The following is a 57,337-nucleotide window of genomic DNA, read 5'->3' as shown; positions in this document are numbered from 1 at the left end:
CCCAATATTGCTGGAGGAATCGCATTAGGAACCGCTGTTGATTATATGAACGAAGTAGGTTTTGACAACATTCAGCAGCAAGAAAAAGAATTGCTGGAGTATGGAACCCAACAATTATTAACCATTGAAGGATTAAAAATTTACGGTACAGCCAAAGAAAAAACATCTGTAATTTCATTTAATATTGATGGAATTCACCCGTACGATATTGGCACCATAATTGACAAATTAGGAATAGCGGTGCGCACAGGACACCATTGTGCACAACCGATAATGAATTTCTTTGAGATTCCGGGAACCATTAGAGCTTCCTTTGCGTTTTATAATACCAAAGAAGAAATCGACAGTTTAGTTGCCGCCGTAAAAAGAGCTCAAAATATGCTTGCTTAACGTTAAACAATAACTATATGAAAACAGTACTTGCTTTAGTCGCTACCGTGATTCTTGGATCTACTTGCAGTGATAAGAACCAATCCGATTTAGAAAATACAGTGATTGAATACTCAGCCAATACGAGAGGCTTTTATCAAAAAATTACCGTAGCCAACCATAAGGTAAGCATAAGCAAGGACCGTAATGGAACCGATAAACCAACTGCAACTGCTATTTCTGATGCTGACTGGGAGAAACTTGTAACAGATTTTCAAACTATTCAGCTTGATGATTTAGCAACGTTAAAAGCGCCTTCTGAAAAACGATTTCATGACGGAGCTGCCATTGCGAATCTAAAAATAGTTCATAAGGAAAAAACATATCAAAGCACATCATTTGATCATGGTACTCCACCAAAAGAAATTGAAAAATTAGTTAACAAAATCAATGCTTTGGTTGAAACCAACTAAAACACATTAAAATAAAACCAATGACGATAAAAGAAATACAAGACGAAATTGTGGACGAATTCTCCCTATTTGATGATTGGATGGAGCGTTACGAATACATTATTGAATTGGGTAAAAAACTACCTTTGATAAAGGAAGAATACAAAACAGAAAACAATATCATCAAAGGATGCCAGTCAAAAGTATGGCTGCAAGGAGAACAACAAGAAGACACTATTGTTTTTACGGCTGATAGTGATGCCATTTTAACCAAAGGAATTATCGCCATCTTGATTCGAGCATTTAGCAATCAAAAAGCAGCCGATATACTTTCTGCAGATATGGATTTTATTGATGAAATTGGCCTAAAAGAACATTTATCGCCAACTCGCGCTAACGGATTAGTTTCGATGATAAAAAATATCAAAATGTATGCTTTAGCTTTTGAGGCTAAAAACTAATTTTATACGATCAAATGAAAAAATTGCTTTTAATAGTACTGATAACAGTCTCAAATATTATTAACTCACAAACAGTTGGTCCGAAAGAATACTCAAAAATTAAATTTGTCTATGAACAAAAATCAAATTTTCTCCTTGAAAATGACAAAGTTTATGCAGACACTTTACTTTTCAAATATGAATATCCACAATTAAAATTTTCAAAAACAGTAAGTCCTCTTGACTCGACTAAAATTATTGGATTTATTGAATTCAAAAATTTTAGTAAAGAAGATAAAAAAAAGCTGCAAAGTAACATATATCACACTACGCATACCATAGAGGGCACTTATAATGTGAAAAAGAATCGAACGAACTTACATTTTAAACGAGGAAGTAAAAAAATGAGAGAAATTTTTACGAGATATTTTGGAGGAGGCTTTAGTGATTTTCAGTTTGACGTAGTTATTGATTACAACTCACGACAAATCAAAACTAACTATCCGAGTCAAAATTATACTGAATCCTTAGATTCAAAGTTGAGAAAAATTAACTTTATAAATAATGATAACTCTATCGGAACATATACATTTCAAACTAAAAATAGTAACTATACCAATGTGGTGACTCTAAATAAAGAGTACAATAATTTAATTACACCTAAAGAAGTATTTTCAAATAATGAGTTTGGAATTAGTGAAATCGTTTCACTACACGATACAACCAAATTACGATCAGTTATCTACGAAAAATAAAAAAACAAAAAACATGACACAAGAAATAGACACTAACGAATTAGGAGAAGCAATCGTAAAAAAATTAAAAACTATTTACGATCCAGAGATTCCTGTAGATATTTACGAACTAGGATTGATTTATGACGTAATGGTAAATACAGATTACGAAGTAAAAGTTCTTATGACACTTACCTCACCAAATTGTCCGGTTGCAGAAAGTTTACCAAAAGAGGTAGAGGACAAAATTAAATCTATCGAGCATGTAAAAGATGCCGAGGTTGAAATTACTTTTGACCCGCCTTGGAGCAAAGACTTAATGAGTGAAGAAGCTAAATTAGAATTAGGGATGCTATAATAAGTCGTAAAGTTGAAAGTCATAAAGTCTCAAAGTAAAAGGCCTTATGACTTTCGATATTCGATTGCAAGACTTCAAAAATGGAAGAAATAATCAATAAAGTTGCCAATAGTGTGCTCGAAGTTTTCGATCTCGAGGATTATTATCCAAAGGGAATACGCACTCAAATTGACATCTCACAATGGCTTGTTGAAGGATTTTTGTTAAGAGAAAAAGACTTTAGAGAAAGTCTTAAAAATCACAATTGGTCACAATACCAAGATCATTACGTAGTCATTAATTGCAGTACTGACGCAATTGTTCCAGCTTGGGCATCAATTTTAGTAGCAACGCATGTAGCGCCTTTTGCAAAAAAAACAATCAATGGAACTTTAGAAGATCTTGATGCTTCACTTTACGAAGAATTGCTGCCAAATATCGACTACTCTGTTTATCAAGACAAACCCGTTATCTTGAAAGGATGTTCAAAAAAACCAGTTCCAACTCGTGCTTATGTAATTGCAGTACAACATTTACAACAAGTAGCCCGAAGTATTATGTATGGTGAAGCTTGTTCAGCTGTGCCATTGTTTAAGACTGGTAAAAAAGAGTAACTCTTGTGTTTAACGTGAACAACCGCAAGACTTTTTTTTGATTTTTTGTCAAAAAAGGATTTGATTTTAATGCATCAAAAGCACTTGTTTTTAAATGCTTAATTTTGATTTACAATTTATCTTGTAGGCACATTTATCAGGTTTCAATTTTAAGAAAAAAACATCATCTGGCTATAAAACGAACATTTTTGTGTTGCTGGACTTGGGTGTATCCTACAATAGAATTGATTACTTAGAAATCTAAAAGTGCCATAAAGAAATCACCTTCTGAATTTAAAATATTCGGTTAAAGGATGTTTCTTGTTTTTCAACATTTCAGAAACGAGTTCCATTCCAATAACTGAGAAGGTGATGCCGTTTCCGCCAAATCCCAAAACAAAATACGCGCTAGGAAAATTGGGATGTTTGCCAATGTAGGGTAATCCGTCCTTGGTTTCGCCAAAAGTACCTGCCCAAACAAAATCCATTCTGAAATCATAATCAGGTAAAATTTTCTTCAGATATTTAGTCAGTTTAGCAGACTTTTCGTTGAGTAAGGAATCTCTTTTTGCAGCGTCTACAAAATCTTCATCTTCGCCGCCAATAAGTAATCGATTATCATCTGTGGTTCGCATATACATGTAAGGTTCTGCTGTGTTCCAAAACAGCGTGTCGTTAAGATGTGATTGATCGTCTTCAAAACGTTCGCCCACAATGGCATAAGTAGATAGTAATTTTACAAACTTGTCTTTAATAATTTCGGTACTTTCAAAACCGTTGCAGTAGAGTATCTTTTTAGCAGTAATAGTAGTGCCATGTTCTGTTAAAACGGTTACGCCATTTTGTGTGTAGGTAACTTTTTTAATGGCGGTTTTATCAAAAATCTGCAATCCTTTTTTATGATTGTACGCTAGAATATCATGCGCTAATTGGAAAGCATCTATACTCCCGCCTTGCTCAGACAAGATGCCGCCATGCGAATGTTTGATTTTAAATTTTTTTTCAATTTCTTCGGCTTCCAGCCATTTTACCGGCATTCCAATTTTTTTTCGTGCTTCGAATTCTTTTTTTAACCAGACAACATCTTTCTTTAAAGCGGCAAAATAAAGGGATTCTTTTTTCTTGAAACCACAATCTGATTTTACTTGTTGTACGATTTTCTTCAAATCATCAATTGATTTGTAACACGCCCAATAACTTTCAACGGCCGCTTTTTCGCCAATCAAATCAATAAGTTGGTATAACGGCACGTCAATCTCATATTGCAACATAGATGTCGTAGCCGATGTGCTTCCGTGACCAATTTCTCTGCGATCAATAAGCACGGTTTTGTAACCATCCGCTATACATTGATGCGCTATAAGACTGCCGGTTATTCCGCCTCCTACAACAAGAACTTCTGTGTCCAAATTTTCTCTTACTGAGGGATAGGAATTGATGATTCCATTTTTTACCAACCAAAAAGGTTCACTTGATTTTAGTTTCATGGCGTTTTAGCTTTTATCAAATGTAATGATATTGAGGATGCTACATTTATTTTTTAAAGTTATAATGTTACATAATTATAAGATGATTTCTGTTGTATTTTTTATGAAACGATTGTTTTTTGAATGCAAGTATGGGTTTCTGTACATGAAAAAGTAGAAAACAAAAAAACGCCGCAAAAAAACAATTTTGCGGCGTTCTATTTATGTTCAAAAAGTTTACTTTAAATGCTCTAGCATATCCACTGTCATGGTTGCTAAATCAAACTCATGATTCCAGTTCCAGTCTTCGCGAGCGCTGCTGTCATCAATACTAGCGGGCCAGCTGTCAGCAATTTTCTGACGGAAATCTGGTTCATAGGTAATTGTAAATTCAGGAATATGTTTCTGGATTTCGGCAGCAATTTCTGTTGGCGTAAAGCTCATTGCAGCCAAATTGTATGAGGAACGAATCTTAATTTCTTCTACAGGCGCTTGCATGATTTTAATGGTAGCCGCAATAGCATCATCCATATACATCATAGGCATTTTAGTTTCTGAAGATAAAAAACACTCGTATTTTTGATCGGCGAGTGCTTTGTGATAAATATCTACAGCATAATCTGTAGTTCCGCCACCAGGAGGCGATGACCAGCTGATTAAACCAGGATAACGAATGCTGCGTACATCTACACCAAAGATATTGTGGTAATACTCACACCATCTTTCGCCTGCTTGTTTACTGATACCATAAACCGTTGATGGCTCCATGATGGTGTATTGTGGTGTGTTTTCTTTCGGGGTTGTTGGTCCAAAAACTGCAATACTCGATGGCCAAAATATCTTTTTTATTTTTCCGGCTTTCGCCAAATTCAAAACATGAAATAGAGAGTTCATATTCAAGTCCCATGCAAATGCTGGATTTTTCTCGGCTGTTGCCGATAAAAGTGCTGCCATTAAATATACATCGGTAATTTGATGTACTTCAACTAAATGCTCAATCTGATTAAAATCTAACGCATTTACCACTTCAAAGGGCCCTGAATTTACGACATCAATATTTAATTTACGGATATCAGAGGCTATAACATTTTCTGTTCCGTAAATTGCGCGTAACTTTTGCGTAAGCTCAGTACCTATTTGGCCACAAGCGCCTATAATTAATATTTTTGTACTCATTTTTTTTAAGTTTTGTTAAGCAAAGATAACGTTTTCGAAAATATCAAAAAATTATTAGAATCTTTATAAAAACATATAAAAATTAGTAATGTGCTATTTCTTACTGCTAATTGTTTGTTTTTTTATTGCTAAAATACAATATATAGGTACTAGATTGTTATTCGATTTCTATAATTCATAATTGTAAATTTACTTTGTAACTTTGTACTTTAACTTATGTAAAAATGAAATACTCTTCCTTTGTGTTCCTCATGCTGGTTTTACTTGTAAGCTCTTGTAAAGATGAGGTTGATAACCGCGTTTTGGAAAACAAAAAAGAAGTTCAAAAACAAGAAGTGATCTTAAAAAACATTCAAAAAAATTGGAATTTTTATGACACACCTCTTACTGATGCTTCCGAGAAAAGTTTGTCTTCCTGGAATGAATTCCGACTTTTTCTTGATGAATTATCTCAAAAACCAAAAAATACAGCAAACGCCTATCAGCGGAAAGCCAAAGCGCTTTCTAAAAAAGCAATTGCGCTACAGGATAGAATTCCTTTTGAATTTGATAAACCTCAAATAAAAAGTAGAATTGCAACCCTAGTTACTAAGGTAAGAATGCTTGACTTATTTATACACCTGGATCAAATTCCAGATAAAAAAGTGGTTCTTTTGATAGCAGAAATAAATCTAGAATTAGTTTCGTTACAAAGACAAATGGATAAAATTGTAGAAAAAAGTAAGATCCCGCTAGAAGAAGGGGAATCTGAGCTTAGACGAATGCTAGATTCTACACGAGCAATTCCAAATACACCAATAATAGACCCAAATATACCCCGAGTTGAGTAAAACTGCCCTATACACGATCTATGATAATACGCCTCAAAACCTGCAAATTGTTGCGTGTTTACAGGATAACAACGCCGTAAAAATGCATTTGTCGGGACTCTTGGGTTCGGCAGTGTCATTTGTAATTCGCTCTATTTTCAAAAAAGCAGAGTTGCCTTTTTTAATTGTTTTAAACAATAAAGAAGAAGCGGCCTACTACTTGAATGATTTGGAACAGATTATTGGAGAGCAAGACGTACTTTTTTATCCTGGTTCCTTTCGTCGCCCGTATCAAATTGAGGAAACAGATAACGCTAATGTACTGCTTCGTGCTGAAGTATTGAATCGTATTAATTCTAGAAAAAAACCCGCCGTTATTGTCACGTATCCCGAGGCTTTATTTGAAAAAGTGGTTACCAGAAAAGAGCTGGATAAAAACACCTTAAAAGTGGCAATCAATGATAAAATTTCGATAGATTTCATTAACGAAGTTTTATTTGAATACGAGTTTAAAAGAGTAGATTTTATTACAGAGCCTGGAGAATTTTCGGTTCGTGGAGGAATCGTGGATGTATTTTCATTTTCAAATGACGATCCGTACCGAATTGAGTTTTTTGGGGACGAAGTAGAGAGTATTAGAACCTTCGATGTAGCAACACAATTGTCTATTGCAACTCAGAAAAAGATCACTATAATTCCAAATGTTGAAAACAAAGTTTTTCAGGAAAATAGAGAAAGTTTTTTAGATTATGTTTCAGAGAAAACGGTCATTTTTATTCAAAATACCGAAGATTTTTTAGCACAACTTGACAAGCAATTTGGGAAAGCTGAGGAAGCTTTTGCAAAATTATCACAGGAAATAAAACGCGCTTCACCAGAACAATTGTTTCTGAATCAAGCCGAATTTATAAAAAGAGCTTTGGATTTCTCGATCGTCGAATGGAGTTCGAAGGCCATCTTTAGAACCACCAAAAAATTTGAATATCACATAAAACCACAGCCGTCATTCAACAAACAATTTGATTTGTTGTTGAATAATTTAAATGAAAATCATTTCAATGGCTACAAAAATTATTTGTTTTGTTCGAATGATGCGCAAGCCAAGCGTTTTCATGATATTTTTGAAAGTTTAGACGAAGCCAATTCCGAAAACATTCGCAAGCAATACAATACTGTTGTGTTGCCGTTGTATCAAGGTTTTGTGGACGAAGAAAACCAAATCACGTGTTACACCGACCACCAAATTTTTGAACGCTATCATAAATTCAGCATCAAAAATGGCTATTCGAAAAAACAAAATATCACTTTAAAAGAACTCACGACACTTTCGGTTGGGGATTATGTTACGCACATTGACCACGGAATTGGACGCTTTGGAGGGTTGCAAAAAATACAAGTCGAAGGCAAAACACAAGAAGCGATCAAGCTCGTTTATGCCGATAATGATATTGTGTATGTGAGTATTCACTCGCTGCACAAAATTTCAAAATACAACGGAAAAGACGGTACGCCACCCAAAATATACAAATTGGGTTCGAATGCGTGGAAAATTTTAAAACAAAAAACTAAAGCACGTGTCAAGCATATTGCCTTCAATTTGATTCAGCTGTACGCCAAAAGAAGACTCGAAAAAGGATTTCAGTTTGCGCCCGACAGTTACTTGCAAAATGAATTAGAAAGTTCGTTCATTTACGAGGATACGCCAGACCAAACTAAATCAACGGCTGAGGTAAAAGCAGATATGGAGAGCGACCGTCCGATGGATCGCTTGGTTTGTGGAGACGTAGGTTTTGGTAAAACCGAAGTGGCTATTCGTGCGGCTTTCAAAGCAGTGGATAACAGCAAACAAGTTGCCATTTTGGTTCCCACAACCATTTTGGCTTACCAACATTACCGCACTTTTACCGAGCGATTGAAAGATATGCCCGTTTCAATAGGGTATTTAAACCGTTTTAGAACTGCCAAACAAAAGGCCGAAACACTAAAATTATTAGCCGAAGGTAAACTCGATATTGTGATAGGAACGCATCAATTAGTCAATAAAAATGTAGTTTTTAAAGACCTTGGTTTGTTGATTGTAGATGAGGAACAAAAATTTGGTGTAAACGTTAAAGACAAACTCAAAACCATTGCTGCTAATGTGGATACCTTAACACTAACAGCAACGCCTATTCCTAGAACCTTGCAGTTTTCATTGATGGCAGCCCGAGATTTATCGGTTATTACTACGCCTCCGCCCAATAGATATCCTATTGAAACTAATGTGGTTGGTTTTAGCGAAGAGACTATTCGGGATGCTATTTCGTATGAAATTCAGCGAAACGGACAGGTTTTCTTTATCAATAATCGAATAGAAAATATTAAGGAAGTAGCTGGAATGATTCAGCGTTTGGTTCCCAATGCTAGAGTAGGTATTGGTCACGGCCAAATGGATGGCAAAAAACTCGAAGAATTGATGTTGGCTTTCATGAACGGAGAATTTGATGTTTTAGTCGCAACAACCATTATCGAAAGCGGATTGGATGTTCCAAATGCAAACACGATTTTTATCAATAATGCCAATAATTTCGGACTGTCTGATTTGCATCAAATGCGTGGACGTGTAGGACGTAGCAACAAGAAAGCGTTCTGCTATTTTATCTGTCCGCCATATTCAAGTATGACCGAAGATGCTCGTAAACGTATTCAAGCCTTGGAACAATTTAGTGAATTAGGCAGTGGTTTCAATATCGCGATGAAAGATTTAGAGATTCGTGGAGCAGGAGATTTATTAGGCGGCGAGCAAAGCGGTTTCATCAACGAAATTGGTTTTGATACCTATCAAAAAATCATGAACGAGGCTATTGATGAGTTGAAGGAAAATGAATTCAAGGATTTGTATCCCGAGGAAAACAATTTAGAAACCAAAGAATACGTCAAAGAATTACAAATTGATACTGATTTTGAACTGTTGTTTTCAGATGAGTACATCAATAATGTAGCAGAGCGATTAAGTTTGTACAATGAGCTAGGCGATGTAAAAAATGAGGAAGAGCTTACTGTTTTTCAGGATAAATTAATTGACCGTTTTGGTCCAATGCCGCCACGTGCCAAAGCTTTGATGAACAGCATACGCATTAAGTGGATTGCTACACGGGTAGGAATTGAGAAGTTAGTGATGAAGCAAGGCAAAATGATTGGCTACTTTGTCTCAGATCAACAATCGGATTACTACCAATCCAAACGATTTATGCAAGTAGTGAATTTTGTTCAAAAAAATAGTGCTATTTGTAAAATGAAAGAAAAGCAAACTCCAGCAGGATTGCGTTTGCTATTAACTTTTGATGATGCTAAAACTACTCGCAGGTGCTTGGAATTGATGGAGATGTTGGGTGGGGAGTAAGATATTGTCAAAGCTTCCAGCCTTTTGAAGGCTGGAAGCTTTGTTTATTGTAGAATGTTCTTAATTCTTCAAATCCTTTATTACTTTAAAAGCAACATCAACTTGTTCTTCACTTACTAAAATAGTGAACTCGTTTGATGTCGAAATTACTTCGTTGATGATAATTCCTTCCCAAGCCAAACGTTGAAAAATGAAATAGTAAATTCCAGGAACTACAATATTTTCTTTGGGTAATTTTACAGTAATTGAGGCTAGATCATCTAGTTTTTGAATCAATTTTTCACTTGCAAAATGTTTGTCTACAAGATGATTGATGCTGTTGCTTACTACAATATTCGTTTCGTTTACCCCTCTGGATGAAGTGTAAAAAATGTCTGGCAATGCATTGATATCCGCAATTAAATCGGCTTGTTTGTTCAATATCGTTTCTGAGGCTGCAAAAGTATAGTCTGTCAAAGCTGATCGAACGGTGATTTCGCCAATATTTTTTATGACTTTATTGATCTTGTGGTTGAGTCTAAAATCCAGCTCCTCTGTTAATCTCTTCAATGCCATCACCACAGCACCTTGTTTCACTTCTTTACCAAATTCACTCTCCAACTCTGTCATTATATTTCTTGATAATGAAGTTAAATTGATGATGCCTAGTGATAATGCATTCAATAAAAAAGGTTTTGTTTTGATGTAATTTTCAACAATTGAAGAAACAGTTTTCATGATGGATTTTTTTAGTTGGTCGTTATTTTACACGTAGTTAGTGTGTAAATAGAGCGCAAAGATAAATAAAAAAACATTTTGTTACAAATATAACATCTAGAAAATATGTTTAAAAGTGATAGAACGCATCGATAAGGTGCTCAATCACAAAAGATTTATCCTCTTTATGAATGGCTATAATATCAAAACGAACTTCGAGGTCAAGATCATTTTGAGTGACAAAAGCATCTACAGCCTTTACTAAGAGTTGGATTTTTTTTGGTTTCACAAAATCCTGTGGTAAACCAAAATCCAAGGAAGATCTTGTTTTTACCTCGACCACAGCAAGTACACCTGCTTTTTGAGCAAGGATGTCAATTTCTGCTTTTTGAAACGTATAATTGGTTTGCAAAATAGTGTAGCCTTCCTTTTTGAGGAATTCAACAGCCATTTCTTCTCCAAGTTTACCAAGTTCGTTGTGTTCAGCCATTTAAAAATTTTGTTTCAAGTTTTTAATTTCTGCAACTAAAATTTATCAATGAAAAAAACATAATTCAGTGTACTGCAGACGTTCCCAAACTGCTTCTGTCAAGTCTCCCACTCCTGCGGAGGGGGTCGGGGGGAGGCTTTTTTTATTCAAATGTAAGTGTTCCGCCCTTTTCCTGCACATCTAGTGTGACCTTACTTCCCAAAATCAATGCTCTATTGTCTTGAATGTGCCCCGCCGGAAAATTGTACAATATTGGAATGGAGTATTTTTGTGTAACGTCTTCAATAATTTCGATCGCATTTTTTCCCCACGGAATATCGTTGTCTTTCATTTTAGTCATAGATCCTACCACAATTCCTTTGATACTTTCGAGGCAACCGTTGCGTTTTAAGTTCATCATCATACGGTCAATATGGTATAAATATTCATCTAAATCTTCGATAAATAAAATTTTATCAGAACAATCAATTGCAGATGTAGAGCCAAACAGACTGTACAAGATGGATAAATTTCCGCCAACTAATTGACCTGTTGCTTTTCCGAGTTTGTTTTTTGCAGTTGCGGCAACCTCATAAGATAACTTTTCTCCAAACAATGCCATACGTAATGATTCAACTGCTTGTGGAGTCGCTCTTGGTGCAGTGAGCGGCATGATAGCATGTAGGGATTGATAACCTAAAGTATTCAAATGACTGTGTAAAACGGTCACATCGCTAAAACCAACGATCCATTTTGGATTATTTTTAAAATTTGTAAAATCTAGTAAATCGACCATTCGAACCGTGCCATAGCCGCCTTTCACACACCAAATTGCTTTAATATTAGGATTGTCCAGTTGCGCTTGAAAATCGGCTGCGCGTTGCTCGTCTGTGCCAGCGAGTTGGTTGTTGTCTAATCCAATCGTTTTTCCAATGATTACCTCAAGGCCCCAACTGTGTAGCAAGTCAATTGCTGGCTTTAAGTTATCATCAATATTTTTTCTGGCTGTTGCTACAAGGGCAATTGTATCTCCTTTTTGTAAATAAGGTGGTGTTATCATAGTGGGTTGTGATTGACAAGGTAATGTTCGAAAAACAAAAATAAACAATAGTACCCAATAAAAAATGGGATTATAAATGTTGTGTGTATTGGTATACTGTTTCATCAAATTAAGCAACACGGTTTTGATTTCAAAGATAGTCATTTAAGAAAGAATACGAAATTCGATACAAATCACTATTTTTATCCTGAATTAATTGATTTTAATTATGTTGTACTTTAAAGTTACGTTTTACAAAACCCTATTAGCACTCGTTTTTTTGTTGGGTTGGAGTTCAGTTGGGAATGCTCAGTCCAAAAAATACATTATTCATACTGTAGCTTTTTATAATTTCGAAAATTTATTCGACACCATAAACGACCCAGACACTTATGATGAGGAGTGGACACCTAAGGGCACCCAGAAATGGACGTTCGATAAATATCAAAAAAAACTTAGTAATCTAGCTCGTGTGCTAGCCGAAATTGGTTCTTCAGAAAATCCAGATTCACCCACATTCATTGGTGGATGCGAAATAGAAAACCGTGCTGTACTAGAAGACCTTGTGAAAGAACCAAAAATCATTGATAAAGATTACGGAATCATACATTTTGATTCGCCCGATAAAAGAGGAATCGATGTAGCCTTATTGTATCAAAAAAAGAAATTCCAACCTACTAGCTTTAGCAATATCCCTTTATATCTTTATAAAAAAGGAAACTCACAAACTGAAGAGGTTCTCGAAAAAACTGAGGATATAACAGATGATAAACCTCAAGTAAACACTAAAAATTATAGAGTATATACTAGAGACCAACTTTTAGTAACTGGTTTTCTAGAGGGTGAGGAAGTCCATATTATTTTGAACCACTGGCCATCGCGTTCTGGAGGTGAAAAAAAATCAAGCCCGTATCGCGAGGCAGCAGGCTTATTGAACAGAAAAATAATTGATTCTTTGCAGCGCATTAATCCTGAAGCAAAAATCATCACCATGGGCGATCTCAATGATGGACCTTATAATAAAAGCGTAAAAATAGGGCTTGGCGCCAAAGCCAAAAAAGACTCCGTACCACAATTTGGGATTTACAACCCCTTCGAAGAAATGGCTCAGAAAGGTTTAGGTACCATTGCGCACCGAGATGCCTGGGATATTTTTGATCAAATAATGCTTTCCGAAACTTTAATTCGTTCCGATTTCTCCAGCTATCGTTTCTGGAAAGCAGGTATTTACAACAAGTCTTTTTTGATACAAAGCAGTGGGCAATACAAAGGATATCCGTTGCGTCATTCAGTATCCGAAATTGGTTTCAGCGATCACTTTCCCGTTTATATTTATTTAATCAAACAAAAATAAGGCTAAGCTACCTTCGTTTTTTTGTCAAAAATTAGTCGCTTGATTCATTTAAAATCTTAGTACCTTAGTGGCTTAGTAACTTTGAAACTCATACTAAAATGGCAATCGCAAAACCTTTCAACCTCAATGCATGGATTAATGAGAACCGTCATCTTCTTAAACCGCCCGTGGGGAACAAAAATTTATATACAGAGTCTGGTGATTATATCGTTATGATTGTTGCCGGTCCAAACGCCCGCAAAGACTACCATTACAATGAAACCGAAGAACTATTTTACCAACTCGAAGGTTCTATAAAAGTAATTATTCAAGAAGATGGAGAGCGCAAGGAAATGGAATTGCATCCTGGCGACATGTATCTTAATCCAGCCAAAACGCCTCATTCGCCTGTGCGTTCCGAGGGTTCTATTGGGCTTGTCATAGAAAGGAAAAGAGCAGGACAAGGATTTACAGATGGCCTGCTGTGGTTTTGTGATTCGTGCAACCACAAACTTCATGAAGTCTATTTTGAACTGCATAATATCGAAAAAGATTTTTTGCCGCATTTCAAGCATTTCTATAATTCCGAAACATTACGCACTTGTAATTCGTGTGGCACAGTCATGCAGGCCGATCCAAAATTTATAAACAAAGACTAGTTTATCTAGGAGCTATTCCCGTCATCCGCTGTATCTTTTATTCCTGCAAAGGCAGTCATAAAAGGATGCCGCTACTACCGGGGCTAGAAAATAGTACATCAAATAGACGATATGTTTTTTCATTTTGAAATTTCAATCACGGCACAAACTCAAATACGGCGGTGTTTTCACATACAAATTTATAGATTCAATTAAGTAAAATTGCAGTTTCACACTGTTGTATTTCAAGTCAAATCAATATATTTGTAAAAAAATATAACAATATTTAATAAAAAAGTTACAATGATAACAATAGCAGATCAATTCGGAATGAAAGAAGCATTGGCGCAATTGGGCGTACAACCCATAAACGAAGGAACGTCAACAGGAATAAATCATTTTTCAAACGGTGAAATTCTAGAAAGTCATTCACCAGTAGATGGCCAGCTGATAGCTTCGGTAAAAACAACAACCGCTGCCGATTATGAAAAAGTAATGCAGACTGCTACTGAGGCATTCAAGACTTTTAAAACAATGCCAGCGCCACAACGCGGTGAAATTGTACGCCAGTTTGGTGAAAAATTACGTAAAAATAAAGAAGCTTTAGGCAAGTTAGTTTCCTATGAAATGGGGAAATCATTGCAAGAAGGATATGGAGAAGTTCAAGAAATGATTGATATCTGTGATTTTGCAGTAGGATTATCTCGTCAATTACACGGTTTAACCATGCACTCTGAACGTCCTGGACATAGAATGTATGAACAATACCATCCTATGGGAGTTGTGGGAATCATTTCGGCATTTAACTTTCCAGTAGCAGTTTGGGCTTGGAACACAGCATTAGCATGGATTTGCGGCGATGTTTGCGTTTGGAAACCTTCTGAAAAAACACCTCTTTGTGGTATTGCTTGCCAAAATATTATTGCCGAAGTAATTAGAGAAAACAACCTTCCTGAAGGAATTTCTTGTTTGATCAACGGAGATTATAAAGTAGGCGAAATGATGACTAACGACAAACGCGTTCCGTTAATTTCTGCAACTGGTTCTACTCGTATGGGGAAAATTGTAGCGCAAGCGGTTGCTGCTCGCCTTGGAAAATCATTGTTAGAACTAGGTGGAAATAATGCCATCATTGTAACTCCAGATGCGGATATAAAAATGACAGTTATTGGTGCTGTATTTGGTGCGGTAGGAACAGCAGGACAACGTTGTACTTCAACACGTAGATTGATCATTCACGAAAGTATTTATGATACGGTAAAAGATGCCATGGTATCGGCTTACAAGCAATTGCGTATTGGTAATCCATTAGATGAAAACAACCATGTTGGGCCATTAATTGATACTCATGCTGTAGAAATGTATAATAAAGCATTAGAAAAAGTAGTTGCCGAAGGTGGAAAAATTCTTGTAGAAGGCGGAGTACTTTCTGGTGAAGGATTTGAAAGTGGTTGTTATGTAAAACCTGCTATTGCTGAGGCTGATAACACTTTTGAAATTGTACAACACGAAACTTTTGCACCTGTATTGTACTTATTAAAATATTCAGGAACGGTAGAGAATGCCATTGCAATTCAAAACGGAGTGGCACAAGGATTGTCATCGGCAATTATGACCAACAATTTGCGTGAAGCAGAATTATTCTTATCAGTAACGGGTTCTGATTGTGGTATAGCAAACGTAAACATTGGAACTTCAGGAGCTGAAATTGGAGGTGCTTTTGGTGGTGAAAAAGAAACTGGTGGCGGTCGTGAGTCTGGCTCTGATGCTTGGAAAGTGTATATGAGAAGACAAACCAATACCATCAATTACACTACGAGTTTACCCTTAGCGCAAGGAATCAAATTTGATTTGTAATCGAATAAATAGAAATACTAAAAAAGGCAATTTGAAATTTCAAATTGCCTTTTTTTTATTTTAAAATAGTTTTGTTTTACAAATTGAAAGAAGCGCCTACATTAAAAGTAAACTGATTGTTTAATTTGTCAAAACCGATAGGATTCGTTTTGTAGCTAGCAATAGGAATTCCAGCTTCGGTAAAAATTCCGAAACCTTCAGTAAAGAAATAACGGAAACCCAAGTGAGCACCAAAATTGCGCAAACCTAAATCAAGACCAGGATAGATATCCATTTTTGGGTCTAGTTCAAATACATTTCCTAAATTAGCGTTAAACCTTCCTTTTACGTCAATTCTATCTCCAAATTCTGGTTTGCTTCCCAGCGCATCATTCGACACAGATAATAAATAAGAAGACGCAATCCCGAAAGACATGTTTTCACCCAAACCAAAATCTGTTGCAACTCTTATTCCTGAACCTCCATTTTGAATTGTTGCACCAAGGTCAAATTTCACATCTCCAGCCCCTTTAAAAGCTTGAGCTTGTGATAGTCCAACCGTTAATAGCAACGCTAGTGTAATAATCTTTTTCATACTTATTTTTTTTTAATGGTGTAAAAGTACTGCAATAATAATTAATTTCTTCCTTTTTCGTCAAAATACAATTGATGTAAAGGCTCACTTTGCCAGAACTCTTTAGTATCCACATCCAAAATTGTTAATGAGCCTTTGAAGGCAGCACCAGTATCTATATTCCAAACATTTGCTTTTTGTACGGGTGTTGTTTCTCCTATACGAGTCACGGGTGTATGTCCAATGTATATTTCTTCATACAATGTAAAACGTTTGGGATAAAAAGGGTGATCCGTTTTCATTCTGTCATCCAGCGCTAGCGCTGTTTCCCACAAGGTTCTATCCCAGTAAAACTGTCCCGGAAAATATTCAAAATTAACTCCGTTTATATTTGTGAAACCAGCATGAACATACAAGCGTCTTTTATCATCAAGATGGTAATTTTCTAATGATTTTAAAAAAGCAATGTGTTTTTGTTTTGTAACTACACTTACAAGTTCATAGGCGTTTACGGTCGCTTCGCCGCCATGTTTATACCATAATAGATTGTCTTTACTCTCATCAAGCCATTCTAGTAACAAATCATCGTGATTGCCACGTATACAAACACAATTTTGTTTTGTTTGTAAATCTATAATAAAATCCAGTACCTGAGGAGATTGACTCCATCCGTCAACATAGTCACCCAAAAAAATAAGGGTGTCGTTTGTAGTGACTTTGGCTCTTTCCATAATTTGATGTAGAGCTCTTAAACCACCATGGATGTCGCCTATTACAAGTGTCCTCATGTACTTATTGTTTTTTTTAGTATTGCAAAAATACTAGAAAATTATTCTATTTTTCACTTTATTTATATTACAAAATTCGCACCTCTTTTTTTAAATGCAAATAGTATTTAAAGGTGTTTTTTAATTTTTTTAATCATGTAGTTTTGTATTATAAAAATCACGGTTTTAGGTGAGTAATTATTTAGTTTTTTTAGTTTAAATTTACAAAAAATACTAAATTTATTTAAAATGGGCGTAATTGTAGAATTATCATTGCTTGTAGCTAAATTTATTTGCCAATTAGTTAAAGAATTGGTAGCTTTTTTTTAGCGGAATTCCTTTTCTCTATATTTTAACTTTTTACTTTTTTAAAAAATGTAAATGGTTAGGTTAGTGTTGGTCTGAATAAAAAAAACGTGTTTAGTATTCTGTTTTTCTAAAATTTGGGATGAACAATAAAATCTAATCATTTTATTGTACGTCATATTTCATCTTTCTCAAAATCCGTAATGATTCCTTAAACGATAAATACACTTGGTTAAAAGGTTTTAATATTAGTTTAGCATCAATCAGTTTTTGTTTGGCATCTTCAAAACCGTTCAGGTAACAAATCATTAAGGTAGAGGGTAAGTTTTCTAAATCTTTGTTTTCTCTAACACTCAATTCAAATCTCTTTTCTAGCTTTTTTAAAATACTAAGGTTCACATTATAAATGTGAAATAGTAATTTTTTATTGAATTCTGGCGGTTGAAATAAAAACTCTCGTTCAATTTTATAGTATCCATTATCTTGAAAATGGATGGTTTGTTTTTCAAGTGGGTAATAGCTTGTTTTGTCATTTAAACCCAATGGAACATATTCAATAATAGTAAAAGTATCTTCGTCAAAAGTGATTTCAACCACATCTTGAGCAGAATAAAAGAGTTTAATTTGCTCATTAATCAATTCAATATCTACACGTGAAAGATAGGTTTTGTCTCGAGATTTTTTAGTAATTCCTGCCCAGCAAATAACAAATAATTCTTTGAAGACTTTGTATTTTGGTGACATATCCTTGTGCCGAAGGTTCATAAAATCCATAACACCATCAAGTGTATTTTCAATACTATTTCTAGAGTTGTTTTCTATACCAATAACTGTCTCCGTGTTTTGATAATTTTTTTCAAAGTCTCCGTCAAGTGGTATGGTATTGCTGCCGCGTCTAATAAAAATAGATGAAATAGGAATGGTATGAATTCCTTTTTTAAAGCACGAAATTTTGTTTTTTGGTTTTATAGTCACCAAGCCAACAACTTTGTCTTTTGGCAAATTTGGAAAAGGAACATTCTCGTATTGAATTTTGGGCGGATTTTCTAGATAGGCGTTTACAAGATTTTGGATACGGCTATCGTCAAAAAAATCATCACCTACAATTGTATTTTCTTGATCTTCAACTCCCACAACTATGTATGAATTATTAGTAGGATTTGAGTTAGAAAGGGCGCAAATATGTTTTAAAAATTTTGCTTTTCCCTCACGGGAATGCAAGTTCAACTGTCTTTTTTTATCATAAAAACTACTCTCGTCATTATGAGCGAGTAAGTTTTTAATAAGAAGACGTTTGTTGATCATCGTTATTTTTTATTATTTATTTCTATTTTTATTGTTGGCAAGACAGAGTTATTAGTCATATTTTGATCCTTTTCTGTCAGAACTCTTTAAAAAATTCATGAATTTTGAAATTTGGTCAATTATAATTTGAGATTTTAAAGTTAACTCCAAAAACTTTTCTTCGTTGATATGTTTTCTGTCGAAGGTACGCTGTAATTGTGCTTTTGTTTCACAACATGAACCTCTTGAATAACTCAAAAAAGTAATAAATTCTTTGTTTCCTCCGCGACCAAAACCCTCAGCAATATTATCCATAACTGACCCAGAAGAACCATTGATTTGACCCCTTAATTTATAATCTTGACCAAGAGTTGTGTTTTGAATCAAATGCCAAACATGATTGCTTTGTTCTCTGGCTAATTGATAAATTCCCATTTCCTCAAAAGAATTGTAATTCGCCATATTCGAAGATTTTATAAATAATCAATAGAAATAAATAATAATCAATAGAAATAATAATTAATCTCTTTTTAAAATAGTAGCTGCTGCTTGGGCTGTTGGTAGCACCATCAAGTCGGCAATGTTTACGTGATAGGGTCTAGAAACCACAAAATGAATAATATCGGCAATATCCTCGGCATGTAGGGGTTCAAATCCTTTATATACATTTGCAGCTTTTTCTGTATCGCCTTTAAATCGTACTTCGCTAAACTCAGTCTCTACAGCGCCAGGATGTATGCCACCCACTCGTATGCCGTAGGGATTTAAGTCCATTCTCATGGCTTGGTTGAGGGCATCAACAGCGTGTTTTGAGGCACAATATACATTTCCATTTGGATACACTTCTTTCCCAGCTATAGAGCCTATGTTAATGATATGACCTGATTTTCGTTCTATCATTCCAGGAATCACAGCTTTTGAAACATATAAAAGTCCCTTGACATTAATATCGATCATAGCGTCCCAATCGTCTAAATTTCCATTTTGTATTGGGTCTAGACCATGTGCGTTTCCTGCATTATTAATCAAAATATCTATGGTTGCAAAGTTTTCCGGAATTGAGTTAATACTATCAAAAACCGCTTTCTTGTCACGTACATCAAAGTTTAAAGTGTGAACTTCGGTAAGTTTTGAGAGTTCTTGTTTTAAATCATCTAGTCGATCTTCTCGTCTTCCGCAAAGGATAATTTTATAATTGTTTTTTGCTAAAAGCTGTGCGGTTGCTTTTCCTATACCGCTAGTAGCTCCAGTTATTAATGCAGTTTTAGTCATTATTAGGATAATTTTATTTTAAAAAGATTAAAAGATACTAAGGTACTTTATGACCCATGCTTTCGGTCCAGATAGCAAACCAATCTTCATGTTCTAGCTCTAATTCAACTGCTTTTTGTAGTGATTGAATGCGTGCCACATTTACAGTTCCTGCAATAGGAATTACTTGAGCTGGATGTTTTAAAATCCAAGTCAATAAAATAGAATCAGATCCTAAATGGTATTTTGAAACCAGCGTAGCTAGTAATTTTTTTAGTCTTCTCGTTTGTGGGATATCCTCTCTAAAAACGGATCCGAGTGGATTCCATGACATAGGACGAATGCCGTGAATTTGCATATAGTCAAGGCTGCCATCTAGCATGGGCTCATGATGCGTAGCCGAAAACTGAATTTGATTGAATGAAACTTCGGTCTTGGTGCGGATGAGTTCTGTTTGTGAGGTGGTAAAATTTGATAATCCGAAATCATTAATTTTTCCAGCCGTTTTTAGTTTTAAAACCGCTTCAGCAATTTCATCGGCTTGCATTAAGGGGCTAGGTCTGTGCAATAACAGTACATCTAGATAATCTGTTTGCAGGTTTTTTAAGGAATTATCAACTGAGTTAATGATGTATTCTTGTGAATATTGGTAATTTTTAACGGTGTTATTTCTGTTTTCAGTTACCATTTGAATACCACATTTAGAGATTAGTTGTATTCTTTCTCTATCTATTTTACTTGCAGCTAATGCTTTACCAAATTCAAATTCGGTGGTGTAATCTCCATAAATATCAGCATGGTCAAAAGTGCTTATTTTATTTTCAAGACATACATTGATCATATTTTCCATTTCTTTGGTATTGAGTTTTTTATCCCAAATTCCCCAATTCATGACCCCTGCTATTATGGGTGATATTTTTGTTTTGCTCATGGTTGATTTTTTTTGTTTAAAGGTACAAAACTTTGAAATCAAAGTATAATATTCAAAGTTCTTAAAAATATAAAAATTGTATCACAATATGTCCTTAAAATTACCTATTTTATTGAAGTTTTAACCATTTTTTAACATCTTACTTCTAAAAAAAAATTCAATTTGCAGCTTCAAAACGAAGGCATTAAATACAAGGTTTTAAAAAAGATATAATGGAAGAAAATACGGGGACTTTAGACATAAGAGCTATCAATGAAAAAATAGAAAGAGAGAGTGCGTTCATAGATCTTTTGACTATGGAAATGAACAAAGTCATTGTGGGTCAAAAACACATGGTTGAGCGATTGTTGATTGGGCTTTTAGGGCAAGGTCATATTTTACTTGAAGGTGTACCTGGACTTGCAAAGACTCTTGCCATAAACACTTTGGCGCAAGCCGTTCAAGGATCTTTTAGCAGAATCCAGTTTACTCCAGATTTGCTTCCTGCGGATGTTGTGGGTACTATGATTTACAACATTAAGGCAAATGAATTTTCTATAAAAAAAGGTCCTATTTTTGCCAATTTTGTTTTGGCAGATGAGATCAACCGTGCTCCAGCCAAAGTACAATCAGCATTACTTGAGGCGATGCAGGAAAAGCAAGTAACCATTGGTGACACTACTTTTAAACTAGACAGACCTTTCTTAGTATTGGCAACACAAAACCCAGTAGAACAAGAAGGGACATATCAATTACCTGAGGCTCAAGTGGATCGTTTTATGTTGAAAACGGTTATTGATTACCCTAAGATGGAAGATGAACGCCTTGTAATTCGTCAAAACTTAAAAGGAAGCTATGAAAAAGTAAATGCTGTAGTATCTGTTGAACAAATTTTGCGTGCGCAAGAAGCCGTAAGAGAGGTGTACATGGATGAAAAAATTGAAAAATACATTTTGGATATTGTGTTTGCAACGCGTTATCCTGAAAAATATAAACTAGCTGATTTAAAACCTTTAATCAGTTTTGGAGCTTCTCCTCGTGGAAGTATCAATTTGGCGAATGCCGCAAAATGTTATGCTTTTATCAAGCGCCGTGGGTATGTTATCCCTGAGGATGTTCGTGCAGTTGTGCATGATGTGTTACGCCACCGTATAGGAATTACGTATGAGGCCGAAGCAGAAAACGTTACGTCTGTTGACATCATCAATAAAATTGTAAACGAAGTAGAAGTACCTTAAAAATTAGTTTTCAGTTTTTAGTTACAGTGTACAAGATATGACTTGTACACTGCGACTGAAAACTGCGACTGAAAACTAAAAAAAATGGATACAAAAGATCTCTTAAAAAAAGTTCGAAAAATAGAAATTAAAACCAGAAGATTGAGCGATCATATTTTCTCGGGGGAATATCACACCTCATTTAAAGGACGCGGAATGACCTTTAGTGAAGTGCGACAGTACCAATATGGGGATGATATTCGAGCAATTGACTGGAATGTAACCGCAAGATATAATGAAGCACACGTAAAAGTTTTTGAGGAAGAACGAGAGCTGACCATGATGCTAATGGTAGATATCTCGGGATCAGAAAGTTTTGGTTCTAAAAATCAATTTAAGAAAGATATTGTTACAGAGATTGCGGCAACTATGGCTTTTTCAGCCACTCAAAACAATGATAAGATTGGTTTAATTTTGTTTTCTGACCAAATAGAATTGTATATTCCACCAAAAAAAGGAAGGTCGCATGTATTAAGAATCATTAGAGAATTGATAGAGTTTGAGCCAAAGAGCAAAAAAACAGATTTAGCGCAAGCCTTAAAGTTTTTATCAGGAACTCAAAAAAAGAAAGCAATAGTATTTGTTATTTCTGATTTTATGGCAAACGGTTATGAACAAACACTAAAAATTGCTGCCAAAAAACATGATGTTACTGGAATACGAGTGTATGATATTCGAGAAGAAAAAATGCCAGATTTAGGAATGGTTCCTATGCTGGATGCCGAAACAGGTGCCATTGAGTTGATCAACACAGGGTCTAAGGCAGTTCGTACTAGTTATGAAAAACACTACCATGATAAGGTAAATTATTTTAAGGAAACGTTTAGTAAATCAGGTTCAGGTGTGGTGAACACAAGAGTTGATGAAAGTTATGTGACTAAGTTGCTGAGTTACTTTAAATCGAGATGATAAATTCAGATTTTTGATAAAAAATAAAGAGAAGTTTCGGGCTTAAATAGGGCATTACAAATTGTTTGCCTGCAATCAAAAATCAAAAGAGGTTCAAAAATATAACATGAAAAAACATTTATATCTACTACTATTGCTGCTTTCTACGGCTGTTTTTGCACAACAAAAGCAAGTGGTTACAAGTATTGATACAATTAAAAATAAGATTGGTGCCGAGTTTAAGTTGTCTATAAAAACAACGGTAGATTCGTCAAGCCGAGTACTTTTTCCAAAATCGAGAAACTTTGGCGCATTAGAAGTCATTCAGTCTTATCCAGTTGATACCGTTAAAATAGACGGTAGATATGAATTGACAAAAAGATACGGACTTACCCAATTTGATTCTGGGAGGTATGTTATTCCTAGGTTTAAAATTTTCATCAACAACCAAGCCTTTCTTACGGATTCACTTTTAGTAGAAGTTGCCAATGTGCAAGTGGATACACTAAAACAAAAAATGTATGACATTAAAGACATTGCTCCAGCAGAGGAGACTATGGGTAACTGGTGGAAATATGTACTGGCAATTCTATTACTTGCAGGGATAGCTGTTTTAGTTTATTGGTTTCTAAAAAAGCGTCAGGAGAAAAAATTACAAGAAGAAGTTTTTAAAACTCCTATTGAAAAAGCAACAACATTACTAGACACCTTAGAGCGAAAAGAACTTTGGCAAAAAGGAGAAGTCAAGGCTTATTATAGTGAATTAACGGATATTGCCAGAAATTATATCGAAGAAGCGATTGAAATTCCAGCCATGGAAAGTACAACATCAGAGTTGATTCAGGGATTAAGAGCGGCTTCTGTCAAAAAGAAAATGACACTTTCACAGGAAATTATTGAAAACCTGGAGCGTGTTTTAAGGCAAGCTGATTTAGTGAAATTTGCCAAATCAAAACCTCTTGATTTCGAAATAACAGAGGATCGCAACAAAATTCAAAAAGTTATTTTAACGTTAGATAAATCAATACCAGTTGAGGTTCAGCTTGAAGAAGAATTACTTTTAAACGAAGCTCAAAAACAAAAACAAATTGAATTGCAATTGCGCAAGCAAAGAAAAAAACGCATTCAAACCGCTATTGCAAGTGTTGTTTTTCTTGTAACGGCCGTGACCACTTATTTTATTGCAACTAGAGGTTTTGATTTTGTGAAAGACAACATTATGGGTCACCCTACTAAGGAATTATTAGAGGGCGAATGGGTGAAAAGTGAATACGGAAATCCAGGTATTATCATTGAAACTCCAAAGGTTTTAAAACGTGTAGACCTTACCAAAACGCTTCCTAAAAACGGAATGGCATTGATCAAAGAAATGCAATCTTTTGGTTATGGTAGCATTATTGATCGGTTTTATGTAATGGTTTCTACATTAAAATTTAAAGCCGAAACTCAAATTGACTTGGCCAAATCAATGGATGGCGCTTTACAATCTCTAGAAGCCCAAGGAGCACAAAACATGATTGTCAAGCAAGAAGAGTTTGAAACGCCAGAGGGTGTAAAAGGATTAAAAGCTTTCGGAACTTTTTCTCAACTGGACAGCCAAAATAAAACTACAGCACGAATGTATTATGAGGCACTATTGTTTAGTCAAGAAGGTGGTTTGCAACAAATTTTAATTTTTCATGAAGAAGGAGATTCTTATGGAAATGAAATTTCGGAACGGGTTTTAAATACAGTCGAATTAAAACAAGCAAGTAAATAATGGAGAAAATAACGTTTTTAAACCCAGGATTTTTTTGGTTGTTTGTATTAATCCCAATTGTTGTTTTTTGGTTTTTCAAAAAAAATAAGCAGCAATCGGCTACTTTGAAAATGAGTTCATTGGAAGGATTCAAAGGTTCAGAATCATTTTTGACCAAGTTAAAACCGATGTTATATGTGTTGCGAGTACTTGCTTTGTGTTCATTAATCATTGCATTGGCTCGACCAAGAACGGTAGACATTAGCAATAAAACTAAAACTACAAAAGGGATTGATATTGTAATGGCAATTGACGTATCAGGAAGTATGCTGGCCAAAGATTTGAAACCTAATAGAATGGAAGCCCTCAAGCGTGTAGCTGCCGATTTTGTTCAAGAAAGACCAAATGACCGAATTGGGCTTGTGGTTTATGCCTCTGAAGCGTATACAAAAACACCAGTAACCAGTGATAAAGCCGTTATTCTTAATGCCATTAACAGCATTAAATATGACAATGTTTTGCAAGACGGAACCGGAATTGGTATGGGATTAGCAACTGCAGTAAACAGATTAAAAGACAGTCAAGCTAAAAGTAAAGTGGTTATTTTATTGACTGATGGTGTAAATAATGCCGGATTTATTGAGCCAGAAACGGCATCTGACATTGCTAAGCAATACGGAATAAAAGTGTATACGGTAGGAATTGGTACTAATGGTATGGCAATGTTTCCGTATGCTATTGCGCCTAATGGAAAATTTTTGTTCCAAATGATGAAAGTGGAGATTGATGAGCAATTAATGAAAAATATTGCCAAGAAAACCGATGGAAAATATTTTAGAGCAACCAGTAATAATAAGTTAGCCGAGATTTATGCATCAATCAATAAGCTAGAAACTACAGAAATAGAAGAACTTAAGTTTTATGATTATGATGAAAAATTCAGACCTTTTATATGGCTTGCTGGATTTTTAGTTTTGCTGGAAGTAGGATTAAGAAATACGGTTTTTAGAAGCTTTGTATAATGACAGTCGCTCTCACAGTTTTCAGTTCAAAACTATAGCGGAATACTGCGACTAAAAGTAAAAAAATGGAATTAGACGAAAAAAAATATTTATACCTCTTATTGATACTGCCTCTAGTAGTGTTGGTTTTTTTATTCAATTTATATTGGAAAAGAAAAAAGCAACGTGAATTTGGTGATTTAGAAATGGTGAAAAAACTGAGTCCAGACAGCTCCATGTTTAAACCTGTTCTAAAAATTGTAATTCTTATTTTGGCTTTACTAGGGCTTATTATTGGTCTGGTTAACCCAAAGATTGGAACTAAAATGGAGACCGTAAAACGCGAGGGAATTGATATTGTTTTTGCAATAGATGTCTCCAAAAGTATGCTGGCCGAAGATGTAGCGCCAAATCGATTGGACAAAAGCAAGCAAATTGTTTCGCAAATTATAAACCAGCTTGGTAGTGACCGTATAGGAATTGTTGCCTATGCCGGGAGTGCTTTTCCAGTATTGCCCATCACTACGGATTATAGTGTGGCGAAAATGTTTTTACAAAGCATGAATACGGATATGGTTTCCTCTGTAGGGACATCATTTAATGAGGCTATCAAGTTATCAGCTACTTATTTTGATGATAAGAAAACGAGCAAGCTTTTAATTATGATTTCAGATGGTGAAGATCATAATGAGGGTGCAGAAGCTGCAGCAGAAGAAGCCGCTAAACTAGGAATTAAAATTATCACAATAGGTGTAGGAACCGAAAAAGGAGGTACAATTCCACTAAAACGAAACGGTGTTGTTGAAGGTTTTAAAAAAGACAGCAATAATGATGTTGTAATTACAAAGTTGGTGCCTGAAAGTTTAACATTGATTGCAAAAATCACAAAAGGTGGGTATGTAAACGGAAATAACACAAAAGAAGTTTTAGAGTATGTCAAAAATGCACTAAATAATATTCAAAAAACCGAATTTGAAGCTACAGAAATGGCGGATTTTCAATCGCAATTTCAATGGTTTTTGGGCTTTGCCTTTTTGTTGTTATTTGCAGATGTTTTTCTATTGGAAAGAAAAACAAGTTGGGTTAAGAAATTGGATTTATTTAACGAGAATAAATAATTATTTCCAAAAGGTTTTCAAAACCATTTGGACATAGAGCTACAATAAATGAAAAGATTTAAAATAATTATAGTTGCTTTTTTAATCGGTGCTTTTTTCGGTACAGCCGGATTGTTTGCGCAACAAAAAGACCGAATTTTGCCCAAAGCAAACCAAGAATATGCGGACAATAAATTTGCGGATGCTGAAGCAAATTATCGAATTTCGGATTCAAAATTCCCTAATAAAGCTGCTGCGACTTTTAATCTTGGAAACAGTATCTACAAACAAAAACAGTCTAGTGAAGCCAAATTTGCTTTTGCGAAAGCCTTAAAAAACTCGAAAACCAGACCCGAAAAACATCGTGCTTTTCATAACCTAGGAAATGTATTCATGAATGAAAAGGATTATGCGCAAGCCGTAGAAGCCTATAAAAATGCGTTGCGTAATGATCCAAAGGATGAGGAAACACGTTATAATTATGCCTTGGCTAAAAAAATGCTAAAAGACAATCCGCCGAAGGACGACAAGAAAAAAGACGATAAGAAAGATAAGGATAAAGATAAAAAAGACGACAAGAAAGACGGAGAAAAAGATAAAAAAGACGACAAGGGAAAAGATAAAAAGGACGACAAAGGCGATCAGGATAAGCAAAATAAAGATCCGAAACCAAATGAAAAAGGAGAGCCTAAACCTGCGCCAGGAGGAATCTCTAAAGACCGTTTAGAAAATCTTTTAGACGCTGTAAACAAAGAGGAAAAGAAAATTCAAGACAAGGTTAATGCCCAAAAAGTAAAAGGAAAACCAGTTAAAACAGAAAAAGATTGGTAATTCAATTAGAGATTTTGAAAATGAAAAAATACATTGCAGCGATTGTTTTATTAGTGTGCAGCACACTGAGCGCTCAGGTTCAGTTTGAGGCCAGAGTAAGCAAAACTACGCTAGGCCTAAATGAAAGATTGCGTATTGATTTTATGATGAACGTTGATGGCGATAATTTTGTACAGCCATCTTTTGATGGTTTCAGAATCATTGCCGGACCTAGTCAGCAAGTGAGTCAGTCTTGGGTAAACGGGAGAAGCTCTTTTGAAAAAGCATATTCTTATTTTTTGGTTCCCAATCAAAAAGGAACTTTTGTAATCAAGTCGGCTGCTATTGAGTACAACGGGCAAATTTACAAAACAGCTCCCATAAAAATAACGGTTACAGCAGCTACAGAGCAGCCTAGAGATCCTAACGATCCTCAAATTTCTGGTGATGAAAACTTATATTTGGTTGCTGATGTTTCTAAGACTAATCCATATCTCAACGAGCCAGTTACGGTAGTATATAAATTGTATTTTGCAAACATTGGCATTACAAATCTTGGGGAAACAAGTAAACCCAAATACAATGATTTTTGGAGTCAAAACATTGAAATAAAACAACTAGTTGCCGAAGAAGGCATTTTTAAAGGTCAAAATTTCAGGTATATTGTTCTTAAGAAAGTAGTATTGTATCCTCAAAAATCGGGTAGACTTAAAATTGAGCCACTGTCCTTATCTGTTGATGTGCAATTGCCTACTAACCGTAGAGATATGTTTGGTAGAATGTTACTCACCGAAACTACAAAAAGAGTTTCGGCTGGAGCCAAAACAATAAACGTAAAACCACTACCTGAGGCAGGCAAACCAGATGATTTTACAGGTGCAGTGGGTAATTTTGATTTTAAAGTTACTCCATCAAAAACTAATTTAAAACATGGAGAAAGCCTGGATTTGGTTGTGAGCGTTACCGGAAAAGGAAATTTAAAACTATTTAGTTTGCCAAAACCAGTAGTTCCAAATGCTCTTGAAATGTATGATGCCGTTCACAGCGAAGACATTAGCACGCCGCTAACTGGAATGGCAGGAAAATCAGTAGATAGTTATGCTATAATTCCGCAATATAAAGGGAATTATCCGGTAAAACCAATGCAGTTTTCTTATTTTGATTTAAGTTCTGGAACCTATAAAACCTTGCGTTCACCTGAAATCATGATACATGTACTTGATGGGCCTTCACCAGTTGATTCTACTGCTACAAGGGGTAATAAAAATAAAATTGCAGCTGTAGAAGAATTTAAAAACATTAAATCAAAGACTAATTTTATTCCAATAAATAAGAAAGATTTTTTAGGGTCTAATACGTTTATGGGGTTGTTGTTGCTTCCTTTTTTATTGATCCCGCTGATAGTATTGTTCAAAAAGAAGAAAGAAGCTATGGATGGTGATGTTACTGGAAACAGAGTTCGAATGAATAGCAAGTTAGCCAAGAAATATTTATCAGAAGCCAAGAAACAAATCAATAACAAAGAACTCTTTTACATTGCACTTGAAAAAGCGATGCATAATTTCTTGAAAGCCAAACTAAATATTGAAACCTCAGAAATGAGTAAGGATAATATTCAGGAATTATTGTTGTCTCGTAATGCAAATCCAGAAACGGTAACAGATTTTATTGCACTTACTGAAAATTGTGAAATAGCGCGTTATGCACCTTCGTCAAGTGTCACGATTCAACAGGATTTTGATAAAGCGGTAGTTATAATTTCGGATTTAGAAAAACAGATTTCATAATAAGAGTATTAAAAATAATTTTTAAGTAAAAGGACTTTGTGCCTCTGTGGCAAATAAATATTATAATGAGAAACATATTATATCTACTTTTATTTTCAACCCAATTTTTCTTTGCCCAAAGTGGCTTTGAGAACGGCAACGCTTTATATGCAAAAGGAAAGTATACTGAGGCTGTAATAGCTTATGAAAGTGTTTTAAAAAACAACCAACATTCATCAGAGTTGTATTTTAATTTGGGTAATGCCTACTATAAGCTTAATCAAGTTGCGCCAGCAATTTACAATTATGAGAAAGCCCTTGTACTAAATCCAGAAAACGTTGAGGCGGCAGGGAACTTAAAATTTGCCCAAAAAAGAACCATTGATGAGTTTAAGGTGATTCCTAAAGTAGGCTTTGCAAAACTCATACAAGACTTCACGGGACAGTTTGACTATAATGTTTGGGGAAAAATCGCAATAGGATTTTCATTTTTATTTTTCACGTTCTTTTTAGTGTATTATTTTTCTCGAAAGCCACTTTTAAAAAGAGTTTTCTTTACCGGAATGAGTGTAGCTTTTGTATTGCTTCTGGTTGTACTTTCGGCTGCATTTTTTGAGAAAAAGTATTATTATTCTGAACGACCGGCGATCGTTTTTGCCGAAAAAACAGATGTGAAAAAAGAGCCAAGAGAAGGTGGGAAACCTTTGTTAGCAATACATGAAGGAGCCAAAGTCTACGTTTTTGAAACTATTGGAAAATGGAGAAAAATTCAACTCACAGATGGAACTTCTGGTTGGATTGAAAGTAGTACGATTAAGGAAGTGAAATAGATTATTCTTTACTTTTTTTCTTCAAACTACTATACCATTCTTGTAGGGAAGGGTAGAGGTAAGCAGCAGTTTTTTGAACGGGATTATAAAATATGGATTTGTCAAGCGTTTCTTTCTTGACCAAAATATGATTGTAATTTATTTTTTCAAAAATTGAAAATACAATTCCTAATATTAAAACGGTTTTTAATATTCTAAAAAAACCACCACCTATAGAATTGGCCCATCCCAAGAAAGCAAAACTCGCTATCCCAGTGAGAAATTTACCTAAAAATGTTACTGCCACAACAACGATTAAAAACGTAATCATAAACGCTATTACTTGGATGGTATTTGGATTCCAGTTTACAAATCCCGAAATGATTTCTTTTGTAAAAAATGAAAATTTAATAGCTAAATAGATTCCTAATACTAATGAAACTAGTGAAGCTAGTTCAACAAAAAGACCATTTTTTAAACCTTTAAATCCAGCAAAAGCTAATAACGCACCCAAAATAATATCTAGAAAACTCATAAAAACAAAAATATAGTGATTTAAATAAAGAACAAAGATAAAAGAATTGTTGACTATCAATTGCCAATTTTCAAGTTCTTATCTTTGTGCAAATAATTTTATGAGTTGTACATCAATAATTCATAATCCATCATTCATACTTTAAACAATGTCCAGAGATATACAACTAAAAGAACGCTGGGAACAGTTGGTTCAATTACTTTCTGATCAATTTTCGCAAGGCGAAGATTTAGATCTAGATGCTATTATTTATTTAATTGGCGTGCAAGAATTAGGCAAAGTACATCAAGAATTTAAAAAAGACGAAAAACTCAATTTGATGCATATTGCCATTTGCCGTTTGTTAGAGCCTTATGGTTACTATGAATTTGAGTTTTTTGACAAAGACGGTTGGCCTCATTACAAAGTTAAAGAGCAATTACCAGCGTTAAAGGCAGGAGAACAATCGGTTTTGATGAAAGAAGCCATTGTGAATTATTTCTTGGAACGCGAAGTAATTTCGTAGTTGACAGTCACAGTCGCAGTTTTCAGAATGAATCTACTAGAAACTGCGACTGAAAACTGAAAACTTTTTCATAAATTTGCACTCTCAATTACGGAAGGAAAATGATAGACAAGATAAAAGAATATATCGGCGAAGCTCAAGCTTTTTCAACTCAAAATGCAACTGAATTAGAAGCGTTTCGAATTAAATTTTTAGGAAGCAAAGGTCTTTTGAAAGATTTGTTTGCTGAGTTCAAAAATGTACCAAACGATCAAAAAAAGGATTTTGGACAAATCATGAATTTGCTAAAAACTACTGCCGAAGAAAAAGTAAAATCCATACAAGAAGCTTTAGAAAGTAAAGAAGAAAGTAAAGGGTTTTATGGTGATTTGACTCGCTCTGCTGAACCCGTTATTATTGGTTCTCGTCACCCTATTTCATTGGTTAAAAACCAAATCATAGACATCTTTTCTACCATAGGTTTTAACGTTTCTGAAGGTCCAGAAATTGAAGACGATTGGCATAATTTTACTGCGTTGAACTTGCCAGAATACCATCCGGCACGTGATATGCAAGACACGTTTTTCATTCAAACTAATCCAGATATTTTGTTGCGTACACACACTTCATCTGTGCAAGTGCGCTACATGGAGAACAACAAGCCGCCTATTCGTACCATTTCACCAGGGCGCGTTTTTCGTAATGAGGCTGTTTCCTCTCGTTCCCACTGTATTTTTCATCAAGTGGAAGGGTTGTATATTGACAAAGACGTTTCATTTGCCGACTTAAAACAAACCTTGTTGTATTTCACCAAAGAAATGTTTGGGAAATCAAAAATACGTTTGCGTCCTTCTTATTTTCCATTTACAGAACCAAGTGCCGAAATTGATATTTACTGGGGTTTAAAAACCGAAACAGATTATAGAATTACCAAAGGAACTGGCTGGCTAGAAATAGGTGGTTGCGGTATGGTAGATCCTAATGTATTAAAAAACTGCAACATCAATCCAGAAGAGCACACAGGTTTTGCATTCGGAATGGGAATCGAACGAATTGCGATGTTGTTGTATCAAATAGGCGATATTCGTATGTTTTACGAAAATGATGTTCGTTTCTTAGAACAATTTAAATCCTCAATATAGTCAAAAGTTATAAAGTCGAAAGAAATATCAGTTATAGTTTTTCATTCGACTTTATGATTTTACGACTTTAGACATTACAAGTAACTTATGAAAAAAGATATCATTATACCCGAAGTAGAAAACGTTTTTTTTGCAGCAGTGCAAGAATGGAGCGACGATTTTATGGAAAAAGTATGGTACGCTTATCTAGTAAACGATAGCGATTACTTGATCGAAAGTGTGATGGTTGTTTCCAAAGCCTTTGGAACAATAGATGGTGAAATGAAAAAAACATCACTTTTGCGTCACGCTTTTATAGAAGTCCCAGCGGTTTCTGTAGTTAAGGTTGAAATGATCGAAAAAAGTGTTTTAGCGCTTAACAATGAATTCATGCTTACGTTTTTCATGGATGGGAAATTGTACGATAAAAAATTCATTTTCAAAGCTAAAGCCATCAACGAAACAGAGGTAGAAGAAGTACCTATTTTATTTGTTGACGGTGTTATTGTTAGATAATTTACTTTTTTGCAAAAAAAACATACAAGACTAAATAAAATTTAGTTCTACAAAAAAAGCAGTCGAGAGACTGCTTTTTTTATATAAAAACTCTTTTTACATTATTTTGAATATCTAAATTGCGGCAAGAATTAGTAGAAATACAAATCCTAAAATCAAGCCTGTTTTAAGTTGATATTTCAATCTTTCTGTAAGAAATTAAAAATTATAGGTTTTGCTTTTGTTTGGATTTCCAGGTAAAATAACCCAAAACAAATATCCCTACTAAAATATAAGCTACGGCTTTAAAATAAAAAGCAGGAGCGGCAACTTGTGCTGCGAATGGAGTTTCTTTAATGTCAAATAGCACATTGAAAACGGTCATAAATACGCCCCAAATACCACCCATTTTAATTTGATATTTCCATCTTTCGCTCATAAGGTGTTTTTTAAATTTTGAATTCGGGTGTTATATTAGTCGAGTTTGTCTGTTAGTTTTTTAAATACCGCCTTGGCATCTTGACCTTCATACAAAATACTATGAACAGCATCTATTATTGGTGTTTTGGCACCATAAGCTTGATTGAGTTTATAAGCGCTTTTCGCTGCATAGTAGCCTTCGGAAACCATACTCATTTCCATCATGGCTGATTTTACGGTATATCCTTTACCTATCATATTGCCAAACATTCTATTTCTAGAAAAAACAGAGTATCCGGTCACCAATAAATCACCTAAATAAGCGGAGTCGTTGATGTTGCGTTTCATGCGATGTACTTTTTTGATGAATTTTTTCATCTCGCGAATCCCATTACTCATCAATACAGACTGAAAATTATCGCCATACCCCAAACCGTGAGCTATTCCTGCTGCAATAGCATAAATGTTTTTGAGCATAGCAGCATATTCAGTACCTATAATGTCATCTGTGATTTTAGTTTTAATGTAGTTTCCGGACAAATTTTTAGCTACCGTTTTGGCTTTATCAGGGTCGCCGCAAGCAATGGTAAGGTATGATAGGCGTTCCATAGCTACCTCTTCGGCGTGACAAGGACCTGTTATGACACCAATGTTGTAATACGGAATATCATATTTTACATGAAAATGTTCGCCCACTATAAGGCTTGTTTCTGGAACAATTCCTTTTATGGCTGAAAAGATGATTTTATCTTCTAATGAAACGGTAAGTTTTTCTAATTCTGCACCAAGAAAGGCAGATGGAATAGCAAAAATAATATAATCAGCATAGGCTATTGCCTCGTTAATATCGCTGGTAAGTTTTAATTTTTTAACGTCAAACTCAACCGAACTCAAATAGTTAGGATTGTGCTTATAGGTTTTAAGATGTTCTATTGCAGCTTCATTACGCATGTACCAAGCTATTTCGTCAAGATTTACACAAAGCATCTTAGCTATTGCTGTAGCCCAACTCCCTCCACCAATTACTGCAAATTTTTTATTATCGGTCATTGTTTACTGAATTTAATCAAAAGTACTTAAAAAAGGTCTAATGAAGCAAATTTAATTATTGTCAGAGGTATTGTGTATACTAAGTTTCTTGAAAATTTGTCTTAAAAAAGTAAAATATAATTATATTTTTTTTAGTTATGGTGTACTATTTTTAATTTTAGGACGTTATAGTTAATTAGTAAGCAGTATTTTAACAGTTGTTTGAATTGAGTGAGTTAGTTATATTTTAGAATGTTAAAAGGCGTTCCCTATTTTAGAGAACGCCTTTTTTTATGCTATAAAAGTGAGTTTGAAGTTTAATAACTCATTTCAACAATTGATTTTACTTTTTCTAAAGTGATGTTTTGTTTTTCTCCTAATCCTAACCAACCTCTTTCTTTAAAGCGGTCTACTATGAAATCAGCAGTTTTATCGTACTCTTTAGTGTAGTCTGACAATTTAGTGTCCATTCCCATGGTATGAAAAAAGGCTACTGTTTTGGTGATCGCTTCATTTGCGATTTCATCCTCAGTTCCGGTTAAATTAAAGATACGTTTTCCGTATTGTGCTAATTTCCCCTTTTTGGTTTCAAACATGACGCGGTACAAATTTGGACCTACCACTGCTAATGTTCTAGCATGATCAATTCCGTACAATGCCGTAAGCTCGTGACCAATCATGTGCGTAGCCCAATCAGATGGAACTCCTTTTTGAATTAATCCGTTCAAGGCCATGGTGCAACTCCACATAAAGTTAGAAGCCAATGCGTAATCTGCTGGGTTTTCAACAACTTCTGGACCTACTTGAATTAAGGTTTGCAAAATACTTTCGGCAATACGATCTTGTAAAAAACCTTCGTGCGGATAAGTTAAATATTGCTCTAAAACGTGAGTGTAAGCATCTACGACACCATTTTGCAATTGTCTTTTTGGAAGCGATTGAATGACTGTTGGATCACATATAGAAAATTTTGGAAACAAAGCCGAACCTCCAAACGCCAATTTCTCTTGAGTAGCTTTGATAGTTACCACAGAGCCAGAATTCATCTCGCTTCCTGTTGCTGGCAAAGTAAGAACTGTTCCAAAAGGTATTACTTTAGATAAATCCTTAATCAACAATCTTTTTTGTAGAATTTCCATTGGATTTCCTTCAAAATGTACGGCTGCCGAAATGAATTTTACTCCATCAATTACTGAACCTCCACCAACGGCAAGGATAAAATCAATGTTTTGTTCCTTAATTACGTCAACCGCTTTCATCAAAGTTTCAAAATGCGGATTGGGTTCGATTCCACCAAATTCAATGATTTCAAAACCTTTTAGATTGTTGATCACTTGCTCGTGAATACCATTTTTGAAAATACTTCCACCACCGTACGCCAAAAGGATTTTAGCTCCTTGAGGCACCAGCGTGGATAGTTTTTCTATTTGTCCTTTTCCAAAAACTAAATTGGTAGGATTGTATAATTCGAAGTTTAACATGATGTTTTAATTTTTAAAGAGTTACTAAGTTACTAAAATACTGAGTTTTTAAAGCTTAGCAACTTAGCTTCTCAGTATCTTAGCGACTTTCTCTTATTTTTTTGAATTCAATTGAGCCAATAATTTTTCAGCAACTAATTTAGACGAAGCTGGATTTTGACCTGTAATTAACAAACCATCTTCTACTGCGTATGGATTCCAATCTGCTACTTTAGAGTAAATAGCTCCGTTGGCTTGTAAAGCATCTTCTAATAAAAAAGGAACAACTTTAGTCAATCCAACCGCTTCTTCCTCGGTGTTTGAAAAACCAGTTACTTTTTTGTCTTTTACTAAAAATTCTCCATTTACTTTTACGTTTTTCAACACTGCTGGTGAGTGACAAACAAAAGCTACAGGTTTGTTATTAGTGTAAAAAGACTCAATCAAAGCGCTAGAATTAGCATCAGTAGCTAAATCCCATAAAGGTCCGTGGCCACCTGGATAAAAAACAGCATCGTAATCAGACTCTTTTACATCGCTTAATTTGTGCGTGTTTTTTAGTTTTGCTAGCAATTCAGTATCGGCATCAAAACGTTTTGTGTCTTCTGTAGCTGCAGATGGGTCTTCACTTTTAGGGTCAATTGGTGGTTGTCCTCCTTTTGGCGTTGCAATATCAATTTGAACACCTTTGTCTAATAATTCATAATATGGAGCAGCAAATTCTTCTGTCCAAAATCCTGTTTTTTCTCCTGTGTTTCCTAGTTCAGAATGACTGGTAACAACAAATAATACTTTTTTCATCTTAGTTTTTTTTGTTTTTTGTGCCGTTGCTGATAAGCAACCCACGGTTAATACTAGTAATGCAAATAATGCGATCTTTTTCATCTTGTAATTTCTTTGTACAAATTTACGGCGATTATGTTATCAGTAAAAATAATTTAAATTATGTTTGTGATAAATATATTTATATCATGGTCAATTTAGAATGGTACCGCACCTTTAAATCAGTGTATAAAAACGGAAATTTTTCTGCTGCTGCCAAAGAGTTGTTTATTAGTCAACCCGCTGTGAGTCAGCAAATATCCATGCTCGAAGCGCACGTGGGGTACAAGCTTTTCAATAGAAAGTCAAAAGGTGTAGAACCTACAGAATACGCTAAGTTACTCAATAATTTAATCATTGAAGCATTAGACCGATTGGAAAATGTAGAAAATGGTTTTCGAGCCAAAGCATTCAATGCCAATCGGTTAATTTCAATAGGAATTTCGAAACATTTAATGTCTAGCTTGGGTAGCGCCTTAGTGTCAAAGTTCGAGTATATTGACTTTAGTTTTCATGACAATGATCCGTTGTTTGAATTGGTGAACGAAAAAAAACTAGATTTTGCTGTAGTTACTCAACAATATGACACCTTTGATACTATTCAAAAAAAAGTTGGAGACATCAAGCAGGTCATCGTCGGGTCGCCAGAAATTGATTCTTCAGCATTAAAAGCAAGTATAAAACTTAAAGATTTTGCGGGCATTGAACATTGGTTAAACGATCAAAAATGGTACAGCCACAATGCACAAATTCCGCATATCAAATTATTTTGGTTGCATGTCTTTAACAAAAAAAGACCATCGATGGTTCCTAACTATATCATTCCATCTGAATATGAAATGCTCGAAATCATTTCGAGAAATACAGGAATAGGAGTAGTTTGGGATATCAATGCAAAAAAGTTACTAGCCGAAAATAAAATTCAGATGTTGTGGAACAGCAAGCAAATGCCCAGTACAGCTGTTTATGTTTTATCAGGTAAAAATGAGAACTTGAGTTCTATTTTTGAGAATATTCAAGTAGAGTTGAAAAAGGTTTTTTGATTATTATTTAAATTATTCATTTATCATAACTTAGAGAGCAAATTAATAAGATTAGAAGTATAAAACTATTTCTATATTTGTGTAAATCTTATGCATTTAGAATATGAGTGAAAATCAAAATATAAAAGTTGCCGTTGATGCCATTGTTTTTGGTTACCAAAACAATCAGCTTTATGTATTATTAATACAGCAAAAATTTGGAACAAACGATTCTTATTGGGCATTGCCTGGTGGATTAGTACAAAATGATGAATCCTTGGAAGATGCTGTGAAAAGAGAGTTGAAAGAGGAAACGAACATTAGCGTTAATTATTTTGAACAGCTGTTTACTTTTGGTGATGATGTGTTTCGTGATCCTAGAAATCGTGTAATTTCAGTGGCTTATTTTGCCTTAGTGGATTCCTCAAAACTTAAGGTCAAGGCCGATTCGGATGCCGAAAATGCACAATGGTTTAAAATTGATGATGTGCCAGCTTTAGCTTTTGATCATACCATCATTTTAAGGAAGGCAATGCAGCGATTAAAGGCAAAACTTACGTATGAGCCTATAGGATTTGATCTGTTACCAAAAGAGTTCTTATTCTCAGAGCTCGAAAATTTATACTGCACTATTTTGGAAAAAGAAATAGATCGTAGAAACTTTAGAAAAAAAATACTAAGCTTTGAAATTATTGAAGAAACAGATCATTTTTCTCCTATAAAAAGCGGAAGACCTGCAAAACTATTCAAGTTTAACAAACAGAAATATAATGCTTTATTGAAGAAAGGTTTTCACTTCGAAATAAATTTTGCGTAATTTTTACACAAATAAAATTGTTTATTAAAAAATACTATTTATATTTGCGTATAATTAACGCAAAATTTAAAAACTATGATACTCAATTTAGACCAAAACTTTAAACCATTTGCTGCACGGCAAGAAATCAATTTTCAAAATTTTACTTTTTCAGGAGGAGAGCCACATATCAAAATTAATCCTGATTTTGATGTAACCCAAAAAATCACCATTACACATCGCTTAAATTCTTTCAACGATTTAGGATTATTGTGTATTGCAGTTGATGCTTTGCGCAGAATGGATGTAAGGAATATAGATCTTTTTATCCCCTATTTCCCTGCTGCAAGACAAGATAGAGTTATGATTAAAGGAGAGCCATTATCGGTAAAAGTGTATGCCGATATTATTAATGGAATGCAATTCGATAAAGTGTTTGTATTTGATGCACATTCTGAAGTCACCCCTGCATTAGTAAACAACTGTGAAGTGATTCCGAATCATACTTTTATTGAAACGGTTGTAAAAGCAATTGGAAACGAAGTCAAATTAATTTCTCCAGATGGAGGTGCTTTGAAGAAAATTTATAAAGTTTCAGAATTTCTAGGCGGAGTTGAAGTAGTGGAATGCAGTAAAAGCCGAGATGTAAAAACTGGAAGATTATCTGGTTTTAAAGTCTATAATGACGATTTGCAGGGAATGGATTGTCTGATCGTAGATGACATTTGTGACGGTGGCGGAACTTTTGTGGGTCTTGCTGAAGAGCTGAAAAACAAGAATGCCGGTAAGTTATATTTGTCGGTAAGCCACGGGATTTTTAATAAAGGATTTGCTGTTTTGGATTGTTTTGAGAAAATATTTACTACCAATTCATTTAAAGATTTTGAAGGAGAACGTGTTGAAGTGATAGGATTAAATCAATTGATATGAAATACGATATAAAAGATATAGCTCCCGAAAGTAAATTTTTGTTTTTCTGGGGGCATCAACCTTCAAAAGATGGAATTATAACCAAAACCTGTTTTAGTCAATGGTGGGTCAGCCCATTTATAGTGGACGGCATTACCTATAAAACAGCAGAACATTGGATGATGGCAAAAAAAGCGGAACTGTTTAACGACAATGAAGTTTTAGAAAAAATAATTCAAGCGAATTCTCCTGCCGAAGCTAAAAAATTAGGACGAGAAGTGAGGAATTATGATGATACACTTTGGTTAGCCAGCCGATATGAAATTGCAAAACAAGGCAATCTCCATAAGTTCCATCAAAATTCAGATTTAAAAGCGTTTCTTGTGAATACTAAGGAAAGAGTTTTGGTAGAGGCGAGTCCAGTTGATGCTATTTGGGGAATAGGGATGGCAGGTGATCATAAAGATGTTTTGAATCCTGAGAAATGGAGAGGATTAAATTTATTAGGTTTTGTATTGATGGAGGTTAGGGATGAATTGAAACAGTATTAAAGTGAAAAAAATATATAGAGCTCCAGATTCAATTGATATTATTAATCAAGATATTCCGTCTGTTTTTTTAGCTGGATCTATAGAAATGGATAAAGCTGTTGATTGGCAAAAAAAATGTGAAGAAGTTTTGAGTGCTAAGTACATTATATTTAATCCAAGAAGGAATGAGTGGAATTCAGATTGGGAACAATCTATCACTAATGCAAAATTTAAGGAACAGGTAGATTGGGAATTAAATGCATTAGAAAAAGCAGATATCATTATTATGTTTTTTGCGAATAACACAAAATCTCCAATATCACTATTAGAGTTTGGACTTTATGCTCAATCAAATAAGATGAAAGTTGTAGTAGAAGAGGATTTTTGGAGAAAAGGTAATATTGATGTTGTATGTGAAAAATATAATATTCAACAGTATAAAAGTTTAGAAGAGTTATTACAAAATCTAATAAAGTATAAATTATGAACCCACTTTTATTAACAGACGGTTACAAAGTTGACCACAAAAGGCAATATCCTGACGGAACGACATTAGTATATTCTAATTGGACTCCCAGAAAATCAAGAATTGAGGGTATTAATGAAGTTGTGTTTTTTGGATTGCAATATTTCCTAAAAAAATACATCATTCAAGATTTTGATTTGCATTTTTTCAAACAGCCAAAAGAAGAAGTGGTGAAAAAATATGCCCGCAGAATCAACAATTATTTGGGTGAAAACCAAGTCGGTACCAAACATATTGAAGATTTGCACGATTTAGGATATATACCGATGGTTTTCAAAGCTTTGCCAGAGGGAACCAGCGTGCCTATTCGAGTACCAATGTTCACGATGTACAATACGATTCCTGAGTTTTTCTGGTTGACAAATTATTTTGAGACATTGCTTTCTGCGGTAATTTGGCTGCCTTGTAATTCGGCTACAATAGCAAAACAATACCGTATCGTTTTAGACAAATATGCCGAAGAAACATCTTCAATGCCGGAGTTTGTCGATTGGCAAGGTCACGATTTCTCTATGCGAGGAATGGGAGGTATCGAAGCAGCGGTAACATCTGCAGCAGGACATTTATTGAGTTTTACGGGCTCGGATACCATTCCTGCTATTGATTTTTTTGAAGAATATTACAAGGCCAATTCTGATACCGAATTAATAGCTGGTTCTGTTGCCGCAACTGAGCATTCCGTAATGTGTATGGGTACTACCGAAGGAGAATATGAAACGTTCAAAAGATTAATTTGTGAGGTCTATCCAAAAGGAATTGTTTCTATTGTTTCAGACACTTGGGATTTATGGAAAGTATTAACAGATTATTTACCTCGATTGAAAGATGAAATTCTTTCAAGAGAAGGAAAAGTAGTGGTGCGTCCAGACAGTGGAGATCCAGTTGACATTATTTGCGGTAATCCAAATGGCAAAACTGAACAAGAAAAGAAAGGAGTAATCGAACTGCTTTGGGGTGTTTTTGGAGGTACTGTAAATGCAAAAGGATTTAAAGAATTAGTTCCTCAAATAGGAGCTATTTATGGAGACAGTATTACCGTAACTAGAGCCACGGCCATCTGTGAACGATTAAAAGCTAAAGGGTTTGCTTCTACTAATGTGGTTCTTGGAATTGGTTCATTTACCTATCAATACAATACAAGAGATACTTTTGGTTTTGCAATGAAAGCCACTTATGGAGAAGTAAACAGAGAAGGAAGAGCTATTTTTAAAGACCCGATTACGGATGATGGTACCAAAAAATCAGCTAAAGGTTTAATGAAAATAGAATGGGTTGAGGGTCAATATACTTTAACAGATGAAGTGTCTTGGGAAGAAGAACAAAAAGGAGAATTGAAAGAAGTTTTTAGAGATGGAAAACTTTTAATTGACTTAAGTTTATCGGAGATTCGGAGTCAAGTAAAGAACAGTTTGTTGTAACCAACTTTGTAAAAATAGAAAGCCTAAATATAAATTTTCATTTAGGCTTTTTTTGATTTTATTTCTTGTAAAAATTATTGTGATCAATGTACTCCCAAACTTTTGCAGGCAACAGCGGTTGAATGTTTTTGCCTTTTTTGATGTTGTCACGGATAAAAGTCGCTGAAATCTCTACAACCGGAGCATCAATTAAGTGAATTTTTGGGTGGTTTTTAAACTCCAAATTTTCCTCTTCGGATGAGATTCGTGGATACACATAAATGTCATGACGCTCAAGGATTACTTCGTAGTTTTTCCATTTATGTAACGACTTCAAATTGTCTTCTCCCATGATTAAGGAGAATTCGTAGTTAGGATATTTTTCCTCTAAGTGGACAATAGTATTTACCGTATAATTAGGTTGTGGTAGTTTAAATTCTATATCCGAAGGCTTGATTTTAGGAAAATCCTCAGTAGCTAGAAAAACCATTTGCAAACGATGGTAATCATCGAGTAACGTACTTTTTTTCTTTAAAGGATTATGTGGGGTAACGACCATCCAAATTTGATCTAAATCAGAATGCTCTGCCATGTGATTGGCAATGATAAGATGCCCAACATGAATGGGATTAAATGTTCCGAAATAAAGTCCGATTTTCATTAATTTAAAGATTTAAAGATTTAAAGATTTAAAGATTTAAAAATTTAAAAATTTAATGATTTAAAGATTAGAAATAATTTTTGAATTTTTCAATTCTTTAATTTTTAAATTTTTTAATCCTCAACAAAATCCTTCACCAATTGATATGCTTCTTCAAGTGCAACAGGCAAATCGTAGTTCTTGATAATCACATCAAATTGTGGAGCTGTTGCAAGTTCTACTGATGCCTTAGCAATACGCATATTGATTTTGTCATCGCTTTCAGTGGATCGTTCCTTTAATCGTCTTTTAAGTTCATCCACGCTTGGTGGTTTCACAAAAACAGCAAGAGTTTCTTCGGGAAATTTATGTTTGATGCGCAATCCGCCGGCTACATCAATATCAAAAATTACATTTTTACCGAGTGCCCAGATACGTTCTACTTCACTTTTTAAAGTTCCGTAAAAATTGTCTCTATAAACTTCTTCCCATTCTACGAAATCTTCGTTTTTAATGTGCGTTTTAAAATCTTTCAACGACATAAAATAGTAATCCTTGCCACTTACTTCTTCGCCACGAGCCTCGCGCGTAGCTGCTGATATAGAAAACTCTAAATTCAAGTCTTCTTGTTTTAATAAATGCCTAACTATAGTAGTTTTTCCTGAACCTGACGGTGCAGAGAATACGATTAATTTTCCTTTTTTCATTATTTTAAAATATCAGGCCAGTAGTACTTAGTATTTATGGACTAATGACTAAGTTCTAATGACTTTTATAGTACATTCAATACCTGCTCCTTAATTTTTTCCAATTCGTCTTTCATCTGAACGACTAATTTTTGCATTTGTGCGTGATTTGATTTGGAACCCATCGTGTTGATTTCACGTCCCATTTCTTGAGTAATAAAGCCAAGTTTTCTACCGTTAGCTTCGTTTCCGTTGATGGTTTCCAAGAAATAATCGAGGTGATTTGTCAAGCGTACTTTTTCTTCGGTGATGTCTAGTTTCTCTAAGTAGTAAATCAATTCTTGTTCAAATCGATTCTCATCTACATTGACTTTCAATTCAGTAATAGCGGTTTGCAAACGATCTTTTATGGCTTGAACACGCTCCGGGTCAAGTGCTAAAGCTTCTGTCATGTATTGGCGAATGTTACCAATACGCAATTGAAATTCTTTTTCAAGTGACATGCCTTCATCTCTTCTAAAATTCAAGATGTTTTGCAACGCTTCTTCGATAACGGTTTGAATTTGAATCCAATCGTTTTCGTCAATTTCTTCGCGTTCTATTTTCATGGCGTCAGGCATTCTAATAGCCATTTTCATCAACTCTGTTTCGTATCCTTCGTTACAAATTTCTTTAAGTTGATCCATATATGCTTTCACGATCGGTACATTGACTTTAGTAGAAGTTTGTTCAGCAGTACTTTCTATAAAAACAGAAAAATCTACTTTTCCGCGTTCGAGTTTCAGCGCAATTTGGTTGCGCAAACCCAGTTCCATTTCGCGGTACAGCGAAGGCATGCGTACATTTAAATCCAAACCTTTACTGTTCAAGGATTTTACTTCGACTGTTATTTTTTTGGTTGGTAGTTGCAAAGTCGCTTTACCAAAACCGGTCATTGATTGTATCATATCATTTTATAAAAAGAGCTCAAAGATAAGGAAAAACTTTTTCAGTCTCAGTCTCAGTTTTTAGTGTGTAGTTTGCAGTATTTAGTCATCGTTTTCAGTCTCAGTTTTCAGCAATCAAATTCGCAACCAAATCTCATTATTGTAGACTACTTTTCACAACTGCCAACTGCAACTGCTTACTGTAAACTAGTTCTTTTTCATTGTCACCAAATAAACGCCAATAAAAATCAAAACTGCCGAACCAATTTTTACCAAACTCAACTCATCCTTACCTAAACTGATGGCAAAAATGGTTGCAAATAAAGGTTGTAAATAAATAAAAACGGCCACGGTTGTTGGTTTTAATTCTTTCATCGAAAGTAAATTCAATAAATAGGTGAAGAAAGTCGAAAAAATCACTACAAATCCTATTTTCCATCCAATAGCTGCGGGTACTACAGACCAATCTACGGCTTGAAATTGGCTCCAGCCAAAAGGCAAAACCATTAAAAAACCAAACAAATAAATCCATTTTACAAACGTAAAAGCATTGTATTTATCCATTAATTTCTTGACTACAATAAGATAGAATCCATACGAAATGGCATTTACTAAAACCAGAAAATTCCCCAATCCAGCATTGGTAGCAGTACCAATAGATTTGCCGTATAAAATTAAAAATGCCGTTCCTATAAGTCCTAGGATGATTCCAAAAACTTTTCGTTTTTGCATGCGTTCTTTCATGATAATGGCCGAAAGTGTCAATACAATCATTGGGGTTGATACCATAATTACCGCTGCACTTATGGGCGATGTCAAGCTTAATCCTTTAAAGAAAGTAAGCATATTAAAGGCCACACCAAAAAAAGCAGCCGCTATGATTCGGGGAAAATCACCAATCTCAATTTTTTCCTTTGGCATAAAAAGCCAAACCAGCCAAAACAAAATCACCGAACCTCCTACACGCAGCAAAATAAAACCATACGCATCAATGTACGCCGGCATAACATCCTTAGCAATGGTAAAAGTTACACCATAAATAATGGAGACCAGTGTAGCGCCAATGAGCGCAAGATTTCGTTTAGACATGGGCAAGAGCAAGATTTACTTGATGCATGTTTTGCTGGCTGTTGCCAATGTAGATTTTGTCTTTGATAAGAAATACTGGACGACTCAAAAACGTATAATGTTCCAGAATGTATTTCTTGTAATCGTCTTCGGTTAAGGATTTGTTTTTCAAATCCATTGATTTGTAAAGCTGTGCTTTTTTACTAAAAAGTGCTTCGTAACTGCCTGCAAGTTCTCGCATTTGTTCTAATTCTTCTAGCGTAATGGGGTCTTGTTTGATGTCATGAAATTTAAAATCATGTTCTTTAGGTAATGATTTTATAATTTTTCTGCACGTGTCGCAGGAGGCGAGATAGTATATTTTGTCCATGGGTAGCATAATTTCTTTGTGCAAAGAAAATTCATTTGACACTGAAAATGATTATTTTTATAGAAAAAATAAAAAAATGCATCAAACATTTGATATTGCCAAAGCAAGTAGAAAAGTGTTGTCACAATTTCTGGAAAACTATACTTTGGAACAACTAAATAAAATGGCTCCGGGATTTAATAACAATTTAATTTGGAATATCGCCCACATTGTGGTTACGCAGCAAAGGTTAGTTTATAAATTTTCTGGAGTGCCTATGATTATTTCTGACGAATTATTCGAAAAATATAAAGGTGGAACCAAGCCACTTCAAGATGTTACACAAGCTGAGGTAGAGGAAATCAAGTCATTGCTTTTTGAAACTATTAATCAAACCGAAGTAGATTTTAATAATAGATTATTTAAAGACTATCAGGAGTATACCACCTCAATAGGCCTGACTATTAAAAACATTGAAGATGCATTATCTTTTAATAACTATCATGAGGCGCTACACATGGGCATAATTATGAGTATTAGAAAGTTTGTATAAGTCAAAAAATGATTATTTTTAAAGAAAAATAAAAATCATGAAGCAATTATTTGATGTAGCTACAACCAGTAGAAAAATGATTTCGAAATTCCTAGATAGCTATTCGCTGGATCAATTGAATGCCATACCGCAGGGATGCAGCAATAATTTAATTTGGAACATTGGGCACATTGTAGTCTCACAACAACTGCTAGTATACAAACTTTCAGGTTTGCCTATGTTAGTTTCAGATGATTTGGTGGAGAAGTATAAAAAAGGAACCCGCCCAGAAGTTGATGTTACACAAGCCGAAGTAGACGAAATAAAGGCCTTATTGTTTGCAACTATAGCGCAAACCCAACTGGATTATGAGCAGAAAAAGTTTGTTTCTTACATGGAGTACACCACTTCTACGGGTGATCACGTCCTGCAAAATGCCGAAGATGCCATGGCTTTCAGTAATTTCCATGAAGGCTTACATATAGGCAATATGCTCATCATTCGAAAGTTTATTTAGGAGCCATATCCCGCCATTCGTTTCATCTCTGGCCCAAAACCCTTTTTTTCTAAGGCATAAAAGGAGCTTCCTGCGGTCGCTCTTTTCTACCAAGAAAAAATAGGGTTTTGGGCCAGAGGATTTTCACTGCTGTCGGGGCTAGGGGGATAGTGCTTTGTTGATAAAGAGGTTTTCTAGAGCAGTTTGATCTTTTTTACTTCAATTTCAAATAGGTTTCTATTGTTGTATACGTCAACAATAATTCTTTTGGGCCATCGGCATAGGATGCTGCTTCGTAGGAGTTGTAATAAAGTAGTAATCCTTTCTCTGTGTAAAAAATATTTTGAGGAAGCGCAAATTTATCCTCTTCAAACATCAGTCCTGTAGCATTTATCGATGCTGTACTTGGGATTTTGTATTTGGCTCTGAATTTCTTTTCGGCGAAAGCCATAAAAGCAGCTTTATCCTTAAAAATGGCTTCGTTTGTAATGGTCTTACCTGTTGATGGATCAAACAATAAAGAACGCAAACCTTGGTAGCCATGAGCACCTCCTGTATAGGTGTAATGATTGATTTCTAGATTTAAAATCCCTTCTGATTGGTACCCTACTTTTCCCGTTACAGTAGCCTCCCAGCCAATAGTTTCACTAGGAAAATCTTTGTGTAATTTCTCGTAGGAGTCAATAAATGCAGTGGTTAAATCTTTATAATTTGTTGCGGCATATGGCTTTTCACCAAAGTAAACAATCTCTTTCAATACCGAAAACACTTTTTTGTTAATACTATCGGCTTCCACAGAATTGTCCTGTGCAACTGGAATTTTGATACTGATTTGTGGGCAGTTTTCTTGGCAAGCAATCTTCGATTTTTTTTCGAAAGAAACAGAAGTAAACTGAAGTTCCTTTGTACAACTAGTTAAAAAAAGGAATAGTACTCCAAAAACGAAATAAGGTTTCATTTGTAATTTGTTAATTATATACAAAGGTATCAACTTGTAGCTTGGTTAAAATAAATTAAAGGGTAAATTTGTGAAACATTTAGGTAATAAAATCAAACGATATGAAATTCAATACAAAGGTAATTCACGGTGGGCAACACCATGATCCAAGTACAGGAGCAGTTATGCCGCCAGTATATCAAACATCAACATTTGTACAAACCAGCCCAGGGCAGCCATTAAATCCAGACTATGAATACAGTAGGGCTGCAAATCCTACCAGAAGCGCTCTTGAAAACGCTTTGGCAAGTATTGAGAACGGAACTCGTGGATTGGCTTTTTCATCAGGATTAGCAGCTACAGATTGTGTGTTGCGATCTTTCAAAGCAGGAGATGAAATCATTGCTATGGATGATTTATATGGAGGAACATACCGAATGTTTACGCGTATTTATAAAGATTCAGGAATAAAATTCCATTTTGTGGACATGAATGACTTGGAAAAATTCAAGTCGTTAATTAATGAAAACACAAAGATGGTTTGGGTAGAAACTCCTACAAACCCTTTGATGAAACTAGCCGATATTCAAGAAATTGCAAAAATCACCAAGGAAAACAACATTCTTTTTGCAGTTGATAACACCTTTGCAACGCCGTATTTGCAAAAACCACTAGACCTAGGAGCTGATATTGTAATGCATTCTGCTACCAAATATTTAGGTGGACACTCTGATGTTATTGCGGGAGCTTTGATTGTAAAAGATGAAGCGCTAGGAGCACAATTGCATTTTCAACAATTTGCTACCGGAGCTACACTTGGACCCATGGATAGTTTTTTAGTGCTTAGAGGAATAAAAACGTTACACTTGCGCGTACAAAGACATTGTGAAAATGGAGCTAAGGTGGTGGAGTTTTTAAACAATCATCCAAAAGTAAAAACAGTATATTATCCTGGATTACCGAGTCATCCCTATCATGAAATTGCCAAAAAACAAATGAGTGGTTTTGGCGGAATGGTATCTTTTACATTTGTATCGGGTAAAAAAGAGGATGCAATTGACTTTCTAGAAAAAGTTAAGGTATTTACTCTCGCCGAATCTCTTGGTGGCGTAGAGTCTTTAGCCAATCATCCAGCGTTGATGACACACGCATCTATCCCTGAAGATAAACGTAAGGAAATTGGAATTACGGATGATTTGGTTCGTTTAAGCATAGGTATCGAGGATGCGGATGATTTAATCGAAGATTTGAAACAAGCATTGGCCTAATAAAACAAACCCCAAAACAGAAAAAAATGTTTTGGGGTTTATTTTTATAAGCATATTGGTTTTGCTAATTAATCTAAATAATGAATGTATCCTACATTAAACCAAACCAGCCAATCATTAGCTTTATTTTCTTTATAAATTTTTGGGTTAGGATTAAGCCCGTCAACCCAGTTGGAGAAATAATATTGAAATCGTAAATCAACCATCAAATCACCAGAATCGGTTAGTTTATATCGAGTTCCAACGCTTGATACAACAGACCAAACGGTACCTTGTTCTGATGAAAAACCGTAAGGACGTCCTTCAGAAGGAGTGAGGTATTTAGGGAATGTAGTTGCAGCATTTCCTAGCGGTCCTAATGAAGATTCAGCTTTGGCGTTGTAGGCACTAAACTGGCCACCTAAACTGATAAAAGGAGCAAAACCTCCCGTAACAGCTGTAAAATCTCTTATGTTCCAAGGGTAAAATTCAAGTTGCATTCCAACGTTTGCCACCGCAGTACTTCCAGTCATGGCTCGTAATTGTTGTGCTCCAAGTGAATTTTTACTCGGGTCAACATATTCTCCAAAATGCTTTAAATTTGTTTTGTTATAAGACAACTCAGTCCTAAGCTTGAAATGCTGGTTAAAATAAGTTCTTGAAGTATAATTATAATTCTTGTCATAGGTAAAGTTCAGGTAATGAACTAACCCAATACCAATACCGGTGTTACCAGCATTTGTTGAAAAATCATATCGCTCACCATAATCAGACTGGAAAGCAACAGGGCCTACAATTATCCCAACTTCGTGCGAAAAACCGTCGAATTGAGCATTTGAATTGTTAGAAAATCCAAATATCAGCGCTAAAAGTGGTATTATGTGTCTGGCCATTAGGAGCTAGTGTTTTCAAATCTTCACAAATATATAAAAACATCGAGTATTAAGAAACAGAAAAACGAATTAAAAATAAGCAGACAAAATCTTATTTACTTACGAAAGTGTTAAACATTAGCTTCAAAACAACATATCTTGAACATAATTGTTTGTTAATGGATAATAAAAAGATAATTCTATTGATAAATTTTAAAAACTGAGTCCGAATATTTTTATAAGATGTATATTTGTATATTATAACGAAATCGTTTTCTTAATTAATTACTTATATACTATGTTACTAAAAATAAATGATTTTATGGCTCAAGTTGAGGCCAAGAATCCAAATGAACCTGAATTTATTCAAGCTGTTAGGGAATTTGCAGAAACTGTAATTCCATTTATTGCAGAGCAAAAAAAATACGATGGAAAAAATTTACTGCTTAGAATTACTGAGCCAGAGCGTTCTATTATTTTTAGAGTTCCTTGGGTTGATGATAAAGGAGAGATTCAAGTAAACAGAGGTTTTAGAATTCAAATGAACTCTGCCATTGGTCCATACAAAGGAGGAATTCGTTTTCACAATACCGTAAATTTATCAGTACTTAAGTTTTTAGCATTCGAACAAGTTTTTAAAAACAGTTTGACTACATTACCTATGGGTGGTGGAAAAGGAGGTTCTGATTTTGATCCACAAGGTAAATCAGATGCTGAGGTTATGCGTTTTTGTCAATCGTTTATGACTGAATTGTGCAGACACATTGGGCCACAATTAGACGTTCCAGCTGGTGATATTGGTGTAGGAGCTAGAGAAATAGGATATTTATTTGGTCAATATAAAAGAATCAGAAATGAGTTTACTGGTGTTTTAACTGGTAAAGGATTAGCATACGGTGGATCTTTGATTAGACCAGAAGCTACTGGTTACGGTGTGGTATATTTTGCGGAGCAAATGTTAAACACTATCGGACAAAACATCAAAGGAAAAAGAGTTTCTATTTCTGGATTTGGAAATGTAGCATGGGGTGTTGCCTTAAAAGTAAATGATCTAGGTGGAAAAGTAGTTACTATTTCTGGTCCTGATGGATATATTTATGATGAAGAAGGAATTTCAGGAGATAAAATTGACTTCATGCTTGAAATGAGAGCAAGAGGTGATAACAGAGCTGAAGCGTATTTAGAAAAATATCCAAATGCTGAATTCCACAAAGGAAAAAGCGTATGGGAAGTGAAAGTGGATGTTGCAATCCCATGTGCTACTCAAAACGAGTTGAACGAAGAAGATGCAAAAAAATTAATTGCAAACGGAGTAATGTGTGTAACAGAAGCTGCTAACATGCCATGTACTCTTGAAGCAATAAAAGAATTCTTGAAAGCTAAAGTACTTTTTGCACCTGGAAAAGCTGCAAATGCTGGAGGAGTAGCTGCTTCAGGACTTGAAATGACACAAAACTCTATCCGTTTAAACTGGACTAGTGAAGAGGTTGATTCAAGACTTAAAGAAATTATGGTTGGAATTCACAATCAATGTAAGCAATATGGTACAGATGAAGAAGGATATGTAAACTACGTAAAAGGAGCAAACATAGCTGGATTTGTAAAAGTTGCCGATGCAATGCTAGCACAAGGAGTGGTATAATACACTGCTTAAATTATAATAAACCTTCTATCGTGTATTCGGTAGAAGGTTTTTTTATGTAACAAATAGCCTTAACTTTCGTTTGTTTATATTTGTAAATCAATAGTGCTACAAATGATGAAAAAGTATTTTTCGCTTATTTTACTTTTTACAGGGATGTTTTTGGGTTTTGCCCAAAGTGACTTATCCTGGCAAGGTTATTTTTCGTATTCTGAAATTAAAGACCTTTCACAAGCCCCAAATGCTGTTTTTGCAGCTTCAGAAAATGCTTTATTCTCTAAAAATTCACTCACAAATATTATAAAAACAACTACTACGGTTGATGGACTTTCGGGAGAAACTATTTCAACGTTATATCATAGCACAGCGCTCAACAAGACTGTAGTGGGTTATGAAAACGGACTTATTATAGTGATTAATGAGCAAGACGGAAGTATATTGAGAATAGTAGACATTATCAATAAAAAACTGTCTCCTACTATAAAAAAAATCAATCATTTCTTAGAACACCAAGGAATACTTTACGTCTCTTGTGATTTTGGGATTGTACAGTTTAACTTATCAACCATGCAATTTGGAGATACGTATTTCATTGGCGACGGCGGAACGGAAATGCAGGTACATCAAATGGCACTTTTTAATGGATATTTTTATGTTGCTACTTCCAGTGGGATAAGAAGAGCCTTAGCCACAAACCCTAATTTAATTGATTATAATCAGTGGGAAACGCTAGCATCAGCCTCTTGGATAGGAATCACAACTCTTAATCAAGAATTGTATGCTGTCAATGCTATAGGAGCAATCCAAAAGTATAATTCAGTTACAAATACTTTTGTGCTATTTTCACAATTGCCACAGCCAGCAATAGATATGAGAGTTGGAGCAGGTATTATGGTTGTGAGTACTCCAAGCACAATTTATTTTTATAACAGTCAAATGATTTTGATTCGGGAACTAAACGCCAATCAGATTCCTGAGGCCAACATCACCTTTACGTGCGCTACCGTAATTGGTGATACGGTATATATTGGCACACAAGAAAACGGATTATTTACAACCGCTCTTAATGGATCATCCGTATTTGAAAACAGTACACCCTCGGGACCATTAAGAAATAATATTTTCGCTTTAGATCTCACGCCTTCTGTGCTTTGGGCAGTGTACGGAGAATTTGCAGGGGATTATAATCCATTTCCGTTGGATAGCTATGGCATTAGCAAATATAATAAAGAAGGCTGGCTTAATATTCCTTATGAATCGGTATTAGGAGCGCAAACTATAGGTAAAGTAATTGTGAATCCAATAAACGAAAATCAAGTATTTGCGAGTTCTTTTTTTTCAGGACTTCTCAAAATTGAGAATGATGTTCCAACCATTTTATTCAATCAAACCAACAGCGGTTTAGAATCGCTTACTTTTGGAGGACCTAATAATGTTGATATAAGAATTAATGCAACAGCATTTGACAAGTCGGGGAATTTATGGGTGACCAATAGTAGAATTAAAAACGGGCTTAAAGTTTTGCGTACCAATGGGCAATGGCAAAGCTATGCCATGGATAAAATTTTAGATGTGCCCGAAGAGAATAATTACGGCGCCATTGTAATAGATAAAAACGGTACAAAATGGCTGGCTACAAGTGAAGATGGTGTGGTAGGATTCAATGAAAACGGAACCACTTTTAAAAAAATCACTGTGGGTGCCGATACTGGAAATTTACCCATTTCAAACGTAAGAACTGTAGCTTTAGATACTAGAAGCCAACTTTGGATAGGAACATCAAAAGGGTTGAGGGTTTTGAATAGCGTGAATAATTTCCTCTCAGATACGCCCTTAAAAGCTAATCCTGTTATAATCATTGATGACAATCTGCCTCAAGAATTGTTATTTGAGCAATTTATCACATCCATTGTTGTAGACGGTGCTAATAATAAGTGGATAGGAACCGCTGATGCGGGACTTTTTCTTGTATCACCAAACGGTCAGGAAACCAAATACCATTTTACAACAAGCAATTCTCCGCTACCCAGCAACACTATTAATGACATTGATATTAATGGGATAACTGGCGAAGTATTTATTGCTACTAGTAAAGGCATGATATCATTCAAGGGAGTTGCTACCAAGGCAAATGAAGATTTGAGTAAGGCTTATGTATATCCTAATCCTGTTCGGCCAGATTTTCAAGGAACTGTAAAAATTGCAGGATTATTAGACAAAGCAAATGTTAAGATTACCGATGTGGGCGGAAACTTAGTACATGAAACTACCTCCGAAGGCGGAACAATAGAATGGGACACAACCGCTTTTGGGAAATACAAGGTCGCATCTGGAGTTTATATGATTTTTATTTCGGCACAAGATGGTGTTGAAACTACCATTAAGAAAGTAATGATAATTAGATAATTTAGAGAGATGAATTTTTCAATCTTTACATTTTTCAATCTTTAAATTAAAATTGTGCAAGTCAAAACCAAAGCTATTGTTCTTTCATCATTAAAATTTCAAGAAAAAAGCTTGATCGTAAAATGTTTTACCCTATCGCACGGTTTAAAATCATATTTTGTTCGGGATGCTTTTTCGAGTCGGAAAGCGAGTCAAAAAAAGGCTTATTTTCAGCCTTTGACAATTCTTGAAATTGAGGCCGTTCATAAAAACAAAGGCACTTTAGAAAATTTTAAAGAGATAAAAATTAGCTCTGCTTTTCATTCCATCCATTCCGATATTTATAAGAGCACCATGGTGATGTTCATTTCAGAAATGCTGCACCATTCCATCCACGAAGAGGAAGAAAACGAGCCTCTTTTTACTTTCCTAGAAACCGCATTACACTGGTTAGACAACCACGATGAAATAGCTAATTTCCATCTGATTTTATTATTAGAAACCACCAAATATCTCGGTTTTTACCCCGATACTTCGGATATGGACATGGCTTTTTTTGAAATGACCGAAGGTATTTTCACACCCTTTCACGCCATCAGTTCGCTCACGGAACACGAAAGTAATTTGTTTAAAAAACTGATTGACTTAAAATTCGACAACAATCAAAAAATCTTTCATGTCATAGAACGTCAAATCCTGCTAAAAATACTGATTGATTACTACAGTTTCCATTTAGACGGATTTAAAAAACCAAAATCACTCGATGTTTTAAAAGAGGTTTTCTCCTAAAATCGTGGGCGTGCCCCTGCGTAAAAACTCCGGGTCAGGCTGTGCGCTGTATCTTTTATTCCGTAAACTCCATAAAAGGATGCCGCTTCCATCCTTCACGCAAAACCAAAAAACTGTAGCTCATTTTGTACTATTTGTTTGTATATTAGCGGAAATAAATACTGATGTTTGCAAGTTAAAGCACATTTTTTTTGGGTGTAAATGTGCAATAGAGTTGCGTGTATTTAATAGTTGTAGGCAATTTAATCGACCATAAAATGACAGAAATTATTTATATAAACACACTCTTTCAGTCACTACAAAATGAGACACCAAATTGTGGTGGACAATATCATTTTACAAAAATTGACTTACAAGAAAACAGTAATACATTTGAAAGTCTAAAAGAGTACATGCTAAGATATGACCAATATCGAAATCCATATTATTTCGATGAAAGAACAAATGAAAATGTTTACATTAAATGGCGAGACCCAACTAATTTAATACTTGAAAGAATTGAAAAACTTGACGGTTATTTGGAAAACAAATTAGAATATTGGAGTAAACATAGAACAAGTTTAGATTGCCTAGAGGAAATTACAAGTTTATATAAACCGTTAGAGACAGAATTTAAAAACATGCTACTCTCCTTTTTAAATCACGAAATAATAGTTGGTATTTATTCAATCGGATTTGTAGATACATGTTATTGTTTTGGACACGACCATGTTAATGATGATACTTTGATTCAAACAACAAAAGGAAGCTATATTTTACATTTTGGATGGAGTTCTTAAATTTTCTATGACTATGAATGTTGAAACTACAAAAATGGCAGTTGAATTGTTAACCGGTTTTTTCAACGTGGTTTCAGATGGATATAATCCAGCATTGATTTATTTCAATTATTCAGAGAACTCTTTAAACATTGAAAAAGAAACATTTGTTCAACCAAGCCATTATGGCAATGATCCAGAAAACAGATATTATTATAACATAATTGAAACTGAAACTATCATTGAAGATGTGCGAGAACGAATTATTCAAAATTTCCAATGGTCAACAGAACATCTAATATTATTCAGCAAGACACCAACTTTATTTGAAAGTAAATTCCATTTGGATAATTTTAAAACCTTAGTTTCAAAAGTTGAAAACCAAGTTTTGGAGCTCATTAAAACTTGGGATTTAAAAACATCAGAATATTTGATAGACAGTAAAGACGGAAGTTTAAGGAGAGTTCTTATAATCAAATCAGAAGATAAGAGCATAATTTTAGACTTTGGAAATTATATACACTAACAAAACTGCCTACAACACACGTAGCTGTTGCGCAACTCTCTTAAAAAAGTAAAATTTCAAGATAAGGATAAAAAACAACCTCGTTTAAGGATTTTTAAGCGAGGTTTATTTTTGGTTTTAGGTTGTAGTTTGTAAAAATAAAAAGCCTTAAAAAGTCGGTATTCAAGTCAATGAAAGCTGTTTTTAGAGAAGTTGGTGCTTTTGCTTGTATTTCACTTACAACTCCGGCTTTTGTTTTTGTTTTTTTGGTGATAAACTTCAAGTATTTCTTGAGATTATAGGTCAACGCTGCCATTAAAACGTGTTTGTTGGCTTGCTTGATTCCTCTTGTGTTTACGCGATTACTCACACGTTTTTATTGATTTTAAATGGTGTTCGTGAATGCTTCGCATTTCATATTGGTAAAATTGACCAACGTTCCTATTACTGGTTCTACGGTTTTACTTCTCACTCGTACCATTTGCTTGGCATAGCGTGCGTTTTGAGTCAGTTTTTGGTGCATCCGATCGTAGTGCTCTTTGTGGATGCTGTGATCTATCTTTTTATACTTAGTGCTTTTTCCGCAGCATTGTTCTCGTAGTGGACAGTTTTTGCAATCGCGCTCACTACTTCGATAGCTGTATTTGGTGTAGCTTTTGCTATCGTTCTTTTCGCCTTTAAAAAGCAAAATGGCCTTGTTGGAACCTTCTTTGATACATTCGTATTGATTCAATTCTTTGTTGAAAATAAAACCTTCTCGCTCGGGTTTGTACTGTCCGAAGTTTGGAATGTAGGCATCTATGTTTTTTTGGTGCAAATATTTTAAAGCTTCTCCACTACTGTAACCTCCATCGGCTAAAAGTTCTTCTAATTCAATGCCGTTTTCATTTAGGTTTTCCTCTGTTAATTCTACTATTTTTTCCACACACTGACTATCACGTTTGTCTGCAAAATCAGAACAGGCGCCTGTTATTACATGATGAGCATCGTCTACAGCGATTTGGCCAAAATAGTTTAACTGCCTTGCTTTGCCTGGTTTTACACTTACCCTAGCATCAGAATCTGTGGGAGAATAATGCGTATGATTCGATACAAATCTCGGACGTAATGAATTGCCGTGTTCATCTACTTTATCAATGTTGAAGTTGGGATTGGGTTGGCTCTTGTATGCTTCTTTTTTCCAATTGTGGTGTTGTTCTACTAATTTCTTTCTGGTGCTGGTAGTTTTAAATTCGCTGTTTTCTTCTAATTCATCTACAAAGGCACTGGCATCTTCCAATACTTCTTTCTCTACCAAACTATCCATAGAAGCATTGGCTTTGATAAAAACACTGTCCACGGCTTGACGTTTGCCGCGAATCATACCTTTGGAAACACACAGCTTTAAAACGGCTTTAAACAAACTTAAAAACACTTCTTCACCATATAACTGACGCGTGCGACTAATGGTGCTGTGCCAAGGTAAAGCCTCATCAATGTCATACCGAATAAAAAGGCGAACATCTAAACAATTTGAGCAATATTCGATGAGTTTCCTATCCGAATTTATGTTGTTTAAATAGCCTACCAAACAGATTTTGAAAAACACAACTGGATCAATGCTCTCCTGTCCTTCGTCTCCATAATACTTTGCAGTAGCTTTATATAAAAAATGAAAATCGATAGCAGTATCAAGCAATCGATAAAAATTATGCTCAGGAATCAGGTCCTGT

61 protein-coding genes (2 of these 61 cut by a window edge) are annotated in these 57,337 nt (G+C 34.9%); 36 read left to right on the top strand and 25 right to left on the bottom strand.

All coding sequences use genetic code 11. The features are described 5' to 3' along the window. The 6 genes from K5V07_RS14825 to K5V07_RS14800 form a co-directional block, all read left to right on the top strand. A protein-coding gene (locus K5V07_RS14825) for an aminotransferase class V-fold PLP-dependent enzyme (RefSeq protein WP_182649482.1) crosses the window boundary here: on the top strand, positions 1-390 show its end. The gene continues 825 nt to the left of window position 1, outside the view; only the last 390 of its 1,215 coding nucleotides appear in the window; its start codon lies off the left edge, out of view; it ends in the stop codon at positions 388-390. Between the two features lie 17 nt (positions 391-407). Beyond that, the gene (locus tag K5V07_RS14820) at positions 408-842 is read left to right on the top strand and encodes a hypothetical protein (protein WP_221918090.1); all 435 of its coding nucleotides are present in this window, start codon (positions 408-410) and stop codon (positions 840-842) included. A gap of 20 nt (positions 843-862) precedes the next feature. After that, on the top strand, positions 863-1,282 hold the full coding sequence (locus K5V07_RS14815) for a SufE family protein (protein WP_144890140.1): 420 nt from the start codon (positions 863-865) through the stop codon (positions 1,280-1,282). A gap of 14 nt (positions 1,283-1,296) precedes the next feature. Continuing rightward, the gene (locus K5V07_RS14810) at positions 1,297-2,016 is read left to right on the top strand and encodes a hypothetical protein (protein WP_221918089.1); all 720 of its coding nucleotides are present in this window, start codon (positions 1,297-1,299) and stop codon (positions 2,014-2,016) included. A 13-nt stretch (positions 2,017-2,029) separates the two neighbouring features. Then, a complete protein-coding gene (locus K5V07_RS14805; protein WP_086455167.1) occupies positions 2,030-2,353 on the top strand; it encodes an SUF system Fe-S cluster assembly protein in 324 nt (107 codons plus the stop codon). A gap of 80 nt (positions 2,354-2,433) precedes the next feature. Further along, on the top strand, positions 2,434-2,946 hold the full coding sequence (locus tag K5V07_RS14800; protein WP_221918088.1) for a DUF2480 family protein: 513 nt from the start codon (positions 2,434-2,436) through the stop codon (positions 2,944-2,946). Positions 2,947-3,206: 260 nt separating this feature from the next. On the opposite strand, the gene K5V07_RS14795 is transcribed toward K5V07_RS14800, so the two are convergent. Together K5V07_RS14795 and K5V07_RS14790 are read right to left on the bottom strand one after the other, a co-directional pair. After that, positions 3,207-4,412: an FAD-binding oxidoreductase gene (locus K5V07_RS14795; protein ID WP_221918087.1), complete on the bottom strand. Its 1,206-nt coding sequence runs from the start codon at positions 4,410-4,412 to the stop codon at positions 3,207-3,209. A 216-nt stretch (positions 4,413-4,628) separates the two neighbouring features. Then, positions 4,629-5,567 carry an L-threonine 3-dehydrogenase gene (locus K5V07_RS14790; protein ID WP_221918086.1) on the bottom strand — a complete coding sequence of 313 codons (939 nt, stop codon included), beginning with the start codon at positions 5,565-5,567 and terminating at the stop codon, positions 4,629-4,631. Positions 5,568-5,791: 224 nt separating this feature from the next. On the opposite strand from K5V07_RS14790, the gene K5V07_RS14785 reads away from it, so the two are divergent. Both K5V07_RS14785 and mfd read left to right on the top strand, forming a co-directional pair. Beyond that, positions 5,792-6,397, top strand: a complete 606-nt coding sequence (locus K5V07_RS14785; RefSeq protein ID WP_086454412.1) for a hypothetical protein — start codon at positions 5,792-5,794, stop codon at positions 6,395-6,397. Continuing rightward, on the top strand, positions 6,390-9,758 hold the full coding sequence (gene mfd / locus K5V07_RS14780) for a transcription-repair coupling factor (protein ID WP_221918085.1): 3,369 nt from the start codon (positions 6,390-6,392) through the stop codon (positions 9,756-9,758). The genes K5V07_RS14785 and mfd overlap by 8 nt, the downstream gene beginning before the upstream one ends. A gap of 60 nt (positions 9,759-9,818) precedes the next feature. Here mfd and K5V07_RS14775 read toward each other — a convergent pair whose 3' ends face one another. From K5V07_RS14775 to K5V07_RS14765, 3 genes are all read right to left on the bottom strand, one after another. After that, positions 9,819-10,475 carry an aspartate kinase gene (locus tag K5V07_RS14775; protein ID WP_221918084.1) on the bottom strand — a complete coding sequence of 219 codons (657 nt, stop codon included), beginning with the start codon at positions 10,473-10,475 and terminating at the stop codon, positions 9,819-9,821. A gap of 109 nt (positions 10,476-10,584) precedes the next feature. Beyond that, positions 10,585-10,944 (bottom strand): YraN family protein, encoded by a 360-nt coding sequence (locus K5V07_RS14770; RefSeq protein WP_221918083.1) that lies wholly within the window; start codon positions 10,942-10,944, stop codon positions 10,585-10,587. 142 nt (positions 10,945-11,086) lie between these two features. Beyond that, positions 11,087-11,983, bottom strand: coding sequence for an LD-carboxypeptidase (locus tag K5V07_RS14765; protein ID WP_221918082.1), 897 nt, complete (start codon positions 11,981-11,983; stop codon positions 11,087-11,089). Positions 11,984-12,191: 208 nt separating this feature from the next. On the opposite strand from K5V07_RS14765, the gene K5V07_RS14760 reads away from it, so the two are divergent. The 3 genes from K5V07_RS14760 to K5V07_RS14750 all read left to right on the top strand — a co-directional run bounded on the left by K5V07_RS14760 (position 12,192) and on the right by K5V07_RS14750 (position 15,790). After that, a complete protein-coding gene (locus K5V07_RS14760; RefSeq protein ID WP_221918081.1) occupies positions 12,192-13,316 on the top strand; it encodes an endonuclease/exonuclease/phosphatase family protein in 1,125 nt (374 codons plus the stop codon). Positions 13,317-13,414: 98 nt separating this feature from the next. Next, the gene (locus K5V07_RS14755; RefSeq protein WP_221918080.1) at positions 13,415-13,954 is read left to right on the top strand and encodes a 3-hydroxyanthranilate 3,4-dioxygenase; all 540 of its coding nucleotides are present in this window, start codon (positions 13,415-13,417) and stop codon (positions 13,952-13,954) included. Positions 13,955-14,236: 282 nt separating this feature from the next. Further along, positions 14,237-15,790, top strand: coding sequence for an aldehyde dehydrogenase family protein (locus tag K5V07_RS14750; protein WP_221918079.1), 1,554 nt, complete (start codon positions 14,237-14,239; stop codon positions 15,788-15,790). A 76-nt stretch (positions 15,791-15,866) separates the two neighbouring features. Here the strand turns inward: K5V07_RS14750 and K5V07_RS14745 are convergent, their stop codons facing one another. From K5V07_RS14745 to K5V07_RS14720, 6 genes are all read right to left on the bottom strand, one after another. Beyond that, positions 15,867-16,364 carry a DUF6646 family protein gene (locus K5V07_RS14745; protein ID WP_182649455.1) on the bottom strand — a complete coding sequence of 166 codons (498 nt, stop codon included), beginning with the start codon at positions 16,362-16,364 and terminating at the stop codon, positions 15,867-15,869. Between the two features lie 41 nt (positions 16,365-16,405). After that, positions 16,406-17,131, bottom strand: a complete 726-nt coding sequence (locus tag K5V07_RS14740) for a metallophosphoesterase (RefSeq protein ID WP_221918078.1) — start codon at positions 17,129-17,131, stop codon at positions 16,406-16,408. A 450-nt stretch (positions 17,132-17,581) separates the two neighbouring features. Further along, the gene (locus tag K5V07_RS14735; RefSeq protein WP_221918077.1) at positions 17,582-18,721 is read right to left on the bottom strand and encodes an ATP-binding protein; all 1,140 of its coding nucleotides are present in this window, start codon (positions 18,719-18,721) and stop codon (positions 17,582-17,584) included. Between the two features lie 51 nt (positions 18,722-18,772). Continuing rightward, a complete protein-coding gene (locus K5V07_RS14730) occupies positions 18,773-19,162 on the bottom strand; it encodes a four helix bundle protein (RefSeq protein WP_221918076.1) in 390 nt (129 codons plus the stop codon). A 57-nt stretch (positions 19,163-19,219) separates the two neighbouring features. After that, on the bottom strand, positions 19,220-19,972 hold the full coding sequence (locus tag K5V07_RS14725; protein WP_221918075.1) for an SDR family NAD(P)-dependent oxidoreductase: 753 nt from the start codon (positions 19,970-19,972) through the stop codon (positions 19,220-19,222). A gap of 37 nt (positions 19,973-20,009) precedes the next feature. Further along, positions 20,010-20,882 carry an aldo/keto reductase family oxidoreductase gene (locus K5V07_RS14720; protein WP_221918074.1) on the bottom strand — a complete coding sequence of 291 codons (873 nt, stop codon included), beginning with the start codon at positions 20,880-20,882 and terminating at the stop codon, positions 20,010-20,012. Between the two features lie 212 nt (positions 20,883-21,094). Between K5V07_RS14720 and K5V07_RS14715 the strand changes: the two genes are divergently transcribed. From K5V07_RS14715 to K5V07_RS14680, 8 genes are all read left to right on the top strand, one after another. Then, positions 21,095-22,099 (top strand): MoxR family ATPase, encoded by a 1,005-nt coding sequence (locus K5V07_RS14715; RefSeq protein WP_086453249.1) that lies wholly within the window; start codon positions 21,095-21,097, stop codon positions 22,097-22,099. 84 nt (positions 22,100-22,183) lie between these two features. Beyond that, on the top strand, positions 22,184-23,047 hold the full coding sequence (locus K5V07_RS14710) for a DUF58 domain-containing protein (protein ID WP_221918073.1): 864 nt from the start codon (positions 22,184-22,186) through the stop codon (positions 23,045-23,047). A 106-nt stretch (positions 23,048-23,153) separates the two neighbouring features. Continuing rightward, positions 23,154-24,785 (top strand): hypothetical protein, encoded by a 1,632-nt coding sequence (locus K5V07_RS14705; RefSeq protein ID WP_221918072.1) that lies wholly within the window; start codon positions 23,154-23,156, stop codon positions 24,783-24,785. Continuing rightward, positions 24,785-25,786, top strand: a complete 1,002-nt coding sequence (locus K5V07_RS14700; protein ID WP_221918071.1) for a VWA domain-containing protein — start codon at positions 24,785-24,787, stop codon at positions 25,784-25,786. The genes K5V07_RS14705 and K5V07_RS14700 overlap by 1 nt, the downstream gene beginning before the upstream one ends. Before the next feature lie 65 nt (positions 25,787-25,851). Beyond that, positions 25,852-26,883, top strand: a complete 1,032-nt coding sequence (locus tag K5V07_RS14695; RefSeq protein WP_221918070.1) for a VWA domain-containing protein — start codon at positions 25,852-25,854, stop codon at positions 26,881-26,883. A 48-nt stretch (positions 26,884-26,931) separates the two neighbouring features. Continuing rightward, positions 26,932-27,693 (top strand): tetratricopeptide repeat protein, encoded by a 762-nt coding sequence (locus K5V07_RS14690; RefSeq protein WP_221918069.1) that lies wholly within the window; start codon positions 26,932-26,934, stop codon positions 27,691-27,693. Between the two features lie 20 nt (positions 27,694-27,713). Beyond that, positions 27,714-29,459: a BatD family protein gene (locus K5V07_RS14685; protein WP_221918068.1), complete on the top strand. Its 1,746-nt coding sequence runs from the start codon at positions 27,714-27,716 to the stop codon at positions 29,457-29,459. 65 nt (positions 29,460-29,524) lie between these two features. Next, the gene (locus K5V07_RS14680; RefSeq protein WP_221918067.1) at positions 29,525-30,268 is read left to right on the top strand and encodes a tetratricopeptide repeat protein; all 744 of its coding nucleotides are present in this window, start codon (positions 29,525-29,527) and stop codon (positions 30,266-30,268) included. Between the two features lies 1 nt (position 30,269). On the opposite strand, the gene K5V07_RS14675 is transcribed toward K5V07_RS14680, so the two are convergent. After that, positions 30,270-30,782, bottom strand: coding sequence for a CvpA family protein (locus tag K5V07_RS14675; protein ID WP_144890224.1), 513 nt, complete (start codon positions 30,780-30,782; stop codon positions 30,270-30,272). A 148-nt stretch (positions 30,783-30,930) separates the two neighbouring features. Between K5V07_RS14675 and K5V07_RS14670 the strand changes: the two genes are divergently transcribed. From K5V07_RS14670 to K5V07_RS14660, 3 genes are all read left to right on the top strand, one after another. Next, the gene (locus K5V07_RS14670) at positions 30,931-31,287 is read left to right on the top strand and encodes a hypothetical protein (RefSeq protein ID WP_086453259.1); all 357 of its coding nucleotides are present in this window, start codon (positions 30,931-30,933) and stop codon (positions 31,285-31,287) included. Positions 31,288-31,388: 101 nt separating this feature from the next. Beyond that, on the top strand, positions 31,389-32,408 hold the full coding sequence (gene pheS / locus K5V07_RS14665) for a phenylalanine--tRNA ligase subunit alpha (RefSeq protein WP_221918066.1): 1,020 nt from the start codon (positions 31,389-31,391) through the stop codon (positions 32,406-32,408). 87 nt (positions 32,409-32,495) lie between these two features. Next, complete coding sequence (locus K5V07_RS14660) at positions 32,496-32,903, top strand: hypothetical protein (RefSeq protein WP_144890229.1); 408 nt, start codon at positions 32,496-32,498, stop codon at positions 32,901-32,903. A gap of 205 nt (positions 32,904-33,108) precedes the next feature. Here K5V07_RS14660 and K5V07_RS14655 read toward each other — a convergent pair whose 3' ends face one another. The 4 genes from K5V07_RS14655 to K5V07_RS14640 form a co-directional block, all read right to left on the bottom strand. Further along, the gene (locus K5V07_RS14655) at positions 33,109-33,321 is read right to left on the bottom strand and encodes a hypothetical protein (RefSeq protein ID WP_144890232.1); all 213 of its coding nucleotides are present in this window, start codon (positions 33,319-33,321) and stop codon (positions 33,109-33,111) included. A 35-nt stretch (positions 33,322-33,356) separates the two neighbouring features. Then, the gene (locus K5V07_RS14650; RefSeq protein WP_144890235.1) at positions 33,357-34,352 is read right to left on the bottom strand and encodes an NAD(P)H-dependent glycerol-3-phosphate dehydrogenase; all 996 of its coding nucleotides are present in this window, start codon (positions 34,350-34,352) and stop codon (positions 33,357-33,359) included. Between the two features lie 296 nt (positions 34,353-34,648). Beyond that, entirely contained in the window at positions 34,649-35,812 is a 1,164-nt protein-coding gene (locus tag K5V07_RS14645; protein WP_221918065.1) for an iron-containing alcohol dehydrogenase, read from the bottom strand. A gap of 93 nt (positions 35,813-35,905) precedes the next feature. Beyond that, a complete protein-coding gene (locus K5V07_RS14640; RefSeq protein ID WP_221918064.1) occupies positions 35,906-36,676 on the bottom strand; it encodes a type 1 glutamine amidotransferase domain-containing protein in 771 nt (256 codons plus the stop codon). 86 nt (positions 36,677-36,762) lie between these two features. Between K5V07_RS14640 and K5V07_RS14635 the strand changes: the two genes are divergently transcribed. From K5V07_RS14635 to K5V07_RS14610, 6 genes are all read left to right on the top strand, one after another. After that, positions 36,763-37,656, top strand: coding sequence for a LysR family transcriptional regulator (locus K5V07_RS14635; RefSeq protein ID WP_221918063.1), 894 nt, complete (start codon positions 36,763-36,765; stop codon positions 37,654-37,656). Between the two features lie 103 nt (positions 37,657-37,759). Next, positions 37,760-38,452 (top strand): NUDIX domain-containing protein, encoded by a 693-nt coding sequence (locus K5V07_RS14630; RefSeq protein ID WP_221918062.1) that lies wholly within the window; start codon positions 37,760-37,762, stop codon positions 38,450-38,452. A gap of 75 nt (positions 38,453-38,527) precedes the next feature. Further along, a complete protein-coding gene (gene prs / locus K5V07_RS14625; RefSeq protein ID WP_221918061.1) occupies positions 38,528-39,361 on the top strand; it encodes a ribose-phosphate diphosphokinase in 834 nt (277 codons plus the stop codon). Continuing rightward, complete coding sequence (locus K5V07_RS14620; protein WP_221918060.1) at positions 39,358-39,891, top strand: NADAR family protein; 534 nt, start codon at positions 39,358-39,360, stop codon at positions 39,889-39,891. Before prs ends, K5V07_RS14620 begins: the two co-directional genes overlap by 4 nt. 1 nt (position 39,892) lies before the next feature. Beyond that, entirely contained in the window at positions 39,893-40,357 is a 465-nt protein-coding gene (locus tag K5V07_RS14615) for a nucleoside 2-deoxyribosyltransferase domain-containing protein (RefSeq protein ID WP_221918059.1), read from the top strand. Then, complete coding sequence (locus tag K5V07_RS14610) at positions 40,354-41,814, top strand: nicotinate phosphoribosyltransferase (RefSeq protein WP_221918058.1); 1,461 nt, start codon at positions 40,354-40,356, stop codon at positions 41,812-41,814. The genes K5V07_RS14615 and K5V07_RS14610 overlap by 4 nt, the downstream gene beginning before the upstream one ends. 58 nt (positions 41,815-41,872) lie before the next feature. On the opposite strand, the gene nadD is transcribed toward K5V07_RS14610, so the two are convergent. The 5 genes from nadD to K5V07_RS14585 all read right to left on the bottom strand — a co-directional run bounded on the left by nadD (position 41,873) and on the right by K5V07_RS14585 (position 45,483). Further along, entirely contained in the window at positions 41,873-42,454 is a 582-nt protein-coding gene (gene nadD / locus K5V07_RS14605; RefSeq protein WP_221918057.1) for a nicotinate (nicotinamide) nucleotide adenylyltransferase, read from the bottom strand. Between the two features lie 113 nt (positions 42,455-42,567). Next, the gene (gene gmk / locus K5V07_RS14600) at positions 42,568-43,140 is read right to left on the bottom strand and encodes a guanylate kinase (RefSeq protein ID WP_086453268.1); all 573 of its coding nucleotides are present in this window, start codon (positions 43,138-43,140) and stop codon (positions 42,568-42,570) included. Positions 43,141-43,205: 65 nt separating this feature from the next. After that, positions 43,206-44,066: a YicC/YloC family endoribonuclease gene (locus K5V07_RS14595; RefSeq protein ID WP_221918056.1), complete on the bottom strand. Its 861-nt coding sequence runs from the start codon at positions 44,064-44,066 to the stop codon at positions 43,206-43,208. 186 nt (positions 44,067-44,252) lie between these two features. Continuing rightward, positions 44,253-45,134 carry a DMT family transporter gene (locus K5V07_RS14590; protein WP_221918055.1) on the bottom strand — a complete coding sequence of 294 codons (882 nt, stop codon included), beginning with the start codon at positions 45,132-45,134 and terminating at the stop codon, positions 44,253-44,255. Beyond that, positions 45,127-45,483 (bottom strand): arsenate reductase family protein, encoded by a 357-nt coding sequence (locus tag K5V07_RS14585; RefSeq protein WP_221918054.1) that lies wholly within the window; start codon positions 45,481-45,483, stop codon positions 45,127-45,129. Before K5V07_RS14585 ends, K5V07_RS14590 begins: the two co-directional genes overlap by 8 nt. A 76-nt stretch (positions 45,484-45,559) precedes the next feature. Between K5V07_RS14585 and K5V07_RS14580 the strand changes: the two genes are divergently transcribed. Both K5V07_RS14580 and K5V07_RS14575 read left to right on the top strand, forming a co-directional pair. Next, positions 45,560-46,015, top strand: coding sequence for a DinB family protein (locus K5V07_RS14580; RefSeq protein ID WP_221918053.1), 456 nt, complete (start codon positions 45,560-45,562; stop codon positions 46,013-46,015). A gap of 37 nt (positions 46,016-46,052) precedes the next feature. Continuing rightward, on the top strand, positions 46,053-46,511 hold the full coding sequence (locus tag K5V07_RS14575; protein ID WP_221918052.1) for a DinB family protein: 459 nt from the start codon (positions 46,053-46,055) through the stop codon (positions 46,509-46,511). A 193-nt stretch (positions 46,512-46,704) separates the two neighbouring features. Here the strand turns inward: K5V07_RS14575 and K5V07_RS14570 are convergent, their stop codons facing one another. Then, positions 46,705-47,448 carry a DUF3298 and DUF4163 domain-containing protein gene (locus K5V07_RS14570; RefSeq protein ID WP_221918051.1) on the bottom strand — a complete coding sequence of 248 codons (744 nt, stop codon included), beginning with the start codon at positions 47,446-47,448 and terminating at the stop codon, positions 46,705-46,707. Between the two features lie 101 nt (positions 47,449-47,549). Here K5V07_RS14570 and K5V07_RS14565 point away from each other — a divergent pair, with 101 nt between their 5' ends. Further along, complete coding sequence (locus tag K5V07_RS14565; RefSeq protein ID WP_221918050.1) at positions 47,550-48,695, top strand: cystathionine gamma-synthase; 1,146 nt, start codon at positions 47,550-47,552, stop codon at positions 48,693-48,695. A 68-nt stretch (positions 48,696-48,763) separates the two neighbouring features. Here K5V07_RS14565 and K5V07_RS14560 read toward each other — a convergent pair whose 3' ends face one another. Continuing rightward, a complete protein-coding gene (locus K5V07_RS14560; RefSeq protein ID WP_221918049.1) occupies positions 48,764-49,567 on the bottom strand; it encodes a glutamate dehydrogenase in 804 nt (267 codons plus the stop codon). A 277-nt stretch (positions 49,568-49,844) separates the two neighbouring features. Here K5V07_RS14560 and gdhA point away from each other — a divergent pair, with 277 nt between their 5' ends. The 5 genes from gdhA to K5V07_RS14535 all read left to right on the top strand — a co-directional run bounded on the left by gdhA (position 49,845) and on the right by K5V07_RS14535 (position 55,646). After that, a complete protein-coding gene (gene gdhA, locus K5V07_RS14555) occupies positions 49,845-51,188 on the top strand; it encodes an NADP-specific glutamate dehydrogenase (protein ID WP_144890289.1) in 1,344 nt (447 codons plus the stop codon). A gap of 114 nt (positions 51,189-51,302) precedes the next feature. Continuing rightward, the gene (locus tag K5V07_RS14550; RefSeq protein ID WP_370632509.1) at positions 51,303-53,594 is read left to right on the top strand and encodes a T9SS type A sorting domain-containing protein; all 2,292 of its coding nucleotides are present in this window, start codon (positions 51,303-51,305) and stop codon (positions 53,592-53,594) included. A 54-nt stretch (positions 53,595-53,648) separates the two neighbouring features. After that, positions 53,649-54,362: a DNA repair protein RecO gene (gene recO / locus K5V07_RS14545; RefSeq protein WP_086455024.1), complete on the top strand. Its 714-nt coding sequence runs from the start codon at positions 53,649-53,651 to the stop codon at positions 54,360-54,362. Positions 54,363-54,619: 257 nt separating this feature from the next. After that, the gene (locus K5V07_RS14540) at positions 54,620-55,141 is read left to right on the top strand and encodes a hypothetical protein (RefSeq protein WP_221918048.1); all 522 of its coding nucleotides are present in this window, start codon (positions 54,620-54,622) and stop codon (positions 55,139-55,141) included. A 7-nt stretch (positions 55,142-55,148) separates the two neighbouring features. Further along, the gene (locus tag K5V07_RS14535; protein WP_221918047.1) at positions 55,149-55,646 is read left to right on the top strand and encodes a hypothetical protein; all 498 of its coding nucleotides are present in this window, start codon (positions 55,149-55,151) and stop codon (positions 55,644-55,646) included. A gap of 94 nt (positions 55,647-55,740) precedes the next feature. Here the strand turns inward: K5V07_RS14535 and K5V07_RS15045 are convergent, their stop codons facing one another. Together K5V07_RS15045 and K5V07_RS14530 are read right to left on the bottom strand one after the other, a co-directional pair. Next, a complete protein-coding gene (locus K5V07_RS15045) occupies positions 55,741-55,995 on the bottom strand; it encodes a transposase (RefSeq protein WP_255577983.1) in 255 nt (84 codons plus the stop codon). 15 nt (positions 55,996-56,010) lie between these two features. Then, positions 56,011-57,337 carry the 3' portion of an IS1182 family transposase gene (locus tag K5V07_RS14530; RefSeq protein ID WP_255577982.1) on the bottom strand. 50 nt of this gene lie beyond the right edge of the window, so the window shows 1,327 of its 1,377 coding nt (coding positions 51-1,377); its start codon lies beyond the right edge, outside the window — the gene reads right to left on this strand; it ends in the stop codon at positions 56,011-56,013.

Source organism: Flavobacterium sp. CHNK8, assembly GCF_019774515.1.
GTDB lineage: Bacteria > Bacteroidota > Bacteroidia > Flavobacteriales > Flavobacteriaceae > Flavobacterium > Flavobacterium tiangeerense.
The sequence above is the reverse complement of the archived record's forward strand: the minus strand, read 5'-3'. Positions and strand labels throughout refer to the sequence as shown.

Excerpts from the sequence above, each read along its gene's own strand:
- K5V07_RS14590 (WP_221918055.1), bottom strand. The coding sequence starts at position 45,134 with ATGTCTAAACGAAATCTTGCGCTCATTGGCGCTACACTGGTCTCCATT.
- K5V07_RS14645 (WP_221918065.1), bottom strand. The coding sequence starts at position 35,812 with ATGTTAAACTTCGAATTATACAATCCTACCAATTTAGTTTTTGGAAAA.
- K5V07_RS14680 (WP_221918067.1), top strand. The coding sequence starts at position 29,525 with ATGAGAAACATATTATATCTACTTTTATTTTCAACCCAATTTTTCTTT.
- K5V07_RS14775 (WP_221918084.1), bottom strand. The coding sequence starts at position 10,475 with ATGAAAACTGTTTCTTCAATTGTTGAAAATTACATCAAAACAAAACCT.
- K5V07_RS14800 (WP_221918088.1), top strand. The coding sequence starts at position 2,434 with ATGGAAGAAATAATCAATAAAGTTGCCAATAGTGTGCTCGAAGTTTTC.
- K5V07_RS14755 (WP_221918080.1), top strand. The coding sequence starts at position 13,415 with ATGGCAATCGCAAAACCTTTCAACCTCAATGCATGGATTAATGAGAAC.
- K5V07_RS14760 (WP_221918081.1), top strand. The coding sequence starts at position 12,192 with ATGTTGTACTTTAAAGTTACGTTTTACAAAACCCTATTAGCACTCGTT.
- K5V07_RS14655 (WP_144890232.1), bottom strand. The coding sequence starts at position 33,321 with ATGAGCGAAAGATGGAAATATCAAATTAAAATGGGTGGTATTTGGGGC.
- gmk (WP_086453268.1), bottom strand. The coding sequence starts at position 43,140 with ATGAAAAAAGGAAAATTAATCGTATTCTCTGCACCGTCAGGTTCAGGA.
- K5V07_RS14745 (WP_182649455.1), bottom strand. The coding sequence starts at position 16,364 with ATGAAAAAGATTATTACACTAGCGTTGCTATTAACGGTTGGACTATCA.
- K5V07_RS14730 (WP_221918076.1), bottom strand. The coding sequence starts at position 19,162 with ATGGCGAATTACAATTCTTTTGAGGAAATGGGAATTTATCAATTAGCC.
- K5V07_RS14595 (WP_221918056.1), bottom strand. The coding sequence starts at position 44,066 with ATGATACAATCAATGACCGGTTTTGGTAAAGCGACTTTGCAACTACCA.
- K5V07_RS14700 (WP_221918071.1), top strand. The coding sequence starts at position 24,785 with ATGGAGAAAATAACGTTTTTAAACCCAGGATTTTTTTGGTTGTTTGTA.
- K5V07_RS14710 (WP_221918073.1), top strand. The coding sequence starts at position 22,184 with ATGGATACAAAAGATCTCTTAAAAAAAGTTCGAAAAATAGAAATTAAA.
- K5V07_RS14620 (WP_221918060.1), top strand. The coding sequence starts at position 39,358 with ATGAAATACGATATAAAAGATATAGCTCCCGAAAGTAAATTTTTGTTT.
- K5V07_RS14785 (WP_086454412.1), top strand. The coding sequence starts at position 5,792 with ATGAAATACTCTTCCTTTGTGTTCCTCATGCTGGTTTTACTTGTAAGC.
- K5V07_RS14575 (WP_221918052.1), top strand. The coding sequence starts at position 46,053 with ATGAAGCAATTATTTGATGTAGCTACAACCAGTAGAAAAATGATTTCG.
- K5V07_RS14660 (WP_144890229.1), top strand. The coding sequence starts at position 32,496 with ATGAAAAAAGATATCATTATACCCGAAGTAGAAAACGTTTTTTTTGCA.
- K5V07_RS14565 (WP_221918050.1), top strand. The coding sequence starts at position 47,550 with ATGAAATTCAATACAAAGGTAATTCACGGTGGGCAACACCATGATCCA.
- K5V07_RS14610 (WP_221918058.1), top strand. The coding sequence starts at position 40,354 with ATGAACCCACTTTTATTAACAGACGGTTACAAAGTTGACCACAAAAGG.
- K5V07_RS14640 (WP_221918064.1), bottom strand. The coding sequence starts at position 36,676 with ATGAAAAAGATCGCATTATTTGCATTACTAGTATTAACCGTGGGTTGC.
- K5V07_RS14550 (WP_370632509.1), top strand. The coding sequence starts at position 51,303 with ATGATGAAAAAGTATTTTTCGCTTATTTTACTTTTTACAGGGATGTTT.
- K5V07_RS14820 (WP_221918090.1), top strand. The coding sequence starts at position 408 with ATGAAAACAGTACTTGCTTTAGTCGCTACCGTGATTCTTGGATCTACT.
- K5V07_RS14765 (WP_221918082.1), bottom strand. The coding sequence starts at position 11,983 with ATGATAACACCACCTTATTTACAAAAAGGAGATACAATTGCCCTTGTA.
- K5V07_RS14560 (WP_221918049.1), bottom strand. The coding sequence starts at position 49,567 with ATGGCCAGACACATAATACCACTTTTAGCGCTGATATTTGGATTTTCT.
- K5V07_RS14535 (WP_221918047.1), top strand. The coding sequence starts at position 55,149 with ATGACTATGAATGTTGAAACTACAAAAATGGCAGTTGAATTGTTAACC.
- K5V07_RS14720 (WP_221918074.1), bottom strand. The coding sequence starts at position 20,882 with ATGAGCAAAACAAAAATATCACCCATAATAGCAGGGGTCATGAATTGG.
- K5V07_RS14795 (WP_221918087.1), bottom strand. The coding sequence starts at position 4,412 with ATGAAACTAAAATCAAGTGAACCTTTTTGGTTGGTAAAAAATGGAATC.
- K5V07_RS14815 (WP_144890140.1), top strand. The coding sequence starts at position 863 with ATGACGATAAAAGAAATACAAGACGAAATTGTGGACGAATTCTCCCTA.
- K5V07_RS14715 (WP_086453249.1), top strand. The coding sequence starts at position 21,095 with ATGGAAGAAAATACGGGGACTTTAGACATAAGAGCTATCAATGAAAAA.
- K5V07_RS14685 (WP_221918068.1), top strand. The coding sequence starts at position 27,714 with ATGAAAAAATACATTGCAGCGATTGTTTTATTAGTGTGCAGCACACTG.
- K5V07_RS14770 (WP_221918083.1), bottom strand. The coding sequence starts at position 10,944 with ATGGCTGAACACAACGAACTTGGTAAACTTGGAGAAGAAATGGCTGTT.
- K5V07_RS14810 (WP_221918089.1), top strand. The coding sequence starts at position 1,297 with ATGAAAAAATTGCTTTTAATAGTACTGATAACAGTCTCAAATATTATT.
- K5V07_RS14585 (WP_221918054.1), bottom strand. The coding sequence starts at position 45,483 with ATGGACAAAATATACTATCTCGCCTCCTGCGACACGTGCAGAAAAATT.
- nadD (WP_221918057.1), bottom strand. The coding sequence starts at position 42,454 with ATGAAAATCGGACTTTATTTCGGAACATTTAATCCCATTCATGTTGGG.
- K5V07_RS14690 (WP_221918069.1), top strand. The coding sequence starts at position 26,932 with ATGAAAAGATTTAAAATAATTATAGTTGCTTTTTTAATCGGTGCTTTT.
- gdhA (WP_144890289.1), top strand. The coding sequence starts at position 49,845 with ATGTTACTAAAAATAAATGATTTTATGGCTCAAGTTGAGGCCAAGAAT.
- K5V07_RS14695 (WP_221918070.1), top strand. The coding sequence starts at position 25,852 with ATGGAATTAGACGAAAAAAAATATTTATACCTCTTATTGATACTGCCT.
- pheS (WP_221918066.1), top strand. The coding sequence starts at position 31,389 with ATGATAGACAAGATAAAAGAATATATCGGCGAAGCTCAAGCTTTTTCA.
- K5V07_RS14750 (WP_221918079.1), top strand. The coding sequence starts at position 14,237 with ATGATAACAATAGCAGATCAATTCGGAATGAAAGAAGCATTGGCGCAA.
- K5V07_RS14670 (WP_086453259.1), top strand. The coding sequence starts at position 30,931 with ATGTCCAGAGATATACAACTAAAAGAACGCTGGGAACAGTTGGTTCAA.
- K5V07_RS14570 (WP_221918051.1), bottom strand. The coding sequence starts at position 47,448 with ATGAAACCTTATTTCGTTTTTGGAGTACTATTCCTTTTTTTAACTAGT.
- K5V07_RS14630 (WP_221918062.1), top strand. The coding sequence starts at position 37,760 with ATGAGTGAAAATCAAAATATAAAAGTTGCCGTTGATGCCATTGTTTTT.
- K5V07_RS14650 (WP_144890235.1), bottom strand. The coding sequence starts at position 34,352 with ATGACCGATAATAAAAAATTTGCAGTAATTGGTGGAGGGAGTTGGGCT.
- K5V07_RS14805 (WP_086455167.1), top strand. The coding sequence starts at position 2,030 with ATGACACAAGAAATAGACACTAACGAATTAGGAGAAGCAATCGTAAAA.
- K5V07_RS14725 (WP_221918075.1), bottom strand. The coding sequence starts at position 19,972 with ATGACTAAAACTGCATTAATAACTGGAGCTACTAGCGGTATAGGAAAA.
- K5V07_RS14735 (WP_221918077.1), bottom strand. The coding sequence starts at position 18,721 with ATGATCAACAAACGTCTTCTTATTAAAAACTTACTCGCTCATAATGAC.
- K5V07_RS14540 (WP_221918048.1), top strand. The coding sequence starts at position 54,620 with ATGACAGAAATTATTTATATAAACACACTCTTTCAGTCACTACAAAAT.
- prs (WP_221918061.1), top strand. The coding sequence starts at position 38,528 with ATGATACTCAATTTAGACCAAAACTTTAAACCATTTGCTGCACGGCAA.
- K5V07_RS14675 (WP_144890224.1), bottom strand. The coding sequence starts at position 30,782 with ATGAGTTTTCTAGATATTATTTTGGGTGCGTTATTAGCTTTTGCTGGA.
- K5V07_RS14580 (WP_221918053.1), top strand. The coding sequence starts at position 45,560 with ATGCATCAAACATTTGATATTGCCAAAGCAAGTAGAAAAGTGTTGTCA.
- K5V07_RS14705 (WP_221918072.1), top strand. The coding sequence starts at position 23,154 with ATGAAAAAACATTTATATCTACTACTATTGCTGCTTTCTACGGCTGTT.
- K5V07_RS14790 (WP_221918086.1), bottom strand. The coding sequence starts at position 5,567 with ATGAGTACAAAAATATTAATTATAGGCGCTTGTGGCCAAATAGGTACT.
- K5V07_RS14635 (WP_221918063.1), top strand. The coding sequence starts at position 36,763 with ATGGTCAATTTAGAATGGTACCGCACCTTTAAATCAGTGTATAAAAAC.
- K5V07_RS14740 (WP_221918078.1), bottom strand. The coding sequence starts at position 17,131 with ATGAGGACACTTGTAATAGGCGACATCCATGGTGGTTTAAGAGCTCTA.